Here is a 57,671-nt window from a genome sequence, read left to right on the forward strand (position 1 = left end):
GGAAGTATCTTTCAAATTTTAGCTAGTTTACTTCCTCATGAACCTTTTATGTGGAAGTATCTTTCAAATTTTAGCTAGTTTACTTCCTCATGAACCTCTTATGAGTATGAACCTTTCAAATTATTGTTTAGATAATATATACTTAGACTTCTTTTGTTCTATATTGACAATGTTTTATTTCAACACTCTGAAAAAGTCTGTCTTTATGACGGCCTTTTGTATTTAGATAATAGACGAAAAAATTTTCTTAAGAAAAATCCTCCCCGAGTTGATCAGGAAGGATTTTTTTATCGCATATTATTATTCTTATATCACTAGTTTTCTTAGACGAGATCAAATCGATCTGCATTCATGACCTTAACCCATGCAGCTATAAAGTCACGCACAAACTTTTCTTTGTTATCGTCTTGAGCATACACTTCTACAATTGCACGTAGTACTGAATTTGAACCAAACACTAAATCTACACTAGTTGCTGTACGTACAATCTCACCTGACTTACGATCACGTCCTTCGAATACGTCTCCATCTACAGGTGTCCACTCAATTCCCATATCTAGCAAGTTTACAAAGAAATCATTAGTAAGTGAGCCTACTCGATCAGTAAACACTCCATGTTGTGTGCCATTATAGTTTGTACCTAGTACACGCAAACCGCCAATAAGAGCAGTCATTTCTGGCGCGGTAAGGCCTAATAGTTGTGCCTTATCTACTAATAGCTCTGCTGAATTTACATTATACTGCTTCTTTTGATAGTTACGGAAACCATCAGCAATTGGCTCTAGCACTGCAAAGCTTTCTATATCCGTTTGCTCCTGTGTTGCATCGCCACGTCCTGGTGTAAAAGGAACGATTACATTAAAACCTGCATCATGTGCAGCTTTTTCTACCGCGGCACTACCACCAAGTACAATTAAATCGGCCATGCTGACTTTTTTGTGTAAATGGTTTTGTATGCTTTCTAGAACACTTAGTACCTTTGCCAGTTGGTCAGGCTGATTCACTTCCCAGTCCTTCTGTGGAGCTAGACGAATTCGAGCTCCATTCGCTCCACCACGCATATCTGAGCCACGAAACGTACTTGCAGAAGCCCAAGCAGTTTTTATTAACTCGCTAATTGTTAGTTCTGAATCCAGGATCATTAATTTGATTTTTTCAACTTCTGCATCGGTTAGTTCATATTCAGAAGCAGGTATTGGATCTTGCCAAATTAAAACTTCTTCTGGGACTTCTGGGCCTAAATATCTTGAACGTGGCCCCATATCTCTGTGAGTTAGTTTAAACCAAGCACGAGCAAATGCATCAGCGAACTCTTCTGGATTTTCATGGAAACGGCGAGATATCCTTTCGTATTCTGGATCAAACCGTAGTGCCATATCAGCTGTAGTCATCATGGTAGGAACACGAACGGTTGGATCTTCCGCATCTGGAGCAAGATCCTTCTCCGCAGGGTTTACGGCAAGCCACTGAAACGCACCCGCTGGACTTTTTGTAAGCCACCATTGATATCCAAACAATAAATCAAAGTAACCATTATCCCATTTTGTTGGGTTTGCAGTCCAAGCACCTTCAATACCGCTAGTGATGGTGTCACGACCTTTACCAGAGCCATAAGTACTTAGCCAACCTAAGCCTTGTGTATGAATCGGAGCTGCTTCTGGTTCTGGTCCAACATGAGCAGCGTCTCCTGCACCGTGAGCTTTACCAAAAGTATGCCCTCCAGCGATTAGCGCAACTGTTTCTTCATCATTCATTCCCATGCGAGCAAACGTTTCGCGTATGTCACGACCACTTGCAATAGGATCTGGATTCCCGTTTGGCCCTTCTGGGTTTACATAGATAAGACCCATCTGAACAGCAGCCAGTGGATTCTCAAGATCACGATCACCCGTGTAACGTTTATCCCCTAGCCATTCAGTTTCATTACCCCAGTATATATCTTCCTCAGGGTGCCAAACGTCTTCGCGACCTCCTGCAAAACCAAATGTTTTTCCACCCATTGATTCAATAGCAACATTACCTGTTAATATAAATAAATCCGCCCAAGAAATCTTGTTACCGTACTTTTGCTTAATCGGCCAAAGCAGTCGTCGGGCTTTATCAAGATTCCCGTTGTCTGGCCAACTATTAAGTGGAGCAAAACGTTGTGTACCAGTTCCTCCACCACCACGGCCATCACCTGTGCGATATGTACCTGCTGAGTGCCAAGCCATACGTATAAAGAATGGACCATAATGTCCATAATCAGCAGGCCACCAATCTTGACTGTCCGTCATTAGATTATGAAGGTCTTGTTTTAGCGCTTGATAGTCTAACTTTTTAAATGCTTCTGCATAATTAAATTCTTCATCCATTGGGTTAGATTTTCGATCATTCTGATGTAGAATGTTCAAATTTAACTGGTTTGGCCACCAGTCTTTATTTACTGTACCAGCTGATTTCGGAGTAGTAGTGCTACCGTGATTAAACGGGCACTTTGCAATGTTAGAATTGTCATTCATTTCCATATATTTTCCTCCTTAAAAGTAAATAAATTCCCAAATAATTATGTATCTTGTATTACCTTTCAAACAAGATATGATTAATTATTATGCAATCATTATATTAAACTATTACATATATTAATAGAAATAACTATCGCAAACTTGAAATTATTCAAAAAATTGTGAACGATCGATGACATGATTTTTGATTACAAATACTTAGTCCAACTTTAATAACCTTTAGTTGAATTAAAACAATCATTTTATAATAGGTTTTTGTACTTCATTTAACCAATCGTAAATAAAAGGAGCCTGATGAGAATTTAAGTTTTTGGGAATTTCATCTTTACTCAGAAAACATAATTCAATACTTTCATTATTAGATTGCAAACTTCCTACATAATCAGTTACATGAAAAATGATTTGAACACTAAAAACTTGATCTCCATTTGCATATTGAGCAAATCCATTTTCACCAGAATAGATACCAAATAATTTCACATTTCTAATAGTCAAATTAGTTTCTTCAAATATTTCCCTTTTAACGGTTCCTTCAATTGTTTCACCTATTTCTAATAAACCACCAGGTATCCCCCAAAGCGCATAATCTCTTCTACGTTGCAAAAGAATTCGCCCAAAATGATCCTCAATGATTGCGCCACAACCAACTGTTAATATCGTCTCATTTCCAACCATTTTCCTCATTGTATTAATGTAATCGTTCATAAATTTAGCCTCAACTATTTTTTTATACTTACTTCTACATTTCATACAAGACGACCTGCTATTTAATTGATAAACCATTAATTTCATGCATTAATATGTTTAAGAAAATCAAAAAATCCCACTGTAAAAAGCAAAAAAAAGCTCTTCGTATTTCGAAGAGCTTCTAACTTTTACATACCCCAAATTAATGTCCAAAGAGTACCGAAGACAATTGTTACTGCAATAAATACTGCATAGCCTAAATTGATATATAATACTCCTTTATTTTCATCTTCTTTCATATGCATGAAAACAATTAACTGAAGACCGCCTTGTAATAATGCAGTTACAATTAAAATAATTAATGATACATTAAATGGTAAATTTAAATAATAAACACTTAAAGCTATGATTGTTAGAACAAGTGATTGGATGAAGCCAACCACTTGATGCTTAGGGAATAATGCGCTCATCCAATCAGTCCTTTCACGTAAACAAAACTAAAGATAAAGATCCATACTACGTCTAAGAAGTGCCAGTATAGTGAATAAATAAATGTTTTGTTTGCTGTAGTTTCTGTAATTCCCTCACGAGAAACTTGAATTAAGATTGCAATACCCCATAACATACCGAATGATACGTGGGCACCGTGAGTACCTAATAAAACGAATAATGCTGATAATGCTCCACTACTTTGGATCGTTGCGCCTTCATGAACATAAGTAAAGAATTCTGTAATCTCTACTCCTAAGAAGATTGCTCCTAAAGCTAGTGTTAAAACTAGGAAACTCATAAAAGCTTTTTTGTGATTTAATTTTATCGCGTTAACGACTAAACCAATCGTAAAACTACTTGTTAATAGGGCAAATGTTTCTATCATTACACCTTTCATCTCAAATAATTCTTTTTGAGTAGGTGCTGAACCAGTGTTATTCGCTAAAGTGAAGTAAACTGCGAACAATGTTCCGAATAAGGCAATCTCAGCTCCTAAAAATATCCAGAAGCCTAAAATCTTATTAGAACTTTCTTCACCTAGACTATACAGAGGCCTGCTGCTCATAATGATCACCTCGTAATTTTTTCTCTGTTTCAATAACTTCTTCTTTATGGATATGGTAGCCATGATCACGTTGGAAAGAACGTGCGATTAAGCATAATGCGATAGGAACCGCAAATACAATCATTGGAACCCACCATTCAAATATTAAGAAGAAACCAAATGCCATAAATGCTGCACCTAAAATGAATGGTATACCGCTATTACTTGGCATATGAATATCTGTAATCTCGCCTTCAAGTAATGATTTACCTTCTTTTTTAGCTTTCCAGAATGGATCTAGAGAGTCAACTTTTGGAATAACTGCGAAATTATAAGGAGCGATTGGACTGCTTGTAGCCCACTCTAATGTTCTTGCATTCCATGGATCACCATTAACTTCTCTTGGTGCGTAACGTACACTGTGATAAATATTGTAAACAAGTAAAACGAATCCGATTGCTAATCCTACAGCTCCAATTGTAGCAATCATATTTAATGGTCCAAAACCTGACTCTGCACTATAAGTATAAGTACGACGAGTCATACCTTTTAATCCTAATAAGAATAATGGGAAGAATGTTACGTTAAAGCTAACAATAATTGTCCAGAACGTAATCTTACCAATTTTTTCATTTAATTTGAAACCAAATACTTTAGGGAACCAATAATAGAATCCTGCGATTACCGCAAAAACAGTACCTGGAATTAATACATAATGGAAGTGAGCAACTAAGAACATCGTATTATGATATTGATAGTCAGCACTTGCCATAGCTAACATTACCCCTGTAACCCCACCAATTGTAAAGATTGGAATAAATGCTAGTGAGTACAACATAGGAACGGTAAATTCGATCTTACCTTTTCTTAATGTAAACAACCAGTTAAATATTTTAACACCAGTTGGTATACTAATAGCCATTGTTGTAATACTAAAGAATCCATTTACGACAGATCCTTGACCCATTGTATAGAAATGGTGAACCCATACAATGAAACTTAAAGCAGAGATGGCAATCATACTGACAACCATGCTCTTATAGCCATATAAATTCTTTCTTGAGAAAGTAGATATAATTTCACTATATATACCGAATGCCGGAAGAATAACGATATAAACTTCAGGATGTCCCCAAATCCAGAATAAGTTCGCCCAAAGCATATCATTACCATGTGCCATCGTAAAGAATTGAGTACCAAACTCACGATCAAACATCATTAATGCTAAAGCTACAGTTAATACTGGGAATGCGAATACGATAATAACGTTTGTAATTAAAATACTCCAAGTAAACATTGGCATTTTCATTAATTTCAAGCCAGGAGCACGCATTTTTAAAATTGTAACGATAAAGTTAATACCAGTCATTAAAGTACCTAGACCAGCAATTTGAAGCGAGATTGCGTAATAGTTATTCCCAACTCCTGGGCTGAATTCCTTACTAGCTAGTGGGAAGTAAGCTGTCCAACCAGCATCAGGTGATCCACCGATAACAAAGCTTAAGTTTAAAAGCATTGCACCTGCAAAGAATAACCAGAAACTTACTGCATTTAAATATGGGAACGCTACGTCACGAGCTCCGATTTGTAAAGGAATAACAATGTTCATTAATCCAATAATGAAAGGCATCGCCATGAACAGAATCATAATTAAGCCGTGAGTTGTAAAAATTTCATTATAATGTTGTGCATCTAATATTTTTAAATCTGGTCCTGCTAACTGTGCTCTCATTAATAACGCATCTACTCCACCACGGAATAGCATTAATAATGCACATAGAATATACATTACACCGATACGTTTATGGTCAACAGTAGTTAACCATTCAGTCCATAAATAACCCCATTTTTTAAATTTGGTTAAACCAATAACAATAGCAAGAGATACAACAACGATACTCACCATTGCGCCATAAATCATTGGTTCACCTGTTACAAAAAAGTGATCCCATTTATAACCCATTATTTCATCCCCTCCATATTATCCATATCATGGTGATCAGATGAATCCTTCATAGAACCATGTTGATGTCCTGCTTTTGTTCCTTCTGGAGCTGGTCTAAATTCTAAATGAGTTGAAGTATATGTTTTTCTACCTAAATGCTCAATTTTTAGCAATTTATTAAACTCTTTTTCTGTTAAAGCAGGAGCTGTTTCTTTAACGTCTTTCACCCAGCCGTTAAATTCATTATCATTCATTGCTAGTACTTCAAATTCCATTCCGGCAAAGCCTTTACCATTGAAGTTACTGTTCTTACCAACAAAAGAACCTGAGTTTGATGCTACAAAATTTAATTTCGTTATCATATCACTCATTGCATATTTTTGACCACCTAATTGTGGAATCCAAAAACTTGTAATCGGACCGAATGAATAAAGTCTGAATTCTACATTTCGATTCGTTGGAATATTTACATAGTTAACAGTTTCAATTCCTTGTTCAGGATATGAGAAATGCCATTTCCAGTTTGAAGAACTTGCATAAATAACAAGTGGTTTATCATTTTCATGACCTTTTGGTACACTTTCAACTGCATTTGTTGTTTTAACTGTTACTACTGATAAAACTGCAACAATAATAATTGGGATAACAGTCCAAATAATTTCAAGTGTTTTACTTCCCTCTTCATGAGGCGGTTCGTAATCTTTAGGAAGTTTACTAGCACGATATTTATATAGAATAACAATATAAAGAATGTAAACTACTAGTAAAACTCCTAACATCATCAACATCGAGAAGATGATCGTATCCGCTTGAGTTTTAGCAACAGGACCCTTCGGATCAAGTACTGTAATCTTGTCACAAGCACCCATTACTAATGCAACCAGCATGATCATCATGCCCATTAGAAATTTTTTCATTTCGCTCTTCCTTCCTATAACGTAAGTAAAAGTTCAAAATAGTTTTTTTGAATTATTTCTTAGATAAGTATTTTTATAAATTGTCACTAAAATGACAAACAATGTCCACAGTTATAGTAAGATACTTTAATTAAAAAAACAAACAATTATTTTCCTTTTTGAAAGGAAAAAATAAGTGTTCACATTTTAGACATATTTTAAATTATCCTCTTTTCTAGAAAACCTTTATGTATCATAGGTTCAACACGATTGCTCACTTATTCACAACGTTCACATTTTAGACAAATATTAGATTTTGATTAACTTTCTTTTCTCATTTTAATACTTATATATTAGTAAATTAGTATAATAATTTTAGTGGTATTTCACAAAATAATCAGTATTTTCACACAAAAAAAATAACGCAGAATGATCTGCGTTAAAAACAGGGTTATTAATTTGGTGAAGAGAAAAACTACTGTCCTAGCATGTTTTTCTCTTCTATAGGGTTTTGGGGTTCTATGGTCGCATTTCACAATTATTATTAAATGTGTATACAAACGAAGAACTAAGAAAAACATTGGCTTATTTCTTAAATTTCTTTTATTAATCATAGAATAACACAAATGAAAATGATTATCAATACCAATTATTGTTTTTTTCTCCTCTACAGAAATAATCTACATACGATTTCATTAAGCTATTTTCTTCACTAAGAACTGTGCAATTTAGCTTCGATCTTCTAATAGTAGAAATATATCCCGCTTTCAAATTATAAATTATCACCCCCTCATTTCCTTTGTTCGCTCTACTGATTGAAAATTAAATAGTAAAATGAATTTGTTCTTTTTTATTATTATTGGAAGTATTAAAATTGTTAAAATCCATAAGATTAATCTATTCATTTAATTTCCAAAGTAATTTAAGTTATAATTGTGGAAAAAAGGTGGGATATTTATGCCTCAATTATTAATTAAAGGAATTTCGACTAATGATATTTGCAAAATTAGTACGCCGTTAATCGAAGAACTCGCAGTTGTTTGTGAATGTGGAACTGATAATTTTACGATTGATTGTATCCATTCAACTTCAATATTTAATGGTGAAATTGTAGAAAGCTTTCCATTTATTGAAGTAAAGTGGTTTGAACGTGGAGTTGAAACTAGAGATCGTTTCGCTGCGACAATCGAAAAACATATTAACACATTGAAGATCCCTGAATTTGAAATTGCTTTTATTACATATCAAGAAGATTGTTATTATATAAATGGGAAGAGATTTTCTTAATAGTATTTTAAAATAATTTAGATCAGCTACTATGCTGATCTTTTTTTTTGGAAAAATTCATATTTCCGGGGCATTTGTACCTATAGGAATATGTCATTTCGGGACATTTCAACTATGTGGACAAATATACAAACTAAAAAAAATGGTTAACTGACTAAGTACATGATTACTAAAATTGAATATTAGTATATTAATCGGACAAGTAGGACACAAAAAAATGCTACCGATTAGAGAAAGGTGAATGAAAATGAATTTTGAAATTGCAATGACTGCATTTGTTTTCATAATGACAATGGCTGTCATATTCTGGAGACCAAAAGGAATTCATGAAGCATGGCCTGCTTCGATTGGAGCAATAATCATTCTACTAACTGGAGTTGTTAGTCGACACGATTTATATGACATCATAACGAAAATCGGCGGTGCTTCAATTACAATTATCGCAACAATTGTTATGGCTGTTATTTTAGAAAGCTTCGGGTTCTTTCATTGGTCAGCTGCACGTCTAGTTATATTGTCGAAAGGTTCAAGTTATCGATTATATTGGTACATTCAATTACTATGTTTTTTAATGACATTACTTTTTAATAATGATGGTAGTATCCTTATTACAACACCAATTCTAATGATACTTTTAAAAAATCTACGTTTGAAACCACATCAACAAATACCCTACCTATTATCAGGTGCATTAATTGCAACTGCTTCGAGTGCTCCAATAGGCGTAAGTAATATCGTTAATTTAATCGGTTTAAAAATTGTCCATATGCCACTATATATGCAACCTTTAATGATGTTTGTACCTACAATGTTAGGATTATTATTTATGTCAATCATGATGTATTTCGTGCTAAAAAGTAAATTCCCAGAAGTCTTACCTGCTTCAACAAATGATATTGAAGAATCCTTTTTTATTAAAAACTTTCATCCTTTAAAAAGTAAAATCTCTGTTGAAACAAAAAGAAAAAGAACAAAGTTTATGCTAAAAATATTAACTTTCGTATTTGTTATGAGATGTTTACTGTTTGTTGCATCTTTTATTTCAGTTCCTATTGAGATTGTTGCAGTACTTGGTTCTCTCGTTTTACTTATATGGAGATGGTACCATTTAAGAACAAATCCTGTTGATATCTTAAAAAAGACTCCATGGCAAATTCTTTTATTTGCATTCTCAATGTATGTAATAATTTATGGACTTCACAATGCTGGTCTAACTGATTTTATTGTAAAAGAAATTGAACCAATCGTTAATCAAGGACTTTTCAATGCCACTTTGGCAATGGGTGGATTAGTAAGTGTTTTATCAAATCTTTTTAACAATCACCCAGCCCTTATGATTGGTACAATCAGCCTAACTGAAATGGGACTAGACCCTGTGACACTAAAGGCAATCTATCTTGCTAATATAGTTGGTAGTGACATAGGATCGCTATTGTTACCAATCGGAACATTAGCATCATTAATTTGGATGCACATTTTAAGAGAAAATAAAATTAAAGTAAAATGGAAGGATTATTTAAGCGTCACTATAATTGTGATCCCATTAACAACTATTATTTCATTAATATTATTATTTTATTGGATACAATTATTTTTTGCTTAATAATTTAATACCCTTTAGGAGGAGATCAACGTGAGTGATGTATCGACATTGCTTGGAGAACAAGTCTCAGTAAGATTATCTGGGGATGTCATATTCGAAGGCATTCTTACTGATTTAGGACAAGATATTTTAGTGCTTTTTAACGGCATAAAATATTATTATATTCCTTGGATGCATATCCATATGGTTTATCAAAATAATGATATAAAAGAAAAAATAGATAACCCTATTGAACCATCCATTACGCAAGAAATGGAATCAATTTCTTATCGTAAAATATTACTAAATGCTAAAGGAATTTTTTCAGAAATCTATGTAACTGGTAATATAACTTTTCATGGTTATATTATGAACGTATTAAATGATTATCTTGTATTTTACTCACCTGTATTTCATACAATGTATATTTCTTTATCACATTTAAAATGGATCACACCGTATAACCATAAAGTGGTGCCATATAATTTAACAAATGAGACACTAGCAGTACATCCACCTACTACGCCTTTACACAGGTCTTTTGAAATTCAGCTTAGAAAAGAAATTGGAAAGCTTGTTATTTTTGATGGTGGAACAGATCCAATGAAGATTGGGCTTTTAAATAAAGTAGATAATAATCAAATAGAACTTTCTGTTGCGAGTGGACAAAATGTTTATTTAAGACTAGGGCATATTAAATCTGTACACTTACCATAGCTGGAAATAACCTTTGATACAAAATGTATTTAAAGGTTTTTTTTAAGGTTAAATTCATAATTGCTCTAAAGAAAAAAAGCCCCATACAATACTTGGGGCTCTTAATCTTCTAATCTTTATTTACATATATTGATCCATTCTTCGTTTTTAAATTAAGTTGATGATCACCATTTCCAACTTTCGCCTTATTTGTATGATTTTCATCTTTATTTTTTAGTTCCCATCCAATATTACCATTAAAACTACCATCATGTGTTTTTGCATTGATCGTTAGATTGTTATCCTTTAGTAGGTCGATTTGAATTTCACCATCATCAGAACTAATTTTACTATTACCATTTAACAATGCATTATCAACATTAATTGAACCATTTTTTGTTTTTGCGATAACTTTTCCTTTATAATCACTTAGGTTAATTTCTCCATCATAAGTTATTATTTCACTTGTTCCTTCTATATTTGCATGTTCAATCGAAATGCTACCATCTCTTGTAGTGGAATTTAAATAACCAGCAATATTTTTGATGATAATTTCACCATCTTTCGTTGCAATTTCACTATCACTTTTCAGATTTGCATTCGTTAAGCTGATTGAACCATCTCTAGTTTTTGCAACTAAGTTTCCTGATACATTTTCAATATTGATTTGACCGTCATTTGAATTTATGACTGTTTTATTGTCTTTATTTGATAAATTTACTGAGCCATTATTTATATTTATATTCGCAATAATGCTTTTAGGCAAATCAATAGTTAGCTGTGAACTGTCATTACCAAAGTGAAAAATCTGATTGTCATCATTACGTATCTCGATAATCATTTTATCACCTAATGTTTTTACTGAATAATAATCTGATAAATTATCACTATCTTTTTTATCACGATCTGGAACTCTTATATTACCATTTACGTTTACTTCATTAGAATCTATTCCATTTACACTGATTTCACTATTATTAGCTTTAATCATCACTTCATTAATTTGTGAAGTTATCTTTTTTGATTCATTTATTTCAATATTTTTTGTTTTGAATGTATATCCTATTTCTTTGGCAAACAAATGACCAATACTAAATAGTAATGAAGCAACCATCATTACGATAAGTAAAAAAATACTAAATCCATGAAAACGAAGTGAGTCTTCTTTTCTTACTAAATGGAATAGTAATATTTCAATTCCTAATAAAATACAAGCAACCGGCCATGCATTCATTAGAATCTTTGAATAAGGGATTGAAATAAAATTTTGTAAAAACCATAATAACCCAATTGCAATTAATATGATGCCCGCTGTTATCGTGCCAACTTTCCAATTTCTCATACTTCTTTCTTCGACTTTCCTGTTAATAATTTAATGCCAAGACCGACAAATACAATACTGATTAGTAAATTTTGTACTAAATTATAGTCAATAAAGATATTGTAATATCTAGAAATATAATCAGAAGCGTTCTCTAATAAAGATAAACAACCAAAACCAATTAAAACCCAACCAATTAAAAACTTATTAAATTTAAATTGATGATTTACGATTGGTACATCTACCAATTCAATGTCCTCACGATATTTACTATGATATTGAAGAGCATCAAAGTAGCTATAAAATACGATTACTGGTATAAAAAATCCAAAGCTTGAAATTAAATGTGTTAAAAATACTGTACCGAAAAATAACAGCATAAATTGCAATCCTCGACTCATTAATCCTAAATAAAAATGGCCAAGACCAGGTAAGATTGATAATAAATAAACTAATTTTTTACGTTTTTTCAAAGTTTGTACCTCCATTATTTTTTATTTCCTTTCAAAATTTTTGGAATTGGAATTGATAGTTTAATTTCTTCACTTTTTTCAATTAAAGAAGACGTCTGATCAATCGTTTGTACAACGTGTCGATTCGAATTCGTTATTCGCTCAGTTAATTGAAATTGGAAGAATAAAAATGTTGCTGCAGCAGCCAATACTAAATGAATGAAGCGCACCTTTTTTGAATTAGTTTTGGATTTCTTTTCGTACGTTTTTTCCGTAATCTGTATAGATTCAGTTTGTTTCATTATTTCGTTCACTAGCTCATCTGAAAAATTGATCTCAGGTGGACTCATCCATTCCATGTCTAATTCATTTAAAAGTTCAAGTTCCGCCTGACATGAGCTACATTCATTTAAGTGCTGTTCAAGCAAAAGAGATTCCTTATTTGAAAGCATCTTTTGTTGATACGATAATAGTTGATCAGAAGTTAAATGTTTCAAATGATCCCTCCTTTATGCTTGTCTTTAATTAATCGTTTAGCTCGATATAAACGTGATTCTACAGTTTTAACGGCCACATTTAACTTCAAAGCTATTTCCCCATAAGTAAGTTCTTCAAAATAATATAATTTCAATACATCGCTATATGCCTGTGGCAATTCAATTAAATATGAATGAATAAGTTCTTTATCAATCGTTTTCATTAAAGATTCCTCTGGTGATAATATATTCTCTTCTGGTAAAGTAGAAAGTAATTCACTAGTTTCATTTTCCTGTTGTTTTACTTGTTTTCTTTTAAAATCAATTGCTTTATTCATTGTAATTCGATAAATCCATGTGGCCAAACTAGAATCTCCGTTAAAGTTTTCGAGAGAACGATACAATTGGAGAAAGACTTCTTGCGAAATATCTTCAGCATCCTTTTGATTATTTGAAACTTTCAGTGCTACTGCAAATACCTTTGATTGGTATCTTACTATTAATTCCTTAAATAGTTGATGATTCCCCTTTACTATATTCCTTACTATTTGTTCATCCGACTCCATTGCATCACCTCTTTTCCTCTTCCATAACTTTAGACGAAGACAAATTTATAAACCCTGCAAAAAAAATAAGTTTTTTATAAAAAAAATTTTTATAATCATTTTTTCTTACACAAACAAAAGAAGAATAGTTAACTTCCCACTAAATATTACTTTTTTTCCATATGTAGTGAAAATAAACATTAATACAGCTAGAAATAGTTTGTGAGATTTACTACTATTTAATTTATAAACAGCAAAAAAGCTTGTAAAAAAAAAGCTTTCAGAGTGTAGACAAACCCCTTTTTCAAAATTAAACTTGTTGAAAAAGGGGTTTTTTATACTTTTTATTAGTACATTTAGTTGGAGATTTAAAGAAAAGGCACTATATCTTGATACTAGTCTTCGCATAAAAAATAGCTGTCGACTTTGTCGACAGCCTGAAAGCTTGTAAAAAACAAGCTTTCAATGTTCAATATTTAGCCAACCTATTAAATCCTATTGCACCTCAGAAATACTTTTTAATTCCTTAATATTTGTTCGCATATGATTCATTATTTCATTGTATCTCATTTTGCCATTTTTTAGATGAACATCATTTATATTTTCTAGAGACATAATTTTAAAATTACGATTATCACGATAGTAATTATAAGTAGGAAAAAAGCTTGGATTTACTAATTCAATTTTCACATTTTGATCAGTTTGAGTTTTAACTACATCAATCGTACCCATGCCACCAATTAACTCATAGATTTCATCTTGAGCTGATAGGTAATTTCCTAATGAGTAAAAAACGATTGATTTATTCCCCGTTTTTCCAGTAATCCATGCTGGCGGTTGCAGCACATGCGGATGATTTCCAATAATAATTTGCACTCCCATATCAGCCAATTGTTTTGCGAGATTCTTTTGGCTATTGTTCGGCATTCTTTCATATTCAATCCCCCAATGCATGGCAACCACTACTATATCTGATATTTTCTTTGCCCTTTCAACATCACTACGTATTTTGCCAAGGTCGATCAAATTTACTAAATAACCTTTTCCTTTAGGAACGGGAATCCCATTTGTACCAAATGTGTATGCAAGAAATGAAAATCGAATATTATTTTTATTTAATACCCTAATTTGGTCACGATCTGCTTGTGATTTAAAAGCACCTGTATACGGCATATGAATAGCGTCCCAATGGGAAAGTGCACTTCGGATAATCTTTTCACCTCGATCAAGCGAATGATTATTGGCCAGTGTTACAAAATCAACCCCAGCACTTTTTAGTGCATCTCCAATTTCATACGGACTATTAAATGAAGGATACGTTGATAATCCAAGGTGCTTTCCACCTATCATCGTTTCTTGATTCGCTACTAAAATATCTGGTGTTTCCATCGTTTTTCTAACTTCATCAAACATCTTATTAAAGTTATATTCACCATTTGGTAGCATAGCATCTTCATAAACTTCATTATGTATTAATAAGTCACCCACAGCACCTACAGTCACCTTCGTTACTTCCTGATTTATTTTTTTGATAGGTTCTTCTTGCTCTTTAACTTGCTTTGTATTTTGTTTATTTTCGTTTACTTTGTGTTCTTCTTGATTATTTTTTGTACACCCGCTAAGTAAAGCAAAACAGCAGGTTACTACTACGATCATTAATTTTTTCATCTTTTTCTCTCCTGTTAAAGCGAGGTTCAATGGAATGCTTGGTAGAAGAAGAGATCAAAACAAACCGGAACCCTTATATAAATCATATTTTTACCTTCTCAACATTTAATACTCATTATAATCTTTAAAAACTTTAGTCTACCATTAGAGATTCCTACTTTCCTTCTTTTAACTTTTTCCATTTTTTTACAAACTTTATATTTTACAGTTTTCATTTAAAAATATCAACTAATATTAATCGTTCACTTTAATAGATTTTAAAAATTGAGAATTATTGGACTTTATTAATGTTGAACGATTAAAATAATAGCATGATTAACAACTTAAAACGTTGAAAGATAAGGAGAAAGCAATGGATAGATCAGAAAAGTTATTACAATTAAAGAAAGAAATTAGTCAAGTGATAATCGGTAAAGATGATGTCATTGAAATGATTTTCATCGCTCTTATTAATAATGGGCATATTTTACTAGAAAGTGTGCCTGGTACTGGAAAGACACAATTAGCTAAAAGCTTTGCCAAAACGATTAACGGTTCATTCAAAAGAATTCAATTTACCCCGGATTTATTACCTAGTGATGTAACTGGTATACAATTTTTTCATCCAAAAGAGCAAGACTTTCAACTTCGTATTGGCCCTGTTATGACGAATATTTTATTAGCAGATGAGATCAATCGTGCTACACCGAGAAGCCAAGCTAGTTTATTAGAAGTAATGGAAGAGCGCCAAGTAACAATCGATGGAGAAACAATTCCTCTACCAAATCCGTTTATTGTTATAGCAACCCAAAATCCTATTGAATCACAACAAGGTACGTTTCCATTACCTGAAGCACAGATGGATCGATTTTTTATGCAAATTAGTTTGGAATACCCTACATTTGAAGAAGAAAAAAGCATTATGAAGTCTTATCGTTCAAATACTCCATTTTCTAATTTAAAAAATGTACTAACTTTAGAAGAAATTAATGAAATGAAAGAACAGGTGAAAACAGTTACAATTTCCGAAGAAGTAGAGGATTATATTTTAAATATTATTCATTCTACGAGAAATCATGAAGATATACAACTTGGCATTAGTCCACGTGGCACATTGGCACTAATGAGAGCTTCACAAGGTAAAGCATATATAAACAATAGATCATTTGTCACCCCACAAGATGTAAAAGATGTTGCGATTTATCTTCTTTCACACAGAGTAGTCTTGACCCTTGAGGCATCTTTAAAGAAAAATGCTATACAAGTTATTGAATCAGTTTTAAATCAAGTTGAAGTTCCTTTAGAAGCTGGAGCTGGTCAATAAATGTATTGGAATAAAGAGTTACATGGTAAAAATTCACTTGATATCCTAATTATTTTTGGAGGCATATTTCTACTTATTAATTTCTATCAATCTTCCTATTTATTAATGTTTTTAGGAGGATTTTTAATCATCATTAGTTTGATGAGTCGATACTATTTAAAGCATGTTGCTAATCACCTGATCATCGAAAACGACAAGGAGCCCATTCGAGTTTCCGTCGGAGAACAGTTTAATTTTCCGATAAAGATCATCCAGAATCATTGGTTACCAATTATTAACGCAACAGTTCGAATTAAATTAGAACCAATCGTAGATAGTATAAATTGTAAGACTGTTAGTAGCGATTCAAATTTAGAACTAATTATCCCAATTCAACTAAAAGGTAACGAATCGATTCAGATTTCATTTCCACTTTCAGCTACTAAACGAGGTGTTACTAGAATTAAACAAGTAGAATTAAAAATTTCAAACTTTTTCAGTTTAGGCTACCTATATTTGACCTATAAACCATTTTTACATAAAGAAATTATTATTTATCCTACTTTAATTCCTGTACCTCAAATTGAGCAAATCATTTCAACTAACTCATATGGTAGTTTTGTAACAAATACTAGTCTGTTTGAAGATTTCCTGGCTCCGATTGGAACAAGAGACTATGTCTATTCGGACTCATTTCATCAAATCCACTGGAAAGCTAGTGCTAAGACCCAAGTACTTCAAACGAAAATTTATGAAAGAACCGCTGATTATTCTATTACATTTATTATAAATTTACGAGATACTCATCATGATCACTTTAGATTAAGTATAATTGAAAACATTGAATCAATTGCAAGTAATATTGCCTATCTAGTTCAATACGCTACAATAAAAAATATTAACTATGAAATATTTCTAAATTTAAACATGGAAAGTGGCGTTCCAGTTTATCATTTACCGATCGGTGGAGGTAAATCTCAACTAGGTAAAACATTTGATATACTTGCTCGAATAAATGGCGCAAGAATGACCCAGCCGGTCGATAGATTACTATATTACGTAGAAAAGCAACAACGAAAATCTCCTGTTGTTATTTTATGTGGTCCGTTCGGTAAACATGGAGATCGGTATTTTGCTCAAATGAGAAGACGAGGCCAAAGCATCTATTATCTACAAGATGATTTAGAAAATCCAACACTTGTTCCATATGGACAACATTAAGTCGAAAGGATCATGAAATGATTTTACGTCTACTTTCTATATACTTTTTTTCATTAGAATATCTATTACTCTATTTAATCGTTTTATTTATATATGAATCAAAAAATCATCTGCCACCTACTTTGGCAATCATTTGTATTTTTATCCTTGGAAATCTATTTTTACTTTACTCATTACGAAAGTCACAAGTATCACGGGTTATTCCATTTCTAGCAGCCATTATTTCTGGAGGACTTGGTTATACTCTTGGGTTAAATTCAGTTACATCTATTTTATGTGCTAGCTTTATCTTTTTTCGACTTGAGGCTTTTCTTGAAGACACTTCGCTATGGATGGAAGAACGAAATAAATTACAAATCATTTTTTATTTGTCGAGTTTGGTAGTCCTCTTTTTTGGCTGGACTTCACATTATTCTCATATGAACTTGATATTATGGATTCTAATCATATTCACAATTCTATTTAGTTTAGGTAGATACTTTCAGCAAGCTACCACTACACAAACCATTAAAAACTATCGAGGAATTATAGGATCAATCAGTATAGCTGTGCTGATTACCGGAATCATATCGTTCATATTACCTATTTTAAAGTGGGGCATTTTTAAATTATTAGACGGTTTATTTAGAGCGGTTGGTTTTTTAGGAACTCCTCTCTTTAACTATGTAGATCACATTAATATTAAAGAGAAAAAAATTAAGCTAGGTCAAAATTCAAGCGCTGAAGATAAAATCCCACAAAATACACGAAATCACCATTACATACTAGAATCCATTCCGACTTGGGTATGGCTATTAATACTGATAATCGTTTTAATCGTAATTTGGCTAGTCATCAGAAAACTTACTTATATACGTAACGAAAAACATACTGTCCAGCAGGAAATCAGCATCGAATATAATGCAATACCAGAACATCATAGAAAAAAAAGAGCCTTTTTCAAACACTCCGCCCCATCAGAGCAAATCAGAAAACTAATCTTCCAACTACAAAAATATGCATCTAAAAACAAACTGGGTCGACACAAAAACGAAACATTAAAAGAATGGTTGGAGCGAATACAAATACAAAATGAAGACGAACTAATCGACGCATATAACTCAGTTCGCTATGGGAAAGGTGAGATCAAAGATATTGAGAAATATGAAGTACAAGTCAAGAAAATAATGGAAAGGATTAAGAGTAAGGATAAGGAAGAAGTTTAAGAAGAATGGACCCAAACCATGTACTGGACTTGGTTTGGTTTTTTTTATAAATTTTTTTCGGTTCTAAAAATATCATTACTGCAAATAAGACTTGGCGGTATGAGGAACTATATTAGCATTTTGTCGTACCATTCTTTCTCATGAATCATCACAAAAAAACACAAACCATAAACTTAGATTTGTGTCCTTTCTTGCCACTGTATTTATTTTTTATTGTAAACTTTCGTACTGATTGTATATTTTTCGATGTTTTGCATGTGTGGGTCGTACCCGATGCCTGGTTTAGTTGGTACGGTGATCATTCCATTTTCTACGGTTACTTCTGGTTCGATTATATCTTCTGCCCAGTATAAGGCGGATGCTGCTGTGTCTCCAGGTAGAATGAAGTTAGGTAATGATGTAATTGCAATATTATGGGCTCTTCCGATTCCAGATTCTAGCATGCCACCACACCATAATGGAATTCCATTTTCCTGGCAAAGATCATGTATTTTTCTTGATTGAGTTAGTCCGCCAACTCGACCAATTTTAATATTAATAATTTTACAGCTTCCTAGTTTTATTGCTTTTCTAGCATCTTCAAGTGAGTGAATACTCTCGTCTAAGCAGATTGGCGTTTTCATTCTTTCTTGTAGGTCTGCATGATCGATGATATCGTTGTATGCAAGTGGTTGTTCGATCATCATTAAATTATAATCATCTAAAGCAATTAATTGATCCATATCAGATAATGTGTATGCTGAGTTAGCATCCGCCATTAAAGGAATTGTTGGATAAACTTTTCGTACTTTATCGATCAGTTCAATATCCCAGCCTGGTTTAATTTTTAATTTAAATCTCTTATAGCCTTCTGCAAGTCGGTTTTCGATGATGTTAATTGTTGAATCGATTGAATCTTGAATCCCAATGCTTACTCCTACTTCAATAGCCTCTTTAGTTCCACCTAAAGCAGTTGATAATGAGATATTTTCTTGTTTAGCATAAAGATCCCAAATTGCGCCTTCTATGGCAGCTTTAGCCATATAGTTCCCTCGAATATGCGAGAAATACTTTTCGGAAAGTTCGTCTGGATGGTTAATATCATTATTTAAAATGATTGGTATTAAATAATCTTCTAGAATATGCCAGTTTGTTTTTAATGTTTCTTCATTATATAGTGGATCAAGCATAGCAACAGATTCAGCCCAGCCTGATATACCGTCTTCGCTTATTGCTTCTAAAAGGATAAATTCACGGTCATATTCAGTACCAAAGCTTGTTGTAAATGGATGCAATAAATCTAGCTTCATATGGCGTAATATTATTTGTTTAATTTTCATTTCCAAACTCTCCTTTTATTTTCCTTTTTATTTTTTCAATACGTAAAAATGAACTGGTATTTCTGATTCAGAATTCTTATAAAATCCCGTAACTTTCCATCCGCTTTGAAATAATTTTTTAAAGCACTCTCTAGTCAGCATTCGCCACTGACTTGCAATTTTACTATTCGTTTCTCTAATTGTTCGGAAATCCTTTGGTACCGCAACGAAGGCTAGATCGTTTAACACATCTGTATCGTTTTGAATCGGCATTGGTATTTTGTCATTATTTTCTTCCCATGTTATAAGTGAGTTATTAACTGCTTCATCTAATTCAAAAGGTCTCAATTGCTCCTTTTCTTCTTCCCCTTTTGCAATATACCATTCGACTAGAAAACGGTCAGATGGAATTCCACTATTTAATAAGTCTTCCATTTCTCCATAGCAGTTTTCAATATACGTATTACAAACTCCACCTAACTTAGAAATATTTAAATAACCATTTGCTGTTTCTAAAGGATCATAAGTCCAAGTAATACGTTTATAACCGAGTTTAAGAGCTTCTTCTCGCTGGGCAATTTTAAGCAATTTTCCAATCCCCTTATTACGAAACTCTTGATCTATTCCTAGCATATGTGAACAAAGATAAACATTTTGCCCATCATAACCAGGAAAACTATATTGAAATCCGATTAGTTTATCTTCAAAGTATGCACCTAAAACTAAGCCACCATTTTTTGCAGCTGTAATTGTTTGATGCGTAGGAATTGAATCTTCATAACCCCAAATTTTAGATTCCAGTTCTCGTACTTGCCCCATTTCTTCGATTGAGTGTAGAGCACGAATCTTAATTTCAGTTTTCAATTCTGTTTGATTCATTTTGTTTAGCACGTCATTCACCCCTTCATTTTTCTTGTTCTGATGCTAATAAAACTGTTTGAGTTAAAATTTTCGCTCCATAATGAAGTGCTTCTAAATTAAAACTCATATGAGGGTGATGTAACCCCGGAGTTAATCCACATCCTAAACCGACCATTGTAGCAGCAATTTGAGGATATTTATTTGTATAGAAATGGAAGTCTTCACCTCCATTTGAAATGCATTTGGGCACTACGTTTTCAGATCCGATCATTTCAGCAATGGCTCTTTCGGTCATTTTTATTGCCTGTTCGTTTTGTACGGCCGCTGGAACAAACTCTTCCATAGACCACAAAATCTTAGCTTTTGTTTCAATCATCGTTTCCTCAAACACTTCAATTGTACGGGTATTTAATTCATTCATAATATCATTTGATTGCGCTCTAACATCAAGTGAAAACTTTAGTGTTTCTGGGATCGTATTTGATGCTTCATTTTCAGTTTGAATTTGGGTCATTTTAATTGAATATGGGATATCTGTATTTAAATTTATTTGCTTCAATTTATTTACGATTTCGGCAGCTACTTCAATCGCATTAATACCGTCTTGTGGTCTAGATGCGTGAGCCTGAACCCCTCGAATTGTACCTTTAATCGTTTCAGCAGAACCATGTATGATCACTGGAGATGCCTTTTGAAAAGGTACTTCTCTTTCTGGTCTTAAGTGTACGCCAAACAATGAAATGACATTATCTAATGCACCATCTTCCATCATTTGAAGGGCTCCTTCGCCCTTTTCTTCGGCTGGCTGGAAGATAAATCGAAGAGTATGTTTTGGCTTTATACCACTTGCAGAAATAGCCAGCGCTGCATATAAAACCATCGTACTATGAGCATCATGACCACATGAGTGATTTGGCTTTACAACACCATCAACTTCTTGAACTAATGCATCCATATCAGCTCTAAGCGCAATAACTGTTTCATTTTCTCCCTTAATTTCAGCAATAAATCCATAATGATTTTTAAACGTTTTGATTTCAACTTCTGCATCTTTTAATCGTTCTTTTAAATACTTTGCTGTCTTCTCTTCTTGCCAACTAGGCTCAGCTAACTTATGTAAATCCTTGTAAGTTTGTAAAATAGTTTCTTTATTAAAATCTAGATAAGATTGTGGATTCATAAGATTTTCTCCTAACTGTTTCTACTATTCTATAAACACTTCATAGGTAGAATAAATTTTTTCCAATTTTTGTTGATACATTTGAATTCTCTTTTGGTCTTTTTCATATAACCCGGCAATCACTAAATTTAATAGACTAATAACGGATGCGATTGAGTTAGAGCCACTTTCTACATTTTCTTCCGTCGTTAGAACAATATCTGCAATTCGTCCAATTGGTGATAATAATCGATCAGTAACTGAAATTAAACTTACACCATTTTCTTTCGTGCATTCTGCAATTGTGAGTGTTTCCTTTGCATACCTTGGAAAAGAAAATGCAACGACAACCGATTTTTCTGTTAAATTGCAAAACTTTTCATAAAAGTCACCTGCTGGAGAACAATACAATACGTTACCTCTAATTGAGCTTAACGTATTTGAAAACCAGTATGCAGCTATATGGGATACTCGATGGCCAACTATTAACACTTGATCTGCAAAAGTAATTGCTTCAACTGCTTTTGAAATTTCATTCATATTCGAAGGTTGTAATAAATTTCTTAAAATATTTACTTCATTTTCGATAATTTTTGTATAAGTATTATGTCCTTCTGCATTTTTAATTTCTTCTTTTTCTTTTAAATAATCAGTTTTATTTAAATGAAGAAACTCATTTTGAATTGATAATTGCATATCACTGAAGCCTTCAAATTCGAGTGCATATGAAAGACGAATGACCGTAGTTTCACTTACTTCAACTTTTTTTCCAATTTGATAAGCAGTTTTAAAGGCACACTCCTCAAGATTTTCAATCATATAAGTGGCTACTTTTTTTTGCCCTGGTGATAATTGGGAAAATTTTTCCTTAACTAACAATTTAAAATTAGGTCGCTCCATTATTTTTAATCCTCCAATATTGAAGTTTATCCTTCAATTATTTTAAACGTTGCAGTTAATCCTTCTTTTTCTTATACATTATCATATCCATAAATGAGGAGCAAGGAAATTTAGAAGTAAGTTTTTTATACTTTTATCCTAATAAATATTTTTGGTTTGTAGTTAACTGCCCTTACAATTTACCTCAATTTGAATTAACTAAAATAGGACTACTATTGAAAAAATTTCAATTCTGTCACAAGCCATAGAACGTGTATACAATTAGTTTTCAAGCGGTTTAAACGTTATTTGTATACCCTATAACCAAGGAGGGGAAAATTTGAAAGTCTTAATAATCTGGCGTCTCTTAACAGTAGGTGGAGTAAATGCTGGCTGGAGGAATCGTTCAATTTATTTTAAAAAGTTTGGAATTGATACTGAGTTTTTATACACAACTGATCATGGTGGATTACACATAATGGAAGATATTGCACCTGTCTATTTAACGAAGGACGAAAACGAAATTATTGATATCATTAAAAAGAATGCATATGACGCAATCATTGTAGTAGATACAGGTTCAGCGTATAAGTGGTTACAAAAAGCTAAATATAAAGGTCCAGTTATTGTAGAAGCACGTACGCCCGAGCTTCTTAAACTACAACCCCATTTAAAGAAATTCAGATCCATTGAACCCGTTTCTATAATTGTTCCATCAAATTATCAAAAAAGATTAGTTTCCATCTTAACAGATAATATCCCCATTAAAGTAATCTACAATGGTGTTGACACAACATTTTTCCATCCAATAGAACAAGATGAAATCGCCTATGAAAATAATCCAATCCTACCAAATAATAAAAAAATTGTATGCTGTATCGGTAGAGTGGATAAACGAAAAAACTGGCCAATGTTAATCGAGATTGCAAAGCTGATAAAAAGTGAACGGTCAGATATAGAAATTTGGTTAATTGGAGGAGCTCAAAGTGTTCAGCGTGAGGATTTTGCATTAACTTGGAAAGAAGAAGGACTAACCGATATCATTAAATGGTTTCCAGTTATTCCATATCAACAAATGCCCCATGTATACGCAAAAGTACTTCAATCTGGTGGTTGTACAATCGCAACTACAAAAGTAGAATCATTTGGGAATACCTTTATTGAGTCTATGGCATGTGGAGTGCCTGTTGTTGCTTCTAATATTATGCCTATTTCAGAAATCGTTCTTCAAGGTGAAACAGGTATGCTTTTTCGAGGACATGACGTTAAAGATGCTGTAAAAAAAATATATACAATTGTTGATAATAAGAATTTTCATCAAAAGCTTTCACAAAATGCAATCAACCATGTTGAAAAAAACTTTGCTATTCATAAAGTAGCTGATATTTATCGCGAATATCTTCTGAAATTTGATAAAAGCAAAAATAGTGATGTGATTCAAAATGATTGAACCTGTTTCCTATATTAAAAAACTAGAAGGAAAATCAAATGCTCATTTAATGACATTTAGTGATGGTAGAGATTATGTTGTGAAATATTTTAGGGCAGGTTTTGAGAAAACATTACCTAACGAATGGGTTGCATATTGTATTGCTAGATTTTTAGATTTACCAGTTCCTTTTGCTCAAATTGTTTCCATCCCTGAAGAATTTTCAAAAACAATACCGGGACTAGTTATGGAAGATATTCAACTTTCAAAGTTTCAATTTGCTTCTTTATATGTCCCCGAAACGTTAAATGGACACCAAGTTGGTTCCGTTCCTAGTATTATAAATAACAATCAGCTTGCAGGGATTATTTTATTCGATTATTGGCTCTGTAATGGAGATCGTACTCGAAAAAACATTTTACTTCGCGAAGAAAGTTTAGGTCAATTTAAACTTTGGATCATTGACCATGCTGAAGCATTTGGTTCCTATAGTTGGTTAACTACAGAGTTACTAACTTTACCTCAAAAGATTATGAAAAGTTCTACTCATCAATTCATGTCCCAATATATTAATAGTGAAGAAGAATTTAATGAACAACTACAGATTATTCAAAGATTCCCAGTACTGCTTTTAGAAGAAATAGTAGAAGTAATACCTGATGATTGGTTATTATCTAAAGAAGACAAAAAGGCAATTGTAGGCAGATTAGTAAATCGTAGAAAAAAAATTCTCCCTTATCTTAAACAGAAATTTGTCAAAACGATCTACCGTCCATTACATGAACAAAATGAATAGCATAATAAAAACGACNNGTCGTTTTTATTATGCTATTGAATTATGGACGGTTTACCAACAGGGTAATATTCGATTTTCATACAATCTCTTACTTTTTCTTCCTTCAGACAGTTTCTTCCGTCAAAAATAATTGGATTCTTCATCTTCTTGAATATGTTCGGTAAGTCAAGTTCTCTAAATTCTTGCCACTCAGTAATAATAAAAATTGCATCTGTATCCGTAACACATTCATTTATTGAACTAGCGAACGTTAAATTGCTACCTAGTATTTTTTTTGCGTTTTCAATTGCAACAGGGTCATATGCAATTACTTCTGCTCCTAACTCAGTTAAAGATTTTATGATAGTTATAGAAGGTGCTTCTCTCATATCATCTGTATCTGGTTTAAATGATAAACCTAGACATGCGATTCTTTTCCCTATTAAACTACCGAATCGTTCAATCGCTTTTTTTACGAGCAATTCACGTTGATTATTATTAATATAAATGGTTTCCTTTAGAAAACCGAATTCAACCCCATTTAACTCGGCTGTATGCAATAATGCTTTCACATCCTTTGGGAAACAAGAGCCACCATAACCTATTCCAGCATATAAAAATGCCTCACCTATTCGTTTATCTTTTCCCATTCCTTTCGCTACATCTTCTACATTTGCACCGAGTGCTTCACAAAGATTTGCAATTTCATTTATAAAACTTATTTTGCTTGCTAAAAATGCATTGGATGCATATTTGATCATTTCTGCACTTCGAATACTAGTTATTAAGATTGGTACATTTAATGGTTTATATATTTCTTCAACAATTCTAGCGGACTCTTGATTATTACTACCTATAATGATTCGATCTGCTTCCATCGTATCCTTTATTGCGGAGCCTTGTCTTAGGAACTCTGGATTTGAGACAACGTCCACTACAATTTCTTTACTGCAATTTTGTTGAATCATTTCCTTTACTAGTTCATTCGTTCCAACTGGAACAGTACTTTTTATCGCAATAATTACGTCTTGTTTAATATTTTTTGCAATATCAATCGCTGCACCCTCAAGATAGGATAAGTTTGCGGAGCCATCTTCCCTTTGAGGGGTACCTACTGCAATAATAATTACTTTCGCATCTTCTAACCCCTTATCATATGAGGTTGTAAAGGATAATCTTCCTGACTGTATATTATTAGCTATTAACTCCTCAATTCCTGGTTCGTATATTGGAGAAATACCTGCACATAAGTTTTTTATTTTAAGTTCATTTATATCAATACAAGTTACCAAGTGACCAATCTCTGCTAAACAGACTCCTGTTGTTAAACCGACATAGCCCGTACCTAATATCGAAATTTTCAAGTCAATCCACTTCCTGATTCTTCATATTTAGAGCATGATCAGATATGACCTCATTTAAAAAAGTAATTACCTCATCTTTTATATCTTCTCTATTAATCGCAAAATCAATTGTAGCCATTATAAATCCGATTTTATTTCCGATATCATATCGTTTACCTTCGAAATTGTATGCTAACACAAATTGATTTTTATTTAATTCATTAATCGCATCGGTTAATTGTAATTCACAACCTTGTCCCACAGAAATCGTAGATAAAATATCAAAAATCTCTGGAGTAAGAATGTATCGTCCCATAATTGCATAATTTGATGGGGCATCTTTCAATTTTGGTTTTTCTACTAGGCACTCTACTTGAAATAGATTTGTATTTGCATCGTAAGTACTTTCTTTTTGTTTAATAACGCCATATTTGCTTACCTCTTCATCAGGAACATTCTGAACAGCAATAACCGGGGCATTATATTTCTCGTATACATTAATAATTTGCTGTAAGCAAGGTGTTGTAGACATTACGATGTCATCCCCTAACAAAACAGCAAATGGTTCATCTCCTATAAAACTCTTAGCACATAAAATGGCATCCCCTAATCCTTTAGGTTCTTTTTGACGAACATAAAAGATTTTCACCATATTAGATATTTTCTGCATTTCTTCCAAAACAGTTAGCTTGTTTTTTCGAGATAATGATTCTTCTAGTTCATATGATTTATCGAAATGATCCTCGATTGCTCGTTTACCTCTACCACTAATAATAATGATTTCTTCAATTCCAGAAGCTACTGCTTCTTCAACGATATATTGAATAGTTGGTTTATCAACTATAGGTAACATTTCTTTTGGCAACGCTTTTGTAGCTGGCAAAAAACGAGTCCCGAGACCAGCAGCGGGAATAATAGCCTTGCGGATTTTCATTTAACTTGCCTCCAAACATTTGTTCATTATACTTTATATGTAAATGAAGGAGGACTTGTCACCATATATACCTATTATGATTAGAAAGTTTATCTTTACCACATCATCAAACAATCATTTTCAAATGAAAAAAGGCTATCTCAAAAGTCTTATGAGATACCCTCTTTGATCGTTAGACACATTCCTCAGGAAATATGATTGTTTAACTAGTTCTAGCTCTATGCAATTCAGTGACGCTAGGAATTTTCTTTAATTTAAAAGGTTCTGATTTTGCAGTGTTAGCTAGATTATTCGATCTATTTTCTACACTACTTACTTCATCTAAAGATGATCCTTCGTTTAGGATTAAATTTGAGGTTTCATTATTTACGACCTGATCAGTTACTCTTCTAATTCGTCTTAATACTCTTGGTGTCGTATTAATTGGAAATTCTGCGACTACTTTTTCTTTAGGAACTGATTTTGCTTTCTCTACTAGGACTTTTAGCATTTCTTCAATAGAATTTATATCGGACTGAGTTACCGATTCTGATAAACTTTCTGTAGATTCAACAGTCGGTTCGATTACTTCAGGTATATTATTTTCTACATTCAACTGTGTAGTATTTTGTACTGCAGTTTTAAATAATGTTTGAGGTTCATATTGTTCTAATTGTTCTGGTGAAAGTGATGAAGCATATTCTGTTTGGCTCCATGTAGATAGTATTTCATTTGCTACACGACTCCATAAATACTTAGTAACTGCAAGTTCTCTACCTTTTATTCCCATATTCTTCATTAGTGTTTTGTTTGATAATATTTCTGAGATTTTTGTGGCGAATTCATCTGGATCAACTGGATTTTCTACGATTAAACCATTCTCACCTGGAATAATGACTTCAGGATTTCCACCTCTGGCAGTTGTTACAATTGGAAGGCCTGCTGCCATCGCTTCATAATGAACCCTTGCAAGAGGTTCTTGCCATAATGAAGTACATACAAATAAATCTGCTACTGCAAACCAGTTGTGTATTTCAAAAGGTGATACAAAACCTGTTGTAATAATCGGTACATCCTGTTTTTTGGCAATTGCACGAATATAAGCAACATAGTCTGTAACATTATTTTGACTAAACCAATTGCTTCCTACGATAACTAAAGCTAGATCTTTGAAGGTTTTTGAAAGGGTTGGCAATGCTCTTATTAGACGGTCAACCCCTTTGTTTTCTGAAAGTCTGCCAGCAAATAAAATAACCGTTTTATTTTCTAAACCAAACTCTTTTCTAAGTGCGTTTCGTGTACTAATCATTTTAGGATCATTACCAGGTAAGAAGCGGTCAGAATCAACCCCCGAGTAGATTGTTCTGATTTTATTAGCACTTTGAGGATAAAGTTCACGAATAACATTTCCTACATAATCACTTACCGTAACGATACTAGAAACTTCTTCTAATACTAAATTCGCTTCATCAACAGCAATTTTCCCAATATTAAACATGTCATTATGCATACTTAATGTGATTTTTGAATTTGGTGCTACTTTTCTAATCGGAAGGACAAGTCGTGGTCTGTTAAAAATGTGGATTAAATCAAATTGGTTTCCTTTAATGTATTCAACTACGCCTTCACGATATAGTTCTAGTACTTTACCTGGTACACGGACATAATGAACACCATCAATTGTTTCTTCATCTGGTAATGATGGATCATTGACACCTAATACGGTTATATCGTGTACTTTACTTAAATAAGGTAAACTTCCTGCAATATAAGTTTGAATCGCACCACCTAAAACTGGAGGTACTGGTAGGTTTTCGGTACATACCATTAATATTTTCATTCTTTTCCACTCCAGTCGTTGCGAACTTCATTCAATGTTGCCCACTTTGACTGCTCTAAGTCAACGATTGATTGAATTAATTGTTTAGTCGATTCACCTAAAAATAATTCTGGTTCATAAAGTACTTCTTTAATGTTTTTATAAAACTCATTTGGCATTGAAAAATCTATCATTAATACTTCATATAATTCTTTTGAAATTGGATTTGCTTCGTGATATGCGTTAATCATTTCTCTTACCCATGTTACATCCCAAGCGTATAAATCAGACATTGTACCAGATATTAGTTTTCTAAGATCACGAATTGGCAAATCATATGCCACCCCGTCCAAATCAATAATCCACATTCCATTTGGACCCATTTGACCATTTGACCATCCGTAATCTTGGTGAACTAATCCCCAGCTTGCATTGCCCTCATTCACCATATTAAAGTAATTAGAATTATTTAAGTCTTCCATACTCTTTCTTGCTTGTTCTTGAAATAGATCTACTACATTTAATAAATCCTGACTAGCAGGCATTTCTTCATATGCCAAGGCAATTGTTCTAAACCAATTCATTTTGTTATATATTTTTTCATAGCTTTTTGGCCATTTGTGCAATCTTGATGCAACTTCTGCTTGAATTGGTGGTTCATACCCTTTACTTAAACGATGAAACTCACCAAGTGCATAGCATAGCTGCTTAGCACCTTCTAAATCTTTCGAAACTGGTGCCAACTCTTCAATCCATTCTGCAATGAACCATAGCTTTCCACCAGCTTCTACATATTCCTCTCCATCTCTAGTTCGAACAATGCTTGGAACTCTAGCCTGTTGAACTTCAACTAAATACTTCTGAGCCCCTAGACTAAACATACTTCTAGTAGGTCTTCTGTGTAAAAGCTTAAAACTTTTTGGACCCTCGTTTGTTTCAATTTTCCAAATCGCTCCGCCTTTGTCAGCTTTTGTTGTAATTACTTGCATACTACTTACTTGAAGGTCATAAAACTTAAGTACTTCAAGTCCAATTTTTTCAATATATTCAGGCACATAGAATTCATCATGAATAAGCTCATCGACAATCCATGGTTCAATTAATATATTATTCAATTTCTCCCTCCTACGTTTAGAGCCCATAAAAAAATTTCACATTTCTTTTTTAAGAAATGTAATATACAGTTACTAATATACTTTTATTGCTCTTAGTGTATTAAGACCTAATGTAATAATATGATTTTGTCCAAGTTTTGTGAGGGTATATGTGTATTCTATTAAAAAAGTATTTTCCCTAAACTAGTTAAATACATATTTCTATTTGTATTCGAACTTTGTCCCCTTCTCCATCATATGATATTCCAACTCTTGTTAGATAAGGAGGTTTTTAACATTAAGAAAGCTAATACTATGCGCATTCTAATCACTGGATGTGCAGGATTTATTGGATTTCATCTAAGCAGACGTCTATTAGAAGAAGGTTTTTTGATCATTGGAATAGATAATATAAATGATTACTATGACAGACGTCTAAAATTTGATAGATTGGAACTTTTAAAGAAATATGAGCATTTTCGTTTCATAAATGGTTCAATTCATGAAATGGAACTACTAGATCAGCTCTTTGTGCAATATAATTTCGATCTAGTCATTAATCTAGCAGCACAAGCTGGAGTGAGATATAGCTTAGAAAATCCAGGGTCATATATCCAATCAAACCTTGTAGGTTTTGCCAATATATTAGAGTGTTGTAAAAACCATCAAATAAAACACCTCATATACGCCTCTTCTAGTTCTGTTTATGGTAATAATAAAAAAACTCCCTCTTCAATTAATGATCGAGTTGACCAACCAGTAAGTTTATATGCTGCCACAAAAAAATCAAATGAATTAATGGCATATTCATATAGTCATACATTTAACCTACCTACTACTGGCTTACGTTTTTTTACGGTCTATGGACCATGGGGTAGACCCGATATGGCATTATACAAATTTGCTAATTCAATCATTAACGGAAAACCAATAGAAGTTTATAACTATGGAAATATGAAACGCGATTTTACTTACATTGATGATGTAGTTGAATCGATTGTAAGAATCATTAAAAATGGACCACCTAAAGAATCTTCTTCGTATTATAAGCTTTATAATATTGGTAACCATAGCCCAGTAAAATTAAATTATTTTATAGAGATTCTAGAAAAGGAACTTCGTAAAAAAGCAAAAATACAATTCATGCCAATGATTCCAGGCGAAGTACTTGAAACATATGCTGATATTGATCAACTTATAAATGACATTCAATATAGTCCAACTACTTCCATTGAAGACGGTATTGCCAAATTCGTTGAATGGTTTAAGGAATATAAAAAAATAGAGTAAAACTTATATAAAAAAGAATAAAAATGAAACTAACCACAAGGATTAATTTTCCATGTGGTTTATTTGTCTAATGTAGAAAATATTTTAAAACTATTACTAATCAGCCCAAATTAAAGGCCCACTGCATATAAATTAGTCGGCTGATTCCGATCCTCACTTAGCATTTGAATATAATCTTCATTTAATTGATCGGTTAAATAATCTCTATAATGCCAAATTGATAATAAGCATTGTTTAAACTTTTCAATAATACCAAGATTTTCAACTTTTCTAGCTACCTTTATTAAATCATTTAGCCCTTCTATATACTGCTTATTTTCACATTTTAAAAGTGATTGTGCGTAACAGAAATCCAAATACAATTGTTGTTTATACAAGTTTGTACTATATGCCATTTCATGAATTACTTTTTCATGCTGATTGATTAAAGCTAAAGCATCTTCTAATCTTCCTAATTTTACATAGGTTTCAATAATTCTCGGTATACCTACATATAAATCATCTCGATCTTTTATCCAACCGTAGTACTCGTCAACATACTGTAATTTTCCAAAATCAAGGAATGTTACATAACGATTACCGATTGCAGCCTCCGCAAAAAAATCATTAATCTTACTATATTTCTTTATAATGTCAAGCACTTCATCGATTGAATTACTTAACCTATTTAAAGCAAAGCCTTGGTATACTAATGCATAACCAAAATGTTTTTCATTTTTTGCCATTTTTTCTAAACGCTTCGCATAATGAAGAACTTTGTCCCATTCTTTTAACATATAGTAAGTAGCCGTAATATATAAAATTGTCAGTTCCTGAAAATCATCTGGCATATAGCTCACATATTCTAAAACATGGACAAGGGTAGCTGGTCCTTCCTCCGATAATCTATTTAAATAGTACTTTCTAAAATAACTAATAGCGACCTCTTCTGCTGTTTGATCTGGCATGTGATGAATAATGATTTCATATAAAGGTAAAGCCTCATTCTCTTTCCCTTTTGCAAATAACTTTTCAGCAATCTCAAATAAATTTTGTAAATTTTTAGTCCGTATAGTCTTTGATTTTTCTTCTAACATTTCAGATATGATAAAGTTTAATTCTTTTTTAAATCCCTTAATTGCACATTTATAAATAAACGCTACACTTCTTCGTTTATCTAAATACCGTTTCTGATTAAAGCATAATTGTGTATAGCTCGAGTAAAAATATCCTTCTGTCAAACCAAACGCTTCTGTAATTGCATCTAAATAATGCAAAGAAAGCGGCTTTTTATTATTAAATACTCTACTTATATCACTAATATGGATTCCAGAATATTTAGCTAAATCAGCTTTATTCCAATTTTTGTCATTCATAAATGTAAGAAAATCATATAGAAGTATCTGATTCATAAGCCTTCCTCTCCATATTCGGTAATCATTATTTTAATTCTTCGTCCCCAACCTTTTGTCTAGATAAAAAGCGGACAACTAGGTATTATCACATATTTTCTATTAGGTTAATTATACTATTTTGTCATTTTTTTAAAATAAGAAATATTCAATAATTTAATTAAAATTAGTTAATGATTTATCTATACCGTCTCATTGGCTAAAGTTTTATTTCAGTGAATATATTACTTTCCCAACTCTTCTGCATGCTTTTCCTGTAATGGGAAATAATACCTCTATATTTTATAAATTAGTTAATGGGGATGTTTTAATGTTAAAAAAGATTATTTCATATATACCTGAATATCCAATTTTCATTCAAGCTTTTGTTACCTTTATCATTCCTGTAGGTTTATCAAAATTTTTTAAATGGGTTCATTTTATGGAGAAAGAGTGATTTAAATGAAGCGGTGGAGATCCGATAAAAGTTCAGAAAACAGGACATCTCTAAATAATGAAGCTCAAAATAATGATGAGAACTTATCTAATGATCTACAAGTAAATTTGGATTGGATTTTTAATGAAATTGGACAGAATTCTGATGTTAAATTTAGAGAATTTCTATTAGGTGAAACAGATATTCAAGGTGCAATTATTTTTATTGATGGCTTGGCAAACGCGGACTTAATTCAAAGACATATATTGGGAGAATTAATGACTGGAATTACGACCATTGCCACCAATCAAATAAGTAATGGGCAATCTGTAAATTTAGAAGAAATTAAAAGATGTATTAAAGATCAATCACTCACTGTTTGTACAATAGAAGAAATCAGTACTTATAAAAAATTAAAAACAGATGTTCTATTTGGCTCAATTGCTCTGTTAATAGATGGTATTTCTGAGTGCTTTTTACTAGGTGAAGCCCTTACAAAGACAAGAGATATAAAGGAACCTGATTCTGAGGCACTCGTTCGTGGACCGAGACTTGGATTTGTTGAATACTTAGCTGATAATACAGCCATGTTAAGACGTGCCGGAAAAAATCCAGATTTAACAATGATTGGTTATGAAGTTGGTGAGGTTTCAAAAAAACAATTAGTTATCGCATATATCTCAACTATTGCGGATTCTCAGCTCGTTGAAGAAGTAAAAAAAAGAATTAAAAGAATTAAAATTGATAGCCTTCCTGATTCTGGTTATATTGAACAATTAATAGAAGATGATTATTTAAGCCCGTTTCCTCAGATTCAAAGTACCGAACGTCCAGATCGGGTTATGAGCGCTTTAATGGAAGGAAGGGTTGCCATTTTATTAGATGGTTCTCCATTTGCGCTAATTGCACCTGTAACTTTTCAGATGTTACTTCAATCTCCTGAGGATTATTATGAACGATGGATCGCAGCTACTTTAGTTCGATTATTACGATATTTAGCTTGTTTTATTTCATTGTTTGGTCCATCTTTATACATTGCATTTATTTCATTTCACCAAGGGTTAATTCCTACAAAGTTAGTATTTCATATAGCAGCCACTAGAGGAGGAGTACCATTTCCACCACTAATTGAAGCACTAATAATGGAGATATCGATTGAGGTATTAAGGGAAGCTGGGCTTCGCTTACCGAAACCGATTGGACAATCATTAGGAATTGTTGGAGGATTAATTATTGGTCAAGCCGCAGTTGAAGCAGGCATTGTGAGTACAATCATGGTTATTGTCGTTGCAGTAACTGCCATTTCCTCATTTACTTTACCACAATATAATGTTGGAATTGCGCTACGTATGCTTCGTTTTATATCCATGCTTTTTGCAAGTGTATTTGGTTTATATGGCGTTATTTTATTTTTCTTACTGCTTTGTAGTCATTTAGTAAAACTCAAAAGCTTTGGTGTTCCTTATCTAAGTCCCGCTGCTCCAACTCGATTTAGTGATTGGAAGGATTTCCTAGTTAGAGCCCCAATATTTATGATGAAAAGACGTCCAAAAAGTTTGCAAGCTAAAAAAACAAGAAGGATGAACTAGCATAAGAAAGGAGGAGTACATGATTATGGTTCCAAAGCCTATTGATCAAATATCGACGAATCAAACTGTGATGCTGATCGTAAATTTTATTTTTGGTGCAGGTATTTTATTATTACCAAGAAGTGTTACAGCTAAAGTAAAAACGCCAGACGGATGGATTTCAGTTATCATATCTGGCTTGCTCATAACCCTTTTAGTCTTTTTACTCGTTATGTTGTGTAAACAATATCCGAACGAAACATATTTTCAATTTACTCAAAAAATTATTGGTAAATGGTTAGGAATTCCATTAAGTATCATTATCATTATTTATTATATTTCGCTTTCAGCATTAGAGGTTCGAGTAATGGCAGAAACGACTAGGTTGTTCTTACTACAAGGTACTCCTACTTGGGCTATATTAATCCCTTTTTTGTGGATTGGTTTATATTTAGTACTCGGTGGAATCAATCCAATCGCAAGAATATTGGAAATCATTTTCCCAATCACTGTCTTATTTTTTCTATTAGTTATTTTTTTAGGATTAGGAATTATTGAAATTGATAACTTACGTCCTGTACTAGGAAATGGCATCAAACCTGTCATTAATGGACTCAAAACAACTTCCCTTTCATTTTCAGGTTTTGAGATAATTCTATTTATCTTTATGTTTATGAAGGATAAAAAGAAAGTATCAAAAACAATTATTCTCGGAATAGGTATTCCATTTATTTTTTATGCGATTACGGTTGTTGCTGTAGTTGGTGCTTTTTCAGTAGACGGTGTTTTATTGCAAACTTGGCCGGTACTTACATATATTCGCAGTTACGATATTCAAGGTCTTTTTGTAGAAAGATTTGACTCATTACTGCTTGTTATTTGGATTATGCAAATTTTTGCTACATATATCATTGCATATTATATTTGCACCCTTGGAATGGCCCAAATTTTAAATAAAAAAAGTCTAAAGCCGTTTCTTTTTGGTACATTACCATTTATTTACGTTATCTCAATGATCCCCAAAGATATTAATCAGACTTTTATAATGGCTGATTCAATCGGTAATGTTGCATTCTATTTATTTGGTATCGTCCCTCTTCTCTTACTAGTCATTTCGTTTGTGAGGAAAAAATTAAATGAGAAAGTATAAGTATAAGAGAATTTTAATCATTTCAATTTTTAATTTAAGCCTATTAATATTATTATCGGGATGCTGGAGTAGTAAAGCAATCGAGGATTTAAATATTATATTAGGATCTTCTTTAGATAAAGATGATAATGGAAATATAATATCGACACTACAATATGTAGTCCCTGAGGCAATGACAACAAGTTCAGGTGGTGTTAATCCCGAAAAACCTTATATAAATGTAGCCGGCGAAGGGATTTCCTTAGAACCTTCTGGATGGGAGACAACTTTAAGTAGGGAAGGATACATTTTTGGATCACATCAAAAATGCGTTATCATTAGTGAAGAACTTGCAAGAGAAATTGACCTTCGTGAGCTGACTGATTTATATTTCCGCGATATTGATCTTCGTGGAAGCACCTTAATTTTTATCTCCAAAGGGAAAGCTTACCATGCTTTAGAAACAAAAGAAAAAAATACCATCCCTTCAATACGAATTGTTGAAATTGCAAACCAATCATCAACTTCAGAAATTGTCACCAAAACACCGTTAATTAGAATTGGTGGATTAATGAACTCAGGCTCTAGCTTCCTCCTCCAATTATTAGAAACGACTGATAAAGGAGCGAAATTTTCTGGCGGAGCAATTTTTGGCAGTAAGAACAATAAAATGATTGGCACTCTTAATCCTCAGGAAGTATTAGGAATTAATTTGATATCAGCTAGGGTAAAAGGAGGTTCAGTTAAGGCATACATAAAAAAATCGGATGGACCCACTTGGTTTCAAATTGAATCAATGAAAAGTAAAATTACACCACATATAAAAGGTAACAAGATCTCTTTTGACGTAAAATTAGAGGCTGAAGGTAGAGTTGCAGAATATTGGAATCCTAAATTGAAACCCTTATTTAAAGAGAAGAACGTTAAAAGAGTAGAGAAAGCAACTGAAAAGGAAGTTACAAAAATAATAGAAAATGTAACAAACAAGCTTCAAAATGAATATAAAACAGATGTTGCTGGATTTGGAAACGAAGTAAGAATTCAAAATCCAAGAAAGTGGAAAAAAATGAGTAAGAATTGGGATGAATTATTTAGTAAAGCTAAAATAAACTATGATGTTAAAATTATTATCAGAGACTATGGAATGATAGGAAAGAAAAAAGCAAAATAAAAAATAAAGCTCGAATCCATAAATTAAAGGGGATTTGAGCTTTATCATTTTAAGTCATCGACCATAAAGTGCTTCATTTGTTTGTGAAAAGACAGTAGAAATTGCTCTTTCTTTACTCAGTTCCAAAGTAATTATTTTTTTCATTTTTGAAATTAAACTAGGATCAACAATTATTATTTCCATACTTTCGTAATATGCCGAAAATACGTCATAAAATAAATGAGGAAATAATAAATCAGCTTTTAGTAACTTGTACTGCAAACATGCTAATGGATTGGTTTCATGATATGCGATGATGATTTTCTTCATTAACTTTGGATTCCAATTTTTTTCTTTTTTCATAACAATATTTAAAATTTTTCTCAGATCATGAATCGGCAATTCGATTATTAATGCGTTCATATTTAAGAAATATAAATTCCCATCTTCTCCAATAATAAGACCATTTTCATCGAAATTCTGATAACATAATGTTTTCGTTGTGTCTTCTAGTGCTTCACCAATACATTTATCAATTATTGCTAAAGCTTTTTCACATTGCATTAAAACCGAATTAATATTTTTTAAATACAGTTTATCGATTTCATTTTGATGTTTTAACTTAGTTCGTTCTTCTTTCCACTTAGTTAATTTTAAAAATTTATTTTCTAAATCTTTTTTCCAGTTTGATTCAATGGATGAAACTTGCTCATTCGTTAATTCAATTCCTATTGAGGCTTTATGAAAAGAAGCAATACCATTCATTATCAATTGAAGATCTTCTTCACTATCAAAATTTGGACTTCTACCATTTACGGCTTCAAATAACATAAAATATTCATCTTGCTTCTTTACAAAACCGTCACCCAATTTTGTTGTTAATACTTCTGGAGTAAATATGCCATTATCTCTAAGATGGTCAATTGCATAGATCATCAGTTCAATATATCCTTCATCAATTAAAACTTTCTTCAAAAATACTTCACCGACATTCGTATCAATGGGCCACATAGCTTTTTTTTCATCAATGTATTCAAAAAATCTATGTTTTACTTCTAAAGGGTAATTTGCAATTACATTTTTTACTAAATCACTAAAAAAAGCGTCCAAAAAGGATACCTCCCAAATAATACTCATCCTCTGTTAATCTATGAATATGTACATGTTTAGGGACGGCTAATCTACTAATTATATTAGGAAGTAAAATATTTTCTACTAATAAACTTCTTGTTTGATTTTCAAAATGTATAAAATGATCTTCTTCTATTTAATTTTACTTTTAATTTCCTAATACATTACAACAAAAACTCTATATTTTATTAAGTGTTATAATACTTCCTGAAATAGTAATTGATGATTTTAAGCACGCACTTTTTATAAGTAAAGAAATAAAAAAATTAGCACAATATTGCAATTCACTATTTATATTTTGTGGACTACCCACCACTTAACACCCTTTCAGGTCGTTTGAAGTGGGGGCTTCTTGGAAAGTAGATAATTTTAGTAGCTAATTTGATTCCACGACTGAACAGTACTTAATACAAATAAAAAACCATAAGCTATCGCCTAACCGAAATACCCCCCTCCTTATTCTTGGGCTTTGCCCTACACTGAATTGAAGAAGGGGAATTTTTCCGGAATATGTTAAATATAGAAAATTATGCTATTTATTACCAATTATTAAATCAAAAAATATTACTTCTAGGGAAAAATTAGCTATTTTCATAAAAAAGTTGGGAAACGTTTAAAATCAACAAAATTCAATTTTTTACTATGTTTTCTGACATTATTTCTTAATTTTTTTAGAAAAAAGTAAGATTTGTATTCATGATTTTGAAAAACGTTGATTTTATAGGGTACAAATAACCCAATTGACTGCCTGTCGAAAATTCTCAATAATCTGAATATAAGGATAACTCCTTAAGTTAAATTTGAAAGGGTGTATTGTATTTGAAGAGTCATTTTGTAGTGCCACTGAAAGTTGTTTCTACAAGTTTTATAGCAGCTAGTTTGCTATTTTCTAGTCACACATTTGCTTCGGTTGATTCAACTTCTCAAGTTGGCAACTCATACGTAGAACAGTATTTAAAAAATCTAACAAAAGAGGATCGAAATCGCGTACATAATGGTGTTGAAACGACAGATCCAGAAAAATATTTAGCACCTAAGCTTAATACAACTAGTCATAATCCAGTAAACATCATTGTTCAATTTGCTCAAGACCCTGCTAAAACAGATGTTAAGAAAAACGAAGAAAACGGAATTGAAGTCTCTTTAGATGAGGCAAAAAATAAAGTAGAAAAATCTCATCAAAATTTTAAACAAAAAATTGGACAAGCAAAAAAAGCCATACCTTCAATTAAAATTCGTAAAGAGTACCGTCAAGCATTTAATGGTGTTGCGATGACTGTTCCAGCTAATGAAGTACATAATATTCTTGCGATGGATGAGGTAAAAGCAATATTTGAAGATAAAGTAATCAAAGTTGACCCATCGCCTTCAGAAAAACAAACAACAAAATCAACTACTCATTCTCCAGCAGTAGATAGTACAGAAAATATAGGAGCAACAAAACTTCATGAGGAAGGTGTTACCGGTAAAGGTGTCAAGGTTGCTGTACTCGATACAGGGATTGATTATCATCATCCAGATTTAAAAGATGTTTATAAAGGCGGATATGATTTCGTAAATAACGATTCTGATCCAATGGAAACTACTTATGATGATTGGAAAAAATCTGGAGAACCCCAAATCAGTCCATTAGGTGGATCTACCTATTATACTTCCCACGGAACTCACGTATCTGGAACAATTGCTGGGCAAGGTAAAAATAAAACTGATTATGCCGTCACCGGAGTTGCACCTGGAGTTGATCTTTATGCATACAAAGTGCTTGGCCCATATGGATCTGGATTTTCAAGTAACATCATCGCTGGAATTGAAAAAGCAGTAGAAGACGGAATGGATGTTATTAATCTATCATTAGGTTCAGATTATAATGATCCACTTGATCCAAATGCAATCGCAATAAATAATGCTGTACTAGCTGGAACAACTGCTGTTATTGCAGCTGGTAACTCTGGAAGTGATTTATATTCACTTGGTTCACCTGGTACTTCTCCACTAGCTTTAACAGTTGGTGCAAGTGATTTTTCTATGACCATCCCTACTGCTACTGGTACGGTTAGTTCAGCTAATGATCTATCACTTTCGAATTTAAGACTTCTAGCAAAGAGCTATGATGATGATTTAAATACTTTAAAAGATCGATCCCTACCTATCGTTTTTGTTGGACTTGGAAATAGTGAAAGTGATTACAACGGCAAGGATGTTAATGGGAAAATTGCACTAATTGAGCGTGGAGTCCTAAGCTTAAATGAAAAAGTAATGCTTGCTAAGAAACATGGAGCAAAAGCAGTTTTAATGTATAATAATAACCCAACAGAAGGCCAAATTCCTCATTATCTTGGAAACGGCTTTGACTTTATTCCTTCATTCACTCTTACAAATGAACAAGGATTAAACGTTTTAGAGAAAGTAAAACAAGGTAATGCCACATTTACTTTAAACTCAATTGGTGAGATGAAAACTAGCGGAGATACATTAGCTGACTTTAGTTCTCGTGGTCCTTCAAACAGATATTATGATATTAAACCGGAAGTGACCGCACCAGGTGTTGCTGTATTCTCAAGTGTACCAGCTTATGAAAACGGTCCGAATCATCTAACCGATTATACGAATGCATATATGAGTGCATCTGGAACATCTATGGCTACTCCACATGTAGCTGGAGCTTGTGCCCTTCTTCTACAAGAACATCCAGAATACAAACCAGAAGATGTTAAAGCCGCCTTAATGAATACAGCTGATCCGCTACAAAAAGATTATAGTGTATTTGAAGTAGGTGCTGGAAGAATTGATGTTTATGAGGCAGTTCATTCTGATTTGCATATTAAAGTATTAGATAAAACGATCAGTACAAAAAATGACCAAGATATCACCATTCCAGACGTAACAGGCGCATTAAGCTTTGGTCCACAAGTAACTGCAGGTAAGGAAAAAACGGACACTCGAGTGGTTTCTATTTCGAATACAAGTAACAAAAAGAAAACATTCTCTGTTCAAGTTAAATTTAACCAAAATGTAAAAGGTGCAAAAGATGCACAAGCAAATCATGTGACGATTGATCTCCCGGATAAGATTACAATGAATGCCAATAAAACAATTAAAATTAAACCAATGATTCATATCCCTGCATCTGCAGAGTTTGGTAATTACGAAGGATATATTTATATTACAAACAGTAGTAATCCGAATGAAATTTATCAAATACCATTTGGATTCAAGCATTTACAAGAAGGAATTAATAAAATCAATGTGTATGCAGACGCCTTCACAACGCGTCGTGATTTAAATCATAGTTTCCCATCTGGAACGGGCATTGAATTCTCCTTAAATAGCCCGATGGAAACTGTAGATTTTATTTTAAAAGATGCGAAGACTGGTAAAGAACTAGGTTTAGTTGATGCATATCAAGGTCTTTTTACAGAAGATTTTATGTTCGAAACTGAATACGGATTTAATGGACTTTATAATGCATTTACGGGGCATAAGGATCATCCGATTTCTTATTCAAAAAGGCTTGCTCCTCCAGGAAAATATGAATTAGAACTAATCGCAACAAACCGAGAAGGTAAAACATTTAAAAAATCTGATGTATTTTATATCGAAAATTCTAACCCTATTGTAAAAATGCAACAACCAGGTGGAGTTTACGAAGTAACCGGGGACGGTATGACTGTAAAAGGTAACATCTATGACCAACAAGTAGATATTATGAATCGAAATGGATTTAATTGGGATCAGTCTTCTAATTTGGTTAACTTAATGAATAAAACAAAATACTCTTCAACACCTTTAGCAATTGAAAAAAATGGTGACTTTGAATTTAAAACTAGTCTTTTAGACGGTAAAGATGTAACAAAAATCACCTTAGATGCATTTGACTACGCAGGAAACGGTATGCAGGATCACCCTGATTTCTCATACACACTAGTTAAAAAAGGACTACCATACGCAAAATTAGTTGCTAACAAAAATGACGTAAAATATGGTGAAAACGTAACCCTTTCACTTAGTGCAAATAATATTAAAGATTTAACAGGTGGAGAATTTACATTATCATTCCCTTCTACGGTATATGACATTGCAAATGTATCTTTAAATAAGGATTATGTTTCTTATGCTAAGTCAAATGGTTTAAATGCTGATCTTAAAATAATTGAGCAAACGGCAAGTAAAATTACACTTAATACACATTTAACTGGCGATTCAATCCAGCCGATCCAAACGAATATGCCATTAATCGATATTACATTTAAAGTGAAGGAAAAACCTACTAACTATGTTAAATGGATTCAAACGATTGATCTCACAAAATCTACTGCATTCTCTTTAAATCAAGCACCTGCAACAATTGAAGGTTTTGGTCAAGGAATAAATATTGTTCCAACATACTCTCAACTTGAAGGTGGTATTCTTGCTGATGGATTCCTAGACGATTGGGGTATTTGGTTAGACTACAAAAAAGATTTTTCGAAAGCAGGCATGAGTTTAACATTAGTTTCTAAAAATGGAAAGACATATACAGGAGAATTTAACAGCAGCGCACGTTACTTTGTTAAAAATCTTCCAGCTTCAGATGAAGATTACGATTTAACAGTCAAAATACCAGGACATTTCGATCGACACGTAACAGTGAACGATTTATATGATCTAGCGAATGGTGAAACGGTAGGTCGCTTATCTTACATTTTATATGCACCTGTTATGGGTGGGGATGTAAATAACGATGATGTCATCGATGTATTAGATGCAGATTATATTAAAACATACTGGGGCACTAACAAGCGTGCAGCTGATATCAATTTCGATGGAATTGTTGACGATAAGGATATGAGTTTCGTACAAAAGAATTATTTAACTCCAAACCCTGATGTCCAAGACGTTCCAAAAGGTAAAAAGAAAATTAAAGGTCAAACTTTAGAAGATATTTTGAAGGATTTAAACATTCAATAATCAACTTGATAGAATAATAGAAAACGTCGGATCTATAGACCCGACGTTTTTCTTTTCTTATTGCTCAGCTAATTGATCGATTCCCTTATTCGTTGACATACTATTTCTTGTAATAAGACTAACAGCAACCATTACTAGCGCATTAATAATTAATGCAATAATCCCTACATTTAAGTCTTTCACTAACTGTGGAAAGTGTGGAAACGCTTGAGCAAATGTCTTTTCACCTAAATCAAAAATTGAAACAATAACACCACCAAATATGATTCCAGTTATAGCGCCTTGCTTTGTTACAAAGTTCTTTTTCATTAAACTTAAGAAAAATGGTGGAGCTAGCTGCGTTATAAAATTATACGCCACAATTGCAATACTAAATAATGAGCTACCACCTTTAAAAGTAAAATATAAACCAATTAAAGTAATAAAAGGAACAATTAATTTGATTAGTTTTGTAATATGTTCTTCTGATTTAGCAGGGGCTATTACTTGGTATATATTTTTAACGAATAATGTGGATATTACCATTAGAATCAAAGAAGCAGGTACTAATGCAGCTAATACCCCTGTTCCACCTATTAAACCGACGAACCATGGATCAAAAGTCTTTTTCGAAAGAAGTAATAAAATTTTGTCACTATCACTTCCTTGTACCCCTTTAATTTGTAAGATTGCTGCAAAGCCCACGAAAAAAGCAAATAATAAAATTAACTGATATAAAGGCATTATAATTGCGTTTTTTCTTAAAACCTTTGCATTTTTCGCTGCAAAAATAGGAGGAAATGAGTGAGGCCACATATACATCCCAATCCCACTTAATATAATAGTAGAAATATACCAAGTTAAATTCATCCCATGTTCTGGTAGAATTGTAAAGTTTGGCTTTGCTTGTTCAATAGCCTGATACATCGGCTTAATACCGCCATAAAAATGAATCGGAAAATAAATACCTAAAAATAAAATGATAGCAAGAATTAAAATATCCTTTAAAACAGAAGTCCATGCTGAACCATGAATTCCTGATAACATGACGAATAAAGTAACTCCGCATGCGCCAAATAAAATAGCCATTTTTGAAGAAATAACCCCATACGATGTAATCTCAACGATATAGCCTAAGCCTATAAATTGTAATACTAAATAGCAAAATAAAGCTACGATTCCAACTATAGCAACAAGTACTCCAAGTATCGGACTACCATATTTCTTCGCCATAAAATCTGACTGAGAAATGAGTTTATGTTTTTTAGAGTATTTCCAAATCTCAGGAAAAGCCCAATAAGATATAATTGATGCAATACAGCCGTAGGATACGATACTAAATATGGAACCACCTTCACCGTATGCTGAGCCACTTGCACCTAAAAAGGTAAAGGTTGTATACATTTCGCCAGCTGATAATAAAAAGATGAAAAGCGTTCCCATTCCCCGTCCACCAACGGACCATTGTTCTAAGTTCATTTCTTTACCTTTTTTTGACCATATTCCAATAATGATGGAAACAGCGAAAAATAAGAATATAAATAATGTTCCTGTATTCATTCTATTTCCTCCTCTTTATTCGCAGGATCAAATAAATAGATTAAATCTAAAAATACAGTAGTAAGAAGTGACCATAGTACAATTGAGAAATGGAAAAATGGCATACCAAGTATGTAGGGAGTAACTTTATTTGAAAACAACGCACCTATTACAAAACCCATAACCGGAATAAAACCAAGTAAATAGATTTTTTTCATACTCTACTCTCCTTCTTTTTTAATGATTTAAAATGTTCATTGCGCCTTGGACAAATATCTTTATTCCATCTTTTAAAGCTCTCTCATCAATATTAAATTTAGGATGATGGTGTGGAAATACGATCCCCTCTGCCTCATTTCTTGCACCTACAAAAAAATAAGTCCCTGGAACTTCATGAAGGAATGCTGAAAAATCTTCACTTCCCATTATTGGTTTCATTAATTCACGATTTTCTTCTCCAACTATTTCACAAACCGTTTTGTCTATTAAACTAGTTACTTCATTATCATTAATGACCGGTGAGTACCCGAAATGGTATTCGATCTCGTATTTAGCTCCATGAGCATCGGTAATACCTTCTACTATTTGCTCGATCAACTTCGGTATATTCTTGCGAACTTCGTGATTAAAGCTCCGAACAGAACCACCAATCTTAACAATACTTGGTATAATATTAACCGCTGTACCACCATTAAATTGTGTAACTGAAATGACAGCTGTATCAATTGGATCAATCTTCCTTGAGATAATATGCTGTATGTTTGTTACAACTTGAGAACCAATCAGAATTGGATCAATTGTTTCATTTGGCAAAGAAGCATGGCCACCTTCGCCAATAATTGTGATTTTAAACATGTCCGCACCTGCCATAATTGGACCATAATTTAATCCAATTTTTCCGGTTTCCAAATTGCTTACTAGATGTGCTCCGATAATCAGATCAACTCCATCAAGCACTCCTGCATTTACCATCTCAATTGCACCACCAGGTGGTACTTCTTCTGCGTGTTGAAAAATAAATCGAATCTCACCTTTTATCCTTTCTTTAAAACTACAAAGGAGTTTCGCAGCTCCTAATAGCATCGCCGTGTGTCCATCATGACCACATGCATGCATTATGCCATCCTTCTTAGAACGAAATTCAATCTCATTTTCTTCCTGTATTGGAAGTGCATCCATATCTGCTCTGATTGCAAGCACCTTTCCTGGAGCATTTCCTTTTAGTCTAGCAACTATGCTAGTCTTCGTTGGTCTAGAAATTTCTAAATCTCCAAATGATTTTAGTTTGTCATACACAAATTGAGCAGTATTTTCTTCTTGGAAAGATAATTCAGGGTTTTCATGTAAATACCTTCTCCATCCAATTACTTCATCATTAATTGAACTTACTACATCATCTAATATTAATTCAGAAAAAACATTATACTTCATCACTGTACCTCCATGAGAATTTTAATTTTCTTTTAAGGAATATTTACGGTCTTTTTCCTTATATATGATTTTATAACTTGAAAACAGTTTCCACAATATATTTTTGTTAAAAATTCAAAATATTTATGAAATTACACACAAAAAAATAAACACTCCAAATTTGAAATGTTTATTTTAAGCGATATATTTTACTAGGTCTCCCTCGGTAAGACAGGGATTCCTCTCCTATACATTCTAGTAATTCCACTTCACATAAATCTGCCACAATACGTCTAGCATTTCGTTCAGTCATATTAAGCTGCTCAGCTAAACTTTTTGTTGTAAAATCATTCCACCCCATTCTCTTAATAAGGTTTTCAACTTTATGAAATGTCTTTACACTAATATTTCCTAGTTTAAGCTTTTGCAGCAACTCTTGGTCATCTGTTCGATAAGCATATGTAATCTCTTCTACACTACCAAGTGACTCAATGATTTCACCGTTTTCTTGCACAATTAATATTTTACGATCATTCAATTCTTTTGATTGTTGTATTGATTCAATCGCATTTTTCTCTGCAGAAAAAACAGTCTCACCAAATCCAATCCCAACAGAAACGATTGAATCAGTTTCTAATGATAACTGCTCAATTGTATTTTCTAACATATTAATCTCTCTTTCAATTGCGCCCCTAGAACTATAAATTAAATATTTCCCATATCCTTTTTCAATCAAAGAACCATTTAATTGTTCGCAAAGTGTTAGAAGTACATTCTTGATACGAAGTTCGATATGCTGTAAATGATAAGGCGATTTTGATTTCCTTATTATGCTCTCAAAATTCTCTATTTCAACCAACTCTACTCCAATTTGAGATTCTTTAAAATAAAGCCCTTTTACTTTCTCGATTATTAGCTTTAATGTATGTCGAATATCCACTTTACTAGTTGAAATCCATTCGACTGGAATTTCACGTTTTTTTAGTTCCTGAAATATAGATGGAAAGTTGGTTAAAACACCTTCAGTTTTATTTGCGTTCCATAATTGAAGGTGAAATTGTAATATTTCCTCCAAATTAATTTCTTCTTCATCAAACTTTTTTATAAAAAGCTGATCAAATGGTTTATTCAACTGCTCTAATGCATCGTCTAATAAATTAGAATATGTTGGCATATCTACGCTTAATTGTCTAATTAATCGACCATTAAGATACATAATATTTAACAGACTTTTATAAACAGAAGACTCTGTATGAGGAACATACAATAATTTTTCATAGGAATATAGCGTTTTTTTTGCAATATTATATGGTAATTGTCCTGAAAAAAGCCAGACGTCAACATCTCGATCATGTTTCTTTATAATCTCTTTCGTTTCCGCAGGCTCATCATATGCAAATGGGAAAAATTCTAATTCCTTTTCATATTCTTTAGAAAAACTTAAAATTCGTTCTAAAGACCACTCTGGGCCGATCAGTCCAATACGATACATTATTACACCTACCAATTACTCTAAAATTTATATGGACTATGATTTTTAATTTTATCTAGTACTTTATATGCTTATTATCATCTTAACAGTATTTCACTCGAAATGACCATGTTATTTACATATAGTTAAATAAAAAAACTTTTCATCAAGGCGTTTCTTGATGAAAAGTCTTTTTACTTCCTAAACATTAAAACGAACTTAAAAAATTGTTCATTTCATTAATTAACTCTTTGGGAGCCTCATACATGCTCATATGTCCAGCACTGTTTAAAGTAACCGTTTTAATATTTTCTTTTTTGACTGAAAAAGTCTTTTCAGGTGGAATGATCTGATCGTCTTTACCTGCCAGTAAAAGTACAGGTAAATTTGTATCGTTCAGTATATGGTTGCGATCGGGTCTATTTTTCATGCTTATTAAGGCATTAACCGTGCCATCTACAGTAGTTTTATATCCTATTTGCTTTGCTAAATCTATTTCTTTACTATTCGTTTGTATATTCTTTGGAGAGAAAAGTTTAGGAATTAATCCATCTACAACGTTTTTCACTCCTTCATTTTTCACTTTTTCACTAGTAGCTACTCTAGCTTTTTTTGCTTCTTCACTATCCGGATAAGCAGTCGAGTGGATTAATGAAAATCCATTTAAATAATTAGAATATCTTTGTGCAAATGTAAGTGTAATATAGCCTCCTAACGAGTGGCCAAACATTGTTACTTGCTGAATGTTTAATTGATCTAAGAAATCTTTTATCACATCTGCATAATCTTCTATTGTATGCTCTTTAATAATAGCTGTAGAATCTCCATGCCCAGGTAAATCAATAGCGATCACACGATAATCTTCAGATAGCTTTGGAACTACTTTTTCCCAATATGCATGACTTCCCATAAAACCATGAATTAAAACGATTGGCTTTCCTTTTCCTTGGTCCTTATAAGCAATTGTTAAATTTTCAAGTTCGACTATACTATTAATGATCATTCAACTCCATTCGAGAATATTAATATGAGACTATTTTTCATTTACTAAATACAACATACTTTTATTATATAAACTAACATAAAAGAATCTTATGAACAAAATTCTACACCTTATTATTTTTCCTTTCTTTCCTTTTATTAATCTTAAAATAGAATAGGAGTGTCCCTAAAATGAGAGACACCCCTATTTACGTTATTACTATTTATCTACTTTCTTTTTTTTACAACATCAATTTTTTTGGTCATTATTTTTCTTTATAAATAAGTAAGCCACAGATAAAACAATTAACCACGGTATTCCGAATTGAAGCATAATTTTAAAGCCAGTAAACCATGAAGTAATGGTAAGTCCCAACAATAAAATCGCTCCTAAAATTGTGAAGTAAGGAAAACCAATCATTTTTACTGGTAATTTTCGCCCACCTGATTTTTCCCATTTCCTTCTAAAAAATAAATGTGAAATAAAAATTGACATCCAAGTAAAGATCGCACCAAACATTGAAATCCCCATCATAAACGCATATGAAGAATCTGGTAATACTGCATTTACGATTCCAGCAACTACTATACCAATGGTTGAAACTGCAAGAGCATTTACTGGAACACCTTTTTTACTTACTTTTCCTAAAGTGTTTGGTGCATGATTAGTTTTTGATAGTGAATAAACCATGCGAGTTGATGCATATAATTGGCTATTCATCGCTGATAAAGCTGCCGTTAAAATAATAAAGTTCATAAGGCCAGATGCAAAAGGTATGTTTAATATTTCCATGACCTTTACGAATGGACTTTCATCTACCCCGGCCGATTTCCAAGGAACGATAATCAGCATGATCCCGATCGTTAATACATAAAAAATTGATAAACGAAAAACTGTTGCTTTAAGAGCTTTTGGAACAGCAATATCAGGCTCCTTTGCTTCACCCGCTGTAACAGCGATTATTTCAGTTCCTAGAAAACTAAATAACGAAATAAAGACAGCTACCCACATGCCCCACCATCCAAATGGCATAAATCCACCATCATTTGTTAAGTTCTCTACACCAATATTTGAATGACTAGATTCTCCAAACAAGACATACGTCCCAAGTAGGATAAATCCAACAATTGCACTTACTTTAATCATTGAAAACCAATACTCAAATGTAGCAAATGTATTAACACTAGTAGCATTTATATAGATTAAGACTGCTGCAAAAAAGGCAATCCAAACGATTCCAGGTACAGTTGGAAACCAATATTTCATATAAACTGCAATTGCACTTACTTCTACTCCAACAGCAAGTACTTGTGCCACCCAATATGAATAACGAACAAGATAGCCCGCCATAGGATGAATATATTTTTCGGCAATTGTTCCAAACGAACCGCTAGTAGGATGTGCAACAGTCATTTCAGCTAAGCACCCCATAAGCAGTAAAACGATGAATGCTCCGACTGCATAACTGAGTAATACACTTGGACCAGCTGTTTTAATTGCTAATCCACTTCCTAGGAATAACCCCGTTCCAATCGCACAACCCATTGCAATCATCGTTAGTTGACTTGTTTTCAATTCTCTTTTTAAGCCTTTTTCTCTCTCGTTTTCAATTTTATTATTAGCGGTGGATTTCTTCATAACTCATCCCCTTGTCCTTTTAGATAGCGAACTAAACTTACGCCACAACTTCACGCTCATTTATAAATTTTTCATATTGCTTTTCAGTCATGATTTTCTTAAGTGTTTGTACTACTTTCCATACTTCCTCGTAAGAAGTATAAAGTGCAACTGGTGCAAGACGAATAATATTTGGAGCTCTGAAATCTGGAATAATATTGTTTTCTTTCAAAGACTTACAAATACGTGCTGCTTCTTCATGCTCTAAACTAACATGTCCGCCTCGTCTCGCATCTTCTCTAGGAGATCCAATGAAAAACCCCATATCTGGTAATTCTTGTTCAATACAATCCATTAAAAATTGATTTAATCGAAGTGATTTTTCTCGAATCGCATCAATTCCAGCTTCTGTAAAAATCTCCAAAGATCCGATTAATGGTGCACAGCTTAATACATGAGGTGTACCGATTTGATAAGCTCCAGCAGTTTCTGCAGGAGTTAGAGTGTGTTCCATATCAAATTGCTTATCTTTTCTAGAACCAAACCACCCTGCAAGCCCAGGCAATGCACCAAAATGTTTGCGATTAACAAATAATCCACCTACACCACCTGGTCCTCCATTTAAATGTTTATAATTACACCAGTAGGCAAAATCCACATCCCACTCACTAAAAGAATGTGGGATTGATCCAACTGAATGGCAACCATCAAAACCGATTAATATTCCTCGTTTATGAGCTTCTTCGGTTAATCGCTTCATGTCTAAAATTTGACCACTGCGGTATAAAACCGTTGGTAAAATTATCAGAGCGATTTCTTCCGTCATTGCATTAATAATATCATCCTCATCTAAATAACGTCCATCTTTACTTTTTACGCAAATAAGATCTACCTCAGGATCTAATCCGTGAATACGGAGTTGACTTTGAAGGGCATATATATCTGATGGGAATGTAAGTTCATCAGCTAATATCTTTTTTCTATTCCCCTTTGGTTGGAAAAAAGTAGCTACTAACTGGTGTAAATTAACCGTAGTGGAACCGGTTACAATTACCTCCTCTGATGAAGCACCGACTAACGGAGCTAATTTTTCTCCTAATTTTTCAGCCATGAAAAACCATGGATGATGTCCATTTGTCCAACCATCTATTCCATAGTTCTTCCAATCTTCCAATGATTCTAGTAAAGTACGTTCAGCCCTTTTAGAAAGTAGACCTAATGAATTACCATCCATATAGATTGAATCAGGATTCAAGTAAAACTCATCTCTAAACTCTCTAAGTGAATCAAGACGATCCATTTTTTTAGCGTACTCTAGTGTTGTTTCCGTAACTTTCGTATTCATACTGTTCCTCCTCTATTAATCTACTAATTAAATTGATTGTGAAAAAATCATATCAAAATAACTGACACGATGTCAATGACATGATGTCTAATTTTCTGATAATATAAAATATAGTTTTTCTGGCATTCTTCCATTTTCATTCATTTAGCTATATGCTAGAAGTAATATATTTTGGAGGATTGTAGTATGAGTAATGACAAAGTAGAATCTAAGCGTCAATTACGTTCATTAATGACTAGACAAAAACTACTAGAAGCTGCTAGAGAAGTCTTTCTTGAAGAAGGATTTCAAAAAGCTACTATCACACAAATGATCAAAAAAGCAGATATCGGTTATGGAACAGCATATGTACACTTTAAAGGCAAAGAAGAGCTTTTAATTGTGTTAATGGAAAATGTAATGGAAAGGTTTTATGAAATTGCAGAAACTCACTTTTTTCCAGAAACGAAAGAATCCGCTGAATCGATTATTTATAAACAAGCTACTTCTTTTCTAAAAATGGCAGAAGATGAGCGAAATATGATGCAAATTTTTGAACAGGCCATCGGAGTATCTGAAATCATCTCAAACAAATGGAAAACAATTCGTGAAAAGTTTATTGACCGCATTTCACTCGATATTTCTTATGCTCAAGAAACTGGAATAGCAAGAAAAGAGTTAAATCATGAAATAGTCGCGCGTGCCTGGTTCTTTACAAATGAGATGTACTTATGGGAAATCGTTCGAAATGAACAACAATATACGATCGAAGAAATTGCAAAAACAATCACATCTCTTTATACAACTGGCCTTTATTAAAAACCTAATAAAAAAGCTCAAACTTTCACTTCTAAAGTTTGAGCTCTTTTTGCATTCTATTTTGAATTAGCACGACAATACATTTCTCTTAATTTAAACTTTTGGACTTTCCCAGAAGCATTTCGAGGAAGCTGATCAATAAATTCTACTACTCTAGGAATCTTATAACCTGCCATTCTTTCTCGGCAAAAAGATTGAATCTCCTCTAGTGATAGTTGTTTTCCTGTTTTTAATACGACAATCGCTGTTACAACCTCTCCCCATTTAGCATTAGGCGTACCGATCACTGCAGCTTCCAAAATAGATTGATGCTCATATAAGGCATTTTCAATTTCAACTGAATATATATTTTCTCCACCAGAAATCAACATATCCTTACTACGGTCCACTAACGTAATATATCCTTTTTCATCTACTACAGCTAGATCTCCCGTATATAACCAACCATCTTTAATCGTGTCTGCTGTTTCTTTCGGCTTTTTATAATATTCCTTCATAATTGTTTCACCTTTTAAGATCAATTCACCAACTTCACCAGGTAAAACTTCTTCATCTTGCTTATTAACTACTTTAATAATTGTATAGAGTAAAGGTGTTTTTCCTGATTTTCCTAAATGTTGTTCATGATCCTCTGGTGAAAGATAAAACCCTGTAGGCCCCCCTTCTGTTAATCCACATAAGCTGAAAAATTGATTTGTATTAAATAATTTCATACTTTTCATTAAGATTTCAGGAGGCATAGGAGCTGCACCGTATGCACATCTTTTGATTGAGGATAGATCATATTGGTCAGCATTTGGTACTTGCTGTAAATAGTTATACATTGTAGGAACACCAAAAAATAAAGTAATTTTATATTTTTCGATATCCTTTAAAACATTTACCGGGTTAAATTCTCGATGAATAATATTTGTCATACCTAAATATAAACCTGGTAATAAAAAAATGACGAGTTGAGCACAATGGAATAAAGGAGCAACATGTAAAAGCCGATCCTGACAGCTTTGCCCCATTACAGCGCTCAATCCATTTATGAGCTTTTCAATTCGTTTATAGTCAAAAAGCGCACCCTTTGGTTGTCCAGTCGTACCTGAAGTATATAGTAAATGAAAATCATCGTCTTCTGAAATCTTTACTCGGGGATCTTCTTCAATCTGTGACATCACATCAAAGAAGCTTAAACAATTCGGCGATGAAGCTAAAGGAGCAGTAATAATCTTTTTTACGTTCGATGAAGATTTTGAAGCATCTAAAACGACTTTTTCTAGTTCTGAATCACATACAACAATCACACTATCCGACTGTTCTAAAATATATCCAACTTCTCGAGAAACAAGGCGGAAGTTAATCGGAACGACAACAGCACCTACTTTAACCGCAGCGCAATAACTAATTACAAACAAGTCAGAATTTGCCATCATTAGAGCTAGTTTTTCACCTTTTTTTAAACCTAGTTTCTGTAATCCCCAAGCAAAACGATTAACCACTTTATTGAATTCCATGTATGTGTATGTACGGTCTTGATAGACTAATGCTAATTTATCTGGGTGCCTTTGTGCGTTTAACGATAATACATTTCCAAAACTCATTTGCTTACCCCCACATTAACTAATTTTAGATTTAATCAGTTGACCTAATAACTCCTTTTTCAACGAATTGATTAATTGTTTGATGATCATATCCTAAATTTAATAAAACCTCTTTTGTATTTGTTCCTGGTTTTACACCAACGTGTTGATAGATCGGTTTAAACACTGAAGATTTAAAAGGTGAACCAATTTGCAATTGATTTGTACCATCACTCCTTTGAACGTTTACTAAAAGCCCCCTTTCTTTAATTTGGGCATGTTCACATGCTTCTTCAAAAGTTAAAACAGGCTCAACACATGCATCAAATTTACTAAAAATTTCTTTTAACTCATTAAATGTTTTCCTACTAAATGCAAGCTTTACTTTATTTTTAAATAAATCGATTTCATCCTTCTCTTCACTAAAAGAATAAGGAAGAAACGGCATGATTTCTAATGCCTCACATAGCTGTTTTCGAAATGAAGGTTCAAGACTACCAACAGAAAAAAATCGCCCATCTGCTGTTTCGTAATAATCATAAAACACGCCTCCATTTAAAAGATGTTCCTCTGGCTTTGGATTAATTTTTTGCGTTAACCAGCCAGAACCCATTAAAGATTGCAATGAAAAAGTACAATCTGTCATGCTAATATCAATCCACTGCCCATCTCCGGTTTGCTGGCGATGAATGACAGCCGATAAAATACCAATAATCGCATGTAGCGATCCACCTACTTGGTCTGCAACTTGGATTCCCATCGGAACTGGACGCTCATTCTTTCTTGTTGAATAACTCAAAACACCAGTTACTGAAAGATAGTTATTATCATGTCCTGCTCGGTTTCGATACGGACCTGTTTGACCATAGCCAGTAATTGAACAATAAATTAGTTTCGAATTTATTTTCTTTAATTGTTCATAGCTTAATCCAAGCTTTTCCATAACTCCTGGTCGAAATTGCTCAATAACAATATCGAACTCCTTTACTAGCTTATAAATTATTTCAGTGCCTTCTTCGCTTTTTAAATCAAGGGTAATAGATTTTTTAGAACGATTAATTGTGTGATGTGCTGCAGATTGCTCCCCATCAAATGGAGGTGAAGTTTGTAATAAGTCGGGATGATATGGAGATTCGATTCGTAATACTTCTGCACCTAAATCCGCTAGCATCATCGTTGCATAGGGACCTGGTAAAAGACGAGTAAAATCCAGAATTTTCAATTTATTTAACATATAGTAAACCTACGATTCAATATGATTCCTCCCTCCATCTCTATACTGTCTCTTTGTAATTATTCTAGATTAATTGGGATCTCTCCTTTTTACTAACTTAAATAAATTCACGACTAAGTTGTGGAAAATTATATTAGACGAAATTTTGCAAGTAGTATTGGACAAATTTACACTTTTTGAATATTTATTAAAATCTTACAATAAATATATTGTGTTAAATATTTCTTAGCTTATTTAAAATTAGTAATTGTAAATTTCGTGCATTCAGGGAGTTAAACTATGTATCATACAAACACTTATCCAAACGATATTATCGTTATCGAACCTCAAAAAAAACGATGAGTTCGAAGTGAATTGCGATTAATAAATATATACAATAAAACGCAAAAATGAACCGGTCAGAAATGGTCGGTTCATTTTTTACAAGTTACATCACAAGAGATACCTTGCTTTAAAAAACACTAAAAGTGATTTTTAATCACGCATTGCTCCTGCCTCACGAGAAGTCATTGCTCCTTGGCCATGGCTTACATCATTTTGAATTTGCTGTTTTACTTTTTGTGGATTAGTTCCTGATTTCATATTACTTCCCATATTCCCTTTACTTTGCTGATTTTGCGGCATAAAATCCCTCCTAATATTATTGTTAAACAATCATATTATTTACTAAAACACTTCGCATATCCGACAGAATTGACTAATTTCAAATTAAAAAGGTAGCAATAGCTAATCCTTTTTTCGAGCAAAAAATAAGAATCTTTTATAAATAATAGTTTGACTATTCAGATTTAACAAACTATAATCAAGTTAAACTAACTACCGGTAGTTAATAACCGGAATTAAAAATTAGGAGATGATTTTGATGAAATATCCACTTTCCCCTGATGTAAAACCTGAGTTTTGTACAACTGGAACATTTATGAGACTACCTTCTGCAAGAGAAAATGCGAAAATAGCAATCGTTGGCATGCCTTTTGATACTGCAGCCTCATTTCGTGTTGGTGCGCGATTTGCTCCTCAAGCAATCCGACAAGCTTCTATGACTTTATTCCCATATCATCCGATTCATAAGGTATATCCATTTGACGACAGCAATGCCATCGATATTGGAGATGTATCCGTTATTCCTCATAATATCCATCGAAGCTATAAACTAATGGAAGATGCTATGTTTGAATTAATGGATGGTCATATTATCCCAATTGGTTTAGGTGGTGACCACTCGATTACTTTAGCAAACCTACGAGCTGCAGCTAAAAAATATGGCCCAGTTGCGATGATTCACTTTGATTCGCATACTGACACATGGGATACTTATTACGATGAAAAATATTGGCATGGTTCACCTTTTATCCGAGCACACGAAGAAGGACTTCTAATTCCAAATAAAGTATTCCAATTAGGAATTCGAGGCACCTTGAATCATCCAGGAGACATAGATGCAAGCCATGAACTTGGTTACAATGTTATTACTACACCGGAAATGTATGAACGTGGTTTTGAAGGTATATTAAAAGAAATGAAAGAAGTTATTGGAGATACTCCATGTTTCCTAACTTTTGATATTGATTTCGTCGATCCTTCTTGTGCACCAGGAACTGGTACTCTTGAAGTTGGCGGATACAATAGTATAGAAACATTAAAAATGATCCGCTCACTAACTGATTTCAATTTTATTGGATTTGATATCGTTGAAGTACTACCATCCTATGATCCAACTCAAATCACATCACTATTAGCTGCAACACTAGTCCATGAATTTGCTAGTTTAGCTACATTACAAATTAAGAAAGAAAAATAAAAAGTAATTTAAAAAGCTCTGTTTCTTTTAGACAGAGCTTTTTTCGAAGTATTGAGCTATCACATTGTCATGGGATTATGAATATGAAAACTATTTGTAGATTTATTTTTTTCATGAACCCTTTATGAGGAAAGATTAAGCAGATTTTCACCTTTTTCCTTCCTTATGAACCTATATGAGGAAGTGTCAACCAGTTTTTCGCTTTCTCTTTCCTCATGGCATCCTTAGAAATACTCCACCATAGTTCTCAAACAAAAGAAACAATGGTCTTTCTCCTCTAAACAAAGCTTTTTTACAAGAAATCTAAACAATATTTAGACTTCACAAAGATTCCAGTTTATAATCTAGCTAACAAGAGTTAGTTTCGGAGGATGAAGATGACAAAGGATAAAATTATTGCAGCAGCACTTGCCCTGTTTTCAAAAAATGGCTATGAAGGTACAAGTTTAACTGAAATTGCTAAAGCAGTTGGCATTCAAAAACCATCTATATATAATCATTTTAAAAGTAAAGAAGAAATCTTTCTTACAATT

At 32.9% G+C, this 57,671-nt stretch carries 48 protein-coding genes (1 of these 48 running past the window's edge); 17 read left to right on the plus strand and 31 right to left on the minus strand.

Annotated features, from left to right (window positions below):
• Positions 1 to 323: 323 nt before the first annotated feature.
• The 6 genes from katG to qoxA form a co-directional block, all read right to left on the minus strand.
• Complete coding sequence (gene katG / locus CN925_RS13935; protein WP_098846828.1) at positions 324 to 2,507, minus strand: catalase/peroxidase HPI; 2,184 nt, start codon at positions 2,505 to 2,507, stop codon at positions 324 to 326.
• A gap of 234 nt (positions 2,508 to 2,741) precedes the next feature.
• Positions 2,742 to 3,209: an NUDIX hydrolase gene (locus CN925_RS13940; protein ID WP_098846897.1), complete on the minus strand. Its 468-nt coding sequence runs from the start codon at positions 3,207 to 3,209 to the stop codon at positions 2,742 to 2,744.
• Positions 3,210 to 3,379: 170 nt separating this feature from the next.
• Positions 3,380 to 3,661 carry a cytochrome aa3 quinol oxidase subunit IV gene (qoxD, locus tag CN925_RS13945; RefSeq protein WP_098846829.1) on the minus strand — a complete coding sequence of 94 codons (282 nt, stop codon included), beginning with the start codon at positions 3,659 to 3,661 and terminating at the stop codon, positions 3,380 to 3,382.
• On the minus strand, positions 3,658 to 4,257 hold the full coding sequence (locus tag CN925_RS13950) for a cytochrome c oxidase subunit 3 (RefSeq protein ID WP_483295200.1): 600 nt from the start codon (positions 4,255 to 4,257) through the stop codon (positions 3,658 to 3,660). Before CN925_RS13950 ends, qoxD begins: the two co-directional genes overlap by 4 nt.
• Positions 4,226 to 6,190 carry a cytochrome aa3 quinol oxidase subunit I gene (qoxB, locus tag CN925_RS13955; RefSeq protein WP_098846831.1) on the minus strand — a complete coding sequence of 655 codons (1,965 nt, stop codon included), beginning with the start codon at positions 6,188 to 6,190 and terminating at the stop codon, positions 4,226 to 4,228. Before qoxB ends, CN925_RS13950 begins: the two co-directional genes overlap by 32 nt.
• The gene (gene qoxA, locus CN925_RS13960) at positions 6,190 to 7,089 is read right to left on the minus strand and encodes a cytochrome aa3 quinol oxidase subunit II (protein ID WP_098846832.1); all 900 of its coding nucleotides are present in this window, start codon (positions 7,087 to 7,089) and stop codon (positions 6,190 to 6,192) included. Before qoxA ends, qoxB begins: the two co-directional genes overlap by 1 nt.
• 936 nt (positions 7,090 to 8,025) lie before the next feature.
• On the opposite strand from qoxA, the gene CN925_RS13965 reads away from it, so the two are divergent.
• The 3 genes from CN925_RS13965 to CN925_RS13975 all read left to right on the plus strand — a co-directional run bounded on the left by CN925_RS13965 (position 8,026) and on the right by CN925_RS13975 (position 10,654).
• Positions 8,026 to 8,355, plus strand: coding sequence for a DUF1904 family protein (locus CN925_RS13965; RefSeq protein ID WP_098846833.1), 330 nt, complete (start codon positions 8,026 to 8,028; stop codon positions 8,353 to 8,355).
• A 247-nt stretch (positions 8,356 to 8,602) separates the two neighbouring features.
• A complete protein-coding gene (locus CN925_RS13970; RefSeq protein WP_098846834.1) occupies positions 8,603 to 9,958 on the plus strand; it encodes an arsenic transporter in 1,356 nt (451 codons plus the stop codon).
• A gap of 30 nt (positions 9,959 to 9,988) precedes the next feature.
• On the plus strand, positions 9,989 to 10,654 hold the full coding sequence (locus CN925_RS13975; RefSeq protein ID WP_098846835.1) for a DUF2642 domain-containing protein: 666 nt from the start codon (positions 9,989 to 9,991) through the stop codon (positions 10,652 to 10,654).
• 109 nt (positions 10,655 to 10,763) lie between these two features.
• Here the strand turns inward: CN925_RS13975 and CN925_RS13980 are convergent, their stop codons facing one another.
• The 5 genes from CN925_RS13980 to CN925_RS14000 form a co-directional block, all read right to left on the minus strand.
• A complete protein-coding gene (locus CN925_RS13980) occupies positions 10,764 to 11,975 on the minus strand; it encodes a DUF4097 family beta strand repeat-containing protein (RefSeq protein WP_098846836.1) in 1,212 nt (403 codons plus the stop codon).
• Positions 11,972 to 12,427, minus strand: a complete 456-nt coding sequence (locus CN925_RS13985; RefSeq protein WP_142339235.1) for a hypothetical protein — start codon at positions 12,425 to 12,427, stop codon at positions 11,972 to 11,974. The genes CN925_RS13980 and CN925_RS13985 overlap by 4 nt, the downstream gene beginning before the upstream one ends.
• Positions 12,428 to 12,441: 14 nt before the next feature.
• Positions 12,442 to 12,903: an anti-sigma factor gene (locus CN925_RS13990; protein WP_098846838.1), complete on the minus strand. Its 462-nt coding sequence runs from the start codon at positions 12,901 to 12,903 to the stop codon at positions 12,442 to 12,444.
• A complete protein-coding gene (locus CN925_RS13995; RefSeq protein WP_098846839.1) occupies positions 12,900 to 13,448 on the minus strand; it encodes an RNA polymerase sigma factor in 549 nt (182 codons plus the stop codon). The genes CN925_RS13990 and CN925_RS13995 overlap by 4 nt, the downstream gene beginning before the upstream one ends.
• A gap of 474 nt (positions 13,449 to 13,922) precedes the next feature.
• Positions 13,923 to 15,095 carry a CapA family protein gene (locus CN925_RS14000; RefSeq protein ID WP_098846840.1) on the minus strand — a complete coding sequence of 391 codons (1,173 nt, stop codon included), beginning with the start codon at positions 15,093 to 15,095 and terminating at the stop codon, positions 13,923 to 13,925.
• 352 nt (positions 15,096 to 15,447) lie between these two features.
• On the opposite strand from CN925_RS14000, the gene CN925_RS14005 reads away from it, so the two are divergent.
• Genes CN925_RS14005 through CN925_RS14015 form a run of 3 tightly spaced genes read left to right on the plus strand, consistent with a single transcriptional unit; the run spans position 15,448 to position 18,803 of the window.
• A complete protein-coding gene (locus tag CN925_RS14005; RefSeq protein ID WP_098846841.1) occupies positions 15,448 to 16,398 on the plus strand; it encodes an AAA family ATPase in 951 nt (316 codons plus the stop codon).
• Positions 16,399 to 17,598, plus strand: a complete 1,200-nt coding sequence (locus CN925_RS14010; RefSeq protein ID WP_098846842.1) for a DUF58 domain-containing protein — start codon at positions 16,399 to 16,401, stop codon at positions 17,596 to 17,598.
• Between the two features lie 17 nt (positions 17,599 to 17,615).
• Positions 17,616 to 18,803 carry a hypothetical protein gene (locus CN925_RS14015; RefSeq protein WP_098846843.1) on the plus strand — a complete coding sequence of 396 codons (1,188 nt, stop codon included), beginning with the start codon at positions 17,616 to 17,618 and terminating at the stop codon, positions 18,801 to 18,803.
• A gap of 203 nt (positions 18,804 to 19,006) precedes the next feature.
• Here the strand turns inward: CN925_RS14015 and menC are convergent, their stop codons facing one another.
• Genes menC through CN925_RS14035 form a run of 4 tightly spaced genes read right to left on the minus strand, consistent with a single transcriptional unit; the run spans position 19,007 to position 23,021 of the window.
• The gene (gene menC / locus CN925_RS14020) at positions 19,007 to 20,122 is read right to left on the minus strand and encodes an o-succinylbenzoate synthase (protein ID WP_098846844.1); all 1,116 of its coding nucleotides are present in this window, start codon (positions 20,120 to 20,122) and stop codon (positions 19,007 to 19,009) included.
• A gap of 27 nt (positions 20,123 to 20,149) precedes the next feature.
• Positions 20,150 to 20,992 carry a GNAT family N-acetyltransferase gene (locus CN925_RS14025; RefSeq protein WP_286138353.1) on the minus strand — a complete coding sequence of 281 codons (843 nt, stop codon included), beginning with the start codon at positions 20,990 to 20,992 and terminating at the stop codon, positions 20,150 to 20,152.
• A 13-nt stretch (positions 20,993 to 21,005) separates the two neighbouring features.
• Positions 21,006 to 22,142 (minus strand): amidohydrolase, encoded by a 1,137-nt coding sequence (locus CN925_RS14030; protein ID WP_098846845.1) that lies wholly within the window; start codon positions 22,140 to 22,142, stop codon positions 21,006 to 21,008.
• Between the two features lie 24 nt (positions 22,143 to 22,166).
• Positions 22,167 to 23,021, minus strand: coding sequence for a MurR/RpiR family transcriptional regulator (locus CN925_RS14035; protein ID WP_098846846.1), 855 nt, complete (start codon positions 23,019 to 23,021; stop codon positions 22,167 to 22,169).
• 319 nt (positions 23,022 to 23,340) lie between these two features.
• Here CN925_RS14035 and CN925_RS14040 point away from each other — a divergent pair, with 319 nt between their 5' ends.
• Positions 23,341 to 24,450 (plus strand): glycosyltransferase family 4 protein, encoded by a 1,110-nt coding sequence (locus tag CN925_RS14040; protein ID WP_098846847.1) that lies wholly within the window; start codon positions 23,341 to 23,343, stop codon positions 24,448 to 24,450.
• On the plus strand, positions 24,443 to 25,225 hold the full coding sequence (locus CN925_RS14045; protein ID WP_098846848.1) for a HipA family kinase: 783 nt from the start codon (positions 24,443 to 24,445) through the stop codon (positions 25,223 to 25,225). The genes CN925_RS14040 and CN925_RS14045 overlap by 8 nt, the downstream gene beginning before the upstream one ends.
• Before the next feature lie 32 nt (positions 25,226 to 25,257).
• Here the strand turns inward: CN925_RS14045 and CN925_RS14050 are convergent, their stop codons facing one another.
• The 4 genes from CN925_RS14050 to CN925_RS14065 all read right to left on the minus strand — a co-directional run bounded on the left by CN925_RS14050 (position 25,258) and on the right by CN925_RS14065 (position 30,394).
• Positions 25,258 to 26,568 (minus strand): UDP-glucose dehydrogenase family protein, encoded by a 1,311-nt coding sequence (locus tag CN925_RS14050; RefSeq protein WP_098846849.1) that lies wholly within the window; start codon positions 26,566 to 26,568, stop codon positions 25,258 to 25,260.
• Between the two features lies 1 nt (position 26,569).
• On the minus strand, positions 26,570 to 27,481 hold the full coding sequence (gene galU / locus CN925_RS14055) for a UTP--glucose-1-phosphate uridylyltransferase GalU (protein ID WP_098846850.1): 912 nt from the start codon (positions 27,479 to 27,481) through the stop codon (positions 26,570 to 26,572).
• Positions 27,482 to 27,683: 202 nt separating this feature from the next.
• Complete coding sequence (locus CN925_RS14060) at positions 27,684 to 29,300, minus strand: glycosyltransferase family 4 protein (protein WP_098846851.1); 1,617 nt, start codon at positions 29,298 to 29,300, stop codon at positions 27,684 to 27,686.
• Entirely contained in the window at positions 29,297 to 30,394 is a 1,098-nt protein-coding gene (locus CN925_RS14065) for a CotS family spore coat protein (protein WP_098846852.1), read from the minus strand. Before CN925_RS14065 ends, CN925_RS14060 begins: the two co-directional genes overlap by 4 nt.
• 294 nt (positions 30,395 to 30,688) lie before the next feature.
• On the opposite strand from CN925_RS14065, the gene CN925_RS14070 reads away from it, so the two are divergent.
• On the plus strand, positions 30,689 to 31,663 hold the full coding sequence (locus tag CN925_RS14070; RefSeq protein ID WP_098846853.1) for an NAD-dependent epimerase: 975 nt from the start codon (positions 30,689 to 30,691) through the stop codon (positions 31,661 to 31,663).
• Between the two features lie 110 nt (positions 31,664 to 31,773).
• On the opposite strand, the gene CN925_RS14075 is transcribed toward CN925_RS14070, so the two are convergent.
• On the minus strand, positions 31,774 to 33,054 hold the full coding sequence (locus CN925_RS14075; RefSeq protein WP_098846854.1) for a helix-turn-helix domain-containing protein: 1,281 nt from the start codon (positions 33,052 to 33,054) through the stop codon (positions 31,774 to 31,776).
• Between the two features lie 310 nt (positions 33,055 to 33,364).
• Here CN925_RS14075 and CN925_RS21605 point away from each other — a divergent pair, with 310 nt between their 5' ends.
• The 4 genes from CN925_RS21605 to CN925_RS14095 are packed head-to-tail and all read left to right on the plus strand — an operon-like array spanning position 33,365 to position 37,337.
• Positions 33,365 to 33,490 (plus strand): hypothetical protein, encoded by a 126-nt coding sequence (locus CN925_RS21605; protein ID WP_098846855.1) that lies wholly within the window; start codon positions 33,365 to 33,367, stop codon positions 33,488 to 33,490.
• 5 nt (positions 33,491 to 33,495) lie between these two features.
• Positions 33,496 to 35,058: a spore germination protein gene (locus tag CN925_RS14085; RefSeq protein WP_098846856.1), complete on the plus strand. Its 1,563-nt coding sequence runs from the start codon at positions 33,496 to 33,498 to the stop codon at positions 35,056 to 35,058.
• A gap of 19 nt (positions 35,059 to 35,077) precedes the next feature.
• Positions 35,078 to 36,187 (plus strand): GerAB/ArcD/ProY family transporter, encoded by a 1,110-nt coding sequence (locus CN925_RS14090; protein ID WP_098846857.1) that lies wholly within the window; start codon positions 35,078 to 35,080, stop codon positions 36,185 to 36,187.
• Complete coding sequence (locus tag CN925_RS14095; RefSeq protein WP_098846858.1) at positions 36,174 to 37,337, plus strand: Ger(x)C family spore germination protein; 1,164 nt, start codon at positions 36,174 to 36,176, stop codon at positions 37,335 to 37,337. Before CN925_RS14090 ends, CN925_RS14095 begins: the two co-directional genes overlap by 14 nt.
• 54 nt (positions 37,338 to 37,391) lie before the next feature.
• Here the strand turns inward: CN925_RS14095 and CN925_RS14100 are convergent, their stop codons facing one another.
• A complete protein-coding gene (locus tag CN925_RS14100; RefSeq protein ID WP_180232962.1) occupies positions 37,392 to 38,426 on the minus strand; it encodes a CotS family spore coat protein in 1,035 nt (344 codons plus the stop codon).
• Positions 38,427 to 39,266: 840 nt separating this feature from the next.
• On the opposite strand from CN925_RS14100, the gene CN925_RS14105 reads away from it, so the two are divergent.
• Entirely contained in the window at positions 39,267 to 43,394 is a 4,128-nt protein-coding gene (locus CN925_RS14105; RefSeq protein WP_180232963.1) for a S8 family serine peptidase, read from the plus strand.
• A gap of 57 nt (positions 43,395 to 43,451) precedes the next feature.
• Here the strand turns inward: CN925_RS14105 and CN925_RS14110 are convergent, their stop codons facing one another.
• The 7 genes from CN925_RS14110 to kynU all read right to left on the minus strand — a co-directional run bounded on the left by CN925_RS14110 (position 43,452) and on the right by kynU (position 51,737).
• Positions 43,452 to 44,933 carry a sodium:solute symporter family protein gene (locus CN925_RS14110; RefSeq protein ID WP_098846861.1) on the minus strand — a complete coding sequence of 494 codons (1,482 nt, stop codon included), beginning with the start codon at positions 44,931 to 44,933 and terminating at the stop codon, positions 43,452 to 43,454.
• Positions 44,930 to 45,130 carry a DUF3311 domain-containing protein gene (locus tag CN925_RS14115; RefSeq protein WP_098846862.1) on the minus strand — a complete coding sequence of 67 codons (201 nt, stop codon included), beginning with the start codon at positions 45,128 to 45,130 and terminating at the stop codon, positions 44,930 to 44,932. Before CN925_RS14115 ends, CN925_RS14110 begins: the two co-directional genes overlap by 4 nt.
• Positions 45,131 to 45,149: 19 nt before the next feature.
• Positions 45,150 to 46,343, minus strand: a complete 1,194-nt coding sequence (locus CN925_RS14120; RefSeq protein WP_098846863.1) for a M20 family metallopeptidase — start codon at positions 46,341 to 46,343, stop codon at positions 45,150 to 45,152.
• 169 nt (positions 46,344 to 46,512) lie between these two features.
• On the minus strand, positions 46,513 to 47,814 hold the full coding sequence (locus tag CN925_RS14125) for a hypothetical protein (protein WP_098846864.1): 1,302 nt from the start codon (positions 47,812 to 47,814) through the stop codon (positions 46,513 to 46,515).
• Between the two features lie 187 nt (positions 47,815 to 48,001).
• Entirely contained in the window at positions 48,002 to 48,796 is a 795-nt protein-coding gene (locus CN925_RS14130; RefSeq protein WP_098846865.1) for an alpha/beta fold hydrolase, read from the minus strand.
• Positions 48,797 to 49,024: 228 nt separating this feature from the next.
• Complete coding sequence (locus CN925_RS14135) at positions 49,025 to 50,413, minus strand: amino acid permease (RefSeq protein WP_098846866.1); 1,389 nt, start codon at positions 50,411 to 50,413, stop codon at positions 49,025 to 49,027.
• Between the two features lie 37 nt (positions 50,414 to 50,450).
• Complete coding sequence (gene kynU / locus CN925_RS14140) at positions 50,451 to 51,737, minus strand: kynureninase (protein ID WP_098846867.1); 1,287 nt, start codon at positions 51,735 to 51,737, stop codon at positions 50,451 to 50,453.
• A 186-nt stretch (positions 51,738 to 51,923) separates the two neighbouring features.
• On the opposite strand from kynU, the gene CN925_RS14145 reads away from it, so the two are divergent.
• Entirely contained in the window at positions 51,924 to 52,535 is a 612-nt protein-coding gene (locus CN925_RS14145) for a TetR/AcrR family transcriptional regulator (RefSeq protein WP_098846868.1), read from the plus strand.
• A 56-nt stretch (positions 52,536 to 52,591) separates the two neighbouring features.
• Here CN925_RS14145 and CN925_RS14150 read toward each other — a convergent pair whose 3' ends face one another.
• The 3 genes from CN925_RS14150 to CN925_RS21350 form a co-directional block, all read right to left on the minus strand.
• Positions 52,592 to 54,124: a long-chain-fatty-acid--CoA ligase gene (locus tag CN925_RS14150; protein WP_098846869.1), complete on the minus strand. Its 1,533-nt coding sequence runs from the start codon at positions 54,122 to 54,124 to the stop codon at positions 52,592 to 52,594.
• A 31-nt stretch (positions 54,125 to 54,155) separates the two neighbouring features.
• Positions 54,156 to 55,337 (minus strand): CaiB/BaiF CoA transferase family protein, encoded by a 1,182-nt coding sequence (locus CN925_RS14155; RefSeq protein ID WP_098846870.1) that lies wholly within the window; start codon positions 55,335 to 55,337, stop codon positions 54,156 to 54,158.
• A gap of 474 nt (positions 55,338 to 55,811) precedes the next feature.
• A complete protein-coding gene (locus CN925_RS21350) occupies positions 55,812 to 55,961 on the minus strand; it encodes a hypothetical protein (RefSeq protein WP_180232964.1) in 150 nt (49 codons plus the stop codon).
• A gap of 238 nt (positions 55,962 to 56,199) precedes the next feature.
• On the opposite strand from CN925_RS21350, the gene speB reads away from it, so the two are divergent.
• Positions 56,200 to 57,138 (plus strand): agmatinase, encoded by a 939-nt coding sequence (gene speB, locus CN925_RS14160; RefSeq protein ID WP_098846871.1) that lies wholly within the window; start codon positions 56,200 to 56,202, stop codon positions 57,136 to 57,138.
• A 377-nt stretch (positions 57,139 to 57,515) separates the two neighbouring features.
• Positions 57,516 to 57,671, plus strand: the beginning of a protein-coding gene (locus CN925_RS14165) for a TetR/AcrR family transcriptional regulator (protein WP_180232965.1). 426 nt of this gene lie beyond the right edge of the window; only the first 156 of its 582 coding nucleotides appear in the window; its start codon is at positions 57,516 to 57,518; its stop codon lies beyond the right edge, outside the window.

The organism is Bacillus sp. AFS055030 (genome assembly GCF_002574545.1).
Lineage (GTDB): Bacteria > Bacillota > Bacilli > Bacillales > Bacillaceae_G > Gottfriedia.

Coding starts and splice junctions, on each gene's coding strand:
- katG (WP_098846828.1), bottom strand. CDS start 2,507: ATGGAAATGAATGACAATTCTAACATTGCAAAGTGCCCGTTTAATCAC.
- CN925_RS13940 (WP_098846897.1), bottom strand. CDS start 3,209: ATGAACGATTACATTAATACAATGAGGAAAATGGTTGGAAATGAGACG.
- qoxD (WP_098846829.1), bottom strand. CDS start 3,661: ATGAGCGCATTATTCCCTAAGCATCAAGTGGTTGGCTTCATCCAATCA.
- qoxB (WP_098846831.1), bottom strand. CDS start 6,190: ATGGGTTATAAATGGGATCACTTTTTTGTAACAGGTGAACCAATGATT.
- qoxA (WP_098846832.1), bottom strand. CDS start 7,089: ATGAAAAAATTTCTAATGGGCATGATGATCATGCTGGTTGCATTAGTA.
- CN925_RS13965 (WP_098846833.1), top strand. CDS start 8,026: ATGCCTCAATTATTAATTAAAGGAATTTCGACTAATGATATTTGCAAA.
- CN925_RS13970 (WP_098846834.1), top strand. CDS start 8,603: ATGAATTTTGAAATTGCAATGACTGCATTTGTTTTCATAATGACAATG.
- CN925_RS13980 (WP_098846836.1), bottom strand. CDS start 11,975: ATGAGAAATTGGAAAGTTGGCACGATAACAGCGGGCATCATATTAATT.
- CN925_RS13995 (WP_098846839.1), bottom strand. CDS start 13,448: ATGGAGTCGGATGAACAAATAGTAAGGAATATAGTAAAGGGGAATCAT.
- CN925_RS14000 (WP_098846840.1), bottom strand. CDS start 15,095: ATGAAAAAATTAATGATCGTAGTAGTAACCTGCTGTTTTGCTTTACTT.
- CN925_RS14005 (WP_098846841.1), top strand. CDS start 15,448: ATGGATAGATCAGAAAAGTTATTACAATTAAAGAAAGAAATTAGTCAA.
- CN925_RS14010 (WP_098846842.1), top strand. CDS start 16,399: ATGTATTGGAATAAAGAGTTACATGGTAAAAATTCACTTGATATCCTA.
- CN925_RS14015 (WP_098846843.1), top strand. CDS start 17,616: ATGATTTTACGTCTACTTTCTATATACTTTTTTTCATTAGAATATCTA.
- menC (WP_098846844.1), bottom strand. CDS start 20,122: ATGAAAATTAAACAAATAATATTACGCCATATGAAGCTAGATTTATTG.
- CN925_RS14030 (WP_098846845.1), bottom strand. CDS start 22,142: ATGAATCCACAATCTTATCTAGATTTTAATAAAGAAACTATTTTACAA.
- CN925_RS14035 (WP_098846846.1), bottom strand. CDS start 23,021: ATGGAGCGACCTAATTTTAAATTGTTAGTTAAGGAAAAATTTTCCCAA.
- CN925_RS14045 (WP_098846848.1), top strand. CDS start 24,443: ATGATTGAACCTGTTTCCTATATTAAAAAACTAGAAGGAAAATCAAAT.
- galU (WP_098846850.1), bottom strand. CDS start 27,481: ATGAAAATCCGCAAGGCTATTATTCCCGCTGCTGGTCTCGGGACTCGT.
- CN925_RS14060 (WP_098846851.1), bottom strand. CDS start 29,300: ATGAAAATATTAATGGTATGTACCGAAAACCTACCAGTACCTCCAGTT.
- CN925_RS14070 (WP_098846853.1), top strand. CDS start 30,689: ATGCGCATTCTAATCACTGGATGTGCAGGATTTATTGGATTTCATCTA.
- CN925_RS14075 (WP_098846854.1), bottom strand. CDS start 33,054: ATGAATCAGATACTTCTATATGATTTTCTTACATTTATGAATGACAAA.
- CN925_RS21605 (WP_098846855.1), top strand. CDS start 33,365: ATGTTAAAAAAGATTATTTCATATATACCTGAATATCCAATTTTCATT.
- CN925_RS14085 (WP_098846856.1), top strand. CDS start 33,496: ATGAAGCGGTGGAGATCCGATAAAAGTTCAGAAAACAGGACATCTCTA.
- CN925_RS14090 (WP_098846857.1), top strand. CDS start 35,078: ATGATTATGGTTCCAAAGCCTATTGATCAAATATCGACGAATCAAACT.
- CN925_RS14095 (WP_098846858.1), top strand. CDS start 36,174: ATGAGAAAGTATAAGTATAAGAGAATTTTAATCATTTCAATTTTTAAT.
- CN925_RS14110 (WP_098846861.1), bottom strand. CDS start 44,933: ATGAATACAGGAACATTATTTATATTCTTATTTTTCGCTGTTTCCATC.
- CN925_RS14115 (WP_098846862.1), bottom strand. CDS start 45,130: ATGAAAAAAATCTATTTACTTGGTTTTATTCCGGTTATGGGTTTTGTA.
- CN925_RS14120 (WP_098846863.1), bottom strand. CDS start 46,343: ATGAAGTATAATGTTTTTTCTGAATTAATATTAGATGATGTAGTAAGT.
- CN925_RS14125 (WP_098846864.1), bottom strand. CDS start 47,814: ATGTATCGTATTGGACTGATCGGCCCAGAGTGGTCTTTAGAACGAATT.
- CN925_RS14130 (WP_098846865.1), bottom strand. CDS start 48,796: ATGATCATTAATAGTATAGTCGAACTTGAAAATTTAACAATTGCTTAT.
- CN925_RS14135 (WP_098846866.1), bottom strand. CDS start 50,413: ATGAAGAAATCCACCGCTAATAATAAAATTGAAAACGAGAGAGAAAAA.
- kynU (WP_098846867.1), bottom strand. CDS start 51,737: ATGAATACGAAAGTTACGGAAACAACACTAGAGTACGCTAAAAAAATG.
- CN925_RS14145 (WP_098846868.1), top strand. CDS start 51,924: ATGAGTAATGACAAAGTAGAATCTAAGCGTCAATTACGTTCATTAATG.
- CN925_RS14150 (WP_098846869.1), bottom strand. CDS start 54,124: ATGAGTTTTGGAAATGTATTATCGTTAAACGCACAAAGGCACCCAGAT.
- CN925_RS14155 (WP_098846870.1), bottom strand. CDS start 55,337: ATGTTAAATAAATTGAAAATTCTGGATTTTACTCGTCTTTTACCAGGT.
- CN925_RS21350 (WP_180232964.1), bottom strand. CDS start 55,961: ATGCCGCAAAATCAGCAAAGTAAAGGGAATATGGGAAGTAATATGAAA.
- speB (WP_098846871.1), top strand. CDS start 56,200: ATGAAATATCCACTTTCCCCTGATGTAAAACCTGAGTTTTGTACAACT.